Genomic DNA, 48,781 nt, shown 5'->3' with positions numbered 1-48,781 from the left:
TGCGCATTATAGGCAAATCCTGACAGAGCACAAGGGGCTAAATGAGAAAAAATGAAATAAAATGGTTAAGCGGACAATTCTCAAACGATACGCACAAAAAAGGGGCTAAAAACCCCTTTTTATCTGTTTAAGCTGTTCTATTAGTTACCAAAGAAGCGTGACTCTTGTTTTGCTTCAATCTCACCATCATCAGTTTCAACTTCAAAGTTGATGTGCGTCATCGCTCTAGAAAGCTCAACAGGGTCTACCGCAATACTGATTGGCAGCGTTAATACCTCACCGCCGCTAAGTGTTACTTGTTGTGGGCCAATCCATTTGTAATTAGATAAGCCTTCTACACTCAGGTTATATATATGGGTATCTTCGGTTTTATTGAGTACCTTTAGGGTAAAGGTATTCTCAATCAACCCAGCATCTGTTTCTCTGAATAGAAGATTACGGTCACGGATAACATCAATACGAATAGGGGCAATTGTGGCTGTAGCATATACAAAGACCAAAACCATCACCGCTAAGATGACGCCATAGCCAACGAGTTTTGGACGAAGAACCTTCTCTTTTATCCCCTCAAGCTTATTCTCGGTAGTGTAACTAATTAACCCTTTGTCATACCCCATACGACTCATAGTGGTATCACAAGCATCAATACAAGCACCACAGTTAATACACTCATACTGCAAGCCGTTACGAATATCGATACCAGTAGGGCAAACCTGAACGCATAAATCACAGTCGATACAGTCACCCAACCCCATCTTTTTAGGGTCTGCTTTTCGAGATCTTGGGCCACGAGTTTCACCTCGTTTAGTGTCGTAACCTACTATATAAGTGTTCTTATCAAACATCGCAGATTGGAAACGCGCATATGGACACATATGCAAACACATAATCTCACGCATCCAACCCGCATTACCGTATGTAGCAAAGGTAAAGAAAATAACCCAAAAATAAACCGAGCCACTGGCGTTAAGCGTGAATACCTCTAAATAGACTTCTCTTGTAGGAACAAAATAGGAAACAAATGTCATCGCCGTAAGCAAGGATATCAGCAGCCAAGCACTGTGCTTTGCTGTTTTTCGCCTAAGCTTGTCGAAGCTCCATGGCATCTGATCAAGCTTCATGCGTTTATTGCGCGAACCTTCGAGCTTTTCTTCAAACCAAATAAAGATAAAGGTCCACACAGTTTGCGGGCAAGTATAACCACACCAAACTCGACCTAAATAGGTGGTGACGAAAAACAACCCAAATGCGGCAATCATTAGCAATGCCGCTAGGAGGGTGAAGTCTTGCGGCCAAATAGTTAACCCAAATACATGGAACTTTTGTTCAGCTAGATTAAACCAGACAGCTTGACGATCACCCCATGGGATCCACGGCAGCAACAAAAAGAACAACATTGCTATCCAGCCTAATTGGCGACGCAAGGTTGTCCATAGCCCCTCTACCGCTCTTACATAGATGCGATTACGAGGGTTAAACCTGTCCGCTTTGTTAGCGTCAGGTTGATGAATTTTGATTCTTTCTACTTTTGAAAAATCTTTTTTATTCTGCTCTGCATTCATTTTGTAGCCTTACAGCTTTAATATTGCTAGAAAACTAGCTTATTATAACGCTTATACTACAAGTTATTCACCTATATAGGACTAATTGATGAAAGGCTGGATTTTGTTGGCACTAATTGGCGGTATTCTTTACTACCTCTATACCGAAACAGATACATTGGATGAACCTGTTGCCGAAGTTCAAGCTATTTATCAACAAGCTGAAGATAAGCTTGATAGCATGACAGGAACGCAATTACAGCGCATTGACGCTAAGGTTGATCTACTAAAAACAGACATCGCAGATAGGTTATCCGCTACAGAAAAACAAGCGCTTAATGTTATTACTCAGTCACAAGCTAAGTTGGATGATTTCAAGCAGCATTACTGTGGTAATGGTGCAGATAAGCACAGTAACTTTAGTAAAGAAAACCAAACCTATATATGTGACAAGCTGAACTAAATGCATTCTTATTGCATTATGGTCGATCTCAGCTCACGGATTAGTGACTAATCTAATTGACCTGAGATCTGATTCCGCCTAGCCTTTACCCATTATTGTTATTCAACGAAATGAAAAGGCTAGCCGCTCATGACTGATAAAGTATCTGACATTTTTGACCCTACATTATGGGATGTTGTTCCTGGATTTAATTTCGAAGATATTACCTACCACAGAGCTAAAGATCAGGGAACAGTTCGCGTTGCGATAAACCGACCAGACTGCTTAAACTCATTCCGTCCAAAAACTGTCGATGAGCTCTATACAGCACTAGACCATGCTCGCCAATGGTCAGATGTTGGTTGCGTATTGATTACTGGTAATGGCCCATCAGCAAAAGGACAACACTCCTTCTGCGCTGGCGGCGATCAGCGGATCCGTGGCAAAGACGGTTACAAGTACGAAGGTGCTGAAGAGGGTACCGCTGACGTTGCTCGTATGGGCCGTTTGCATATTCTGGAGGTGCAGCGCTTAATCCGCTTTATGCCAAAAGTAGTCATTGCGGTTGTACCTGGCTGGGCAGTTGGTGGGGGCCATAGCTTACACGTAGTTTGTGACCTCACCTTAGCATCAAAAGAGCATGCAGTATTCAAGCAAACCGATCCAGATGTTGGCAGCTTTGACTCTGGCTACGGCAGCGCCTATTTAGCCAAAATGATAGGCCAAAAGCGCGCGCGAGAAATCTTCTTCTTGGGCTTTAATTACACCGCTGAAGAAGCCTTTGATATGGGAATGGTTAACCGCGCAATTCCGCATGCAGATCTTGAAACTGAAGCGTTAAACTGGGCAAAAGAGATCAACTCTAAGTCACCAACAGCGATGCGCATGCTTAAATACGGTTTTAACCTGCCTGACGATGGTTTAGTTGGTCAACAACTGTTTGCGGGTGAAGCTACTCGTTTAGCCTATGGCACCCCTGAAGCACAAGAGGGGCGTGATGCATTCTTAGAAAAGCGTGAGCAGGACTTTTCATCTTTTCCGTGGCACTACTAATTTACAGAATTAGTCGCTAATTAGAATACGCGTAAACCCATCAATACATTAATTTTATTGATGGGTTTATAACCAATTTATCTTTCCAATCGAATATACCAATCAAACTTATCTATACAAGCCCCTTTAAAACGCAAATGATAATCGTTATCATCTTGGTAACTTTTAAAGGAGCACCATTATGACTAAGACCATGACTTTTGCGATTCTTCACTTTAGCGTTGCATTCACGATTACTTATCTATTAACCGGTAGTATTGTTATAGGTGGCGCAGTTGCTTTGATTGAGCCAGCTGTGAACACTGTTGTTTTCTATTTCCATGAAAAAGTATGGAAAGGCATTGAGTCTAAAAATGCCCTGCAAAACGCTGCGGTATAACTAATTTATACACATTTAGTCTTTATCAGCGTTATTCAAGCCGAGTTTATTAGCCAGCGGCGCAATAGCTCCTCCTTGGATAAACACAGAAAACAGCACGATAAAGAACACCATATGCACGATATCAAGCGCTCCAGGAACGCCTGCAGCTGCAGGGATCAGTGCAAATACAATAGGAGTCGCGCCCTTTAAACCAATTGATGAGATAAATAAGCGCTTTTTCCAGCTTGCTTTAACAAAAGGTAAATAACAGAGCTGCACAGCTAAAGGCCTAGCGACCAGTATCAATAAAATAGCTGGTAATAGGGAACTCATAAATACTCCCGCTAACGACTGAGGGAAGATCTGTAAGCCCAGCACAATAAACATCAGCGCCTGCGCTAACCAAGATAAACTGTTAAAGAAGTGCAGATTAACTAATTGCCCCCGTTTAATCCCGTTACCTATCACCACACCGGCAACATATGAAGCCAATAGGATATTACCTCCGAGAATTTCTGCACCATAAGTCGCAATAATAAAACTCGCTAATACAAACACCGGAATGAGGCCAAACTCAGATAGGTGTATACGGTTCAATAACCAAACGGCCACCTTAGCAACACCAAAGCCGACTATCATAGCGACACCGATTTGAGTCACAAGCTCTAACGCTATTTCAGATGCCACTACACTTTTGCCGGTAGAAAGCACCATATCAGTTAAAAAGATCACCAACAGCATCGCTACCGGGTCGTTGGTCGCCGATTCAAACTCTAATACGGTATCAGTTTGCTCTTTAAGCTTGAGTTTCTTGGATTCAAGAATTGAGAACACCGCTGCAGCATCAGTTGATGACACAATGGCAGCAAATAGCAGGCAGGTGATGAAGTCAAAATCCAATAACCAATATAGGATTATCGCGAAAAAGAAAGTGGTAAACAGCACACCAAAAGATGCTAAAACGCCTCCCTCTTTATAGGCCACCTTAATCTTGTCTGTTGAGGTATTGATACCACCAACAAACACAATCATGTTCAGCGCTAAACCGCCTATCCAGGCCGTTTTATCTAAATCATCGTAAACAAAGTTAAACTCTCCATTACCTAACAGTAAGCCCACTCCCATAAAAATAAGCAACGAAGGAATACCTAAGGTTCTTGAGGGATGATGCAGCAATATTCCGACCACGATCAAAATAGACATACCAATCATGATCATTTCAGTGGTCATAAAATTTCCTTAAGTAAAAAGTTTAAAAGTGGTGTTACTGGGCGAAAACCGCTTATGAAGCTTAGTATAGTTATATTGCTATAGCTGATATCTAAGATAGAGAGTAAACCAAGCCAACTAGAGTCAAAAAGTGACTGTCATAAAAGATTAATAATTAATTTATCAAACATTCTTTAGCACTGAATATACTACAAAAAGCCTATTAGATTATTAATTTAAGCTGAAACAAAAATGAACCCCAATAAGGCCCACATCTATTTAGCTGCGAAACTTCGCTGTCAGCTACTACCGCGGTGCAAATGCCGCCCTAAAAAGTGATTTAAGAAATCTAGTCTTAAACTTTGTTAATTTTAGAAAGCCCGTCAACTTTACTCAAGTAATGCCAATATTCACCAACCAGCCATCAGCGTTACCTCTAAAAAGCTGTCACTTAACTGTCATATTTCTCTGTCTTAATGCAATCGCCTTCAGTGAGGCACTAATTTGGTTTCGTATTTAGACAACTTAAAACAGAGTAGGAAAAGTGATGAAAAAAGTTATTGGCTTATTAACTGCTGTAGGTTTGATGGCATCACCGCAGGTTTTAGCGGGTACAGTTACAGTATCAGGCTCAACCTCTGTTGCCCATGTCATGGAAGTACTGGCAGAAAATTATCAAAACGTATCTAACAAAAATGTTGAAGTGCAAAGCACTGGTTCTTCAGCTGGCATTCGTGCAGCAAAAGATGGCACCAGCATGATAGGCATGTCATCTCGTAACGTGAAACAGAGCGAATTGAACAGCGATACCAAAGAGATCGTTATCGCAAGAGATGGTATTGCAGCAGCAGTCAACAATGCAAATCCAGTTAAAAACTTAACCCAAGAGCAAATATCAAAGATCTATCGCGGTGAAATTAAAAACTGGAGTGAAGTTGGCGGAGAATCTCGCCCAATAGTTGTGGTTACCCGTGAAAATGGTTCCGGTACCCGCGGCGCTTTTGAAGAGATAATGAAACTACAGCGTACGATTAACGGCCACAAAGTCACGGCTATTACTCCAACCGCACAAGTCGGCAATGGCAACGGAATGATAAAAACCATCGTGGCTAACAACCCTTTTGCAATCGGCTATATCTCACTCGGTAGTGTAGATAGCAGCTTACGTGCAATCGATGTTGATGGTGTTGCTGCAACTGATGACAACATCGCTGCAGGCGACTACCAAATTGCACGTCCATTTATTGTGTTAATGGATAAAAATGCCCCAAGCACTGCACAAGAATTCATTGAATACATCATGTCAGCTGACGGCCAAGGTATTGTCGCAAGCGAAGGTTATATCCGCGTTCAATAATCATCAATGATAAATGGAGGGGGGGCGTAAGCTTCTCTTTGTTTATTCCATTTAGCGTCAGCCGTAATATGTCGAGACAAAATGATGAACACAGCCAGTAAAGCCCGAGCGCAAGGAATGCAACTCGCCCCAGCAAAAAACTTTGATTGGAAAGAGATGTTCTTCCATCTGCTTTTCTTAGCCAGCGCCATGGTAGGTGTAATCTCTGTAACCACTATCGGGTGGTTTGTATTCCAAGAAGGACTACCCGCTTTTAGAGAAGCTGGCGTGGTTAACTTGGTACTAGGGCGAGAGTGGTTACCACCCGCTCTTTACGGCATATTCCCGATGATAGTATCGACCCTAATATCAACAGCTGGCGCCGTTGTAATAGGTGTGCCTATCGCAATATTAACCGCTGTATTTTTAGCAGAGCTAGCACCCAAATGGCTAGCAGATATAGTTCGCCCAGCAGTCGAACTATTGGCTGGTATACCTTCAGTGGTATATGGTTTTTTCGGTCTAGTGATAATAGTCCCGGCTATCGAAACGTTATTTAATATACCTGCTGGTAACACCATTCTCGCCGGGATTATCGTACTGGCAATAATGATTCTGCCAACAGTGATAACCATTTCAGAAACTTCATTACGAGCATTACCTCCTGTATATAAAGAAGGAGCACTAGCACTCGGTGCATCGCATATCTACAGCATATTTAAAGTGCTTATTCCTGCTGCACGTAGTGGCATATTTACCGGAGTAGCATTAGGTATCGCCCGTGCTATCGGAGAGACCATGGCCATTATTATGGTGATGGGAAACGCACCTGCAATGCCAGGTTCCATACTCGAACCCGCTAGAACATTAACCGCCAACATTGCAATGGAGATGTCTTATGCCACAGGTATTCACTCCAGCGCACTCTACTCAACAGGCATAGTGCTGTTGGTATTCATCGTGTTACTTAACGCCAGCTTGTTATACCTAAACCGTAAGAGGAGCTACTAATGCTTCAAGAAAAGCGCATTTTTAATAGAGAGCGACAAGACAAACTGCTATTTGCAGCAATCTGGAGCGCTGCCGCCATCACCATTATGTTTTTGCTTTGGGTTGTTTGGCATATTTTAAGTAACGGTTTAGCACACGTTAGTTGGGAGTTCATTACAGGTGCATACACCCGCATAGGTGAAGCTTCTGGTATTTGGGCCATGATCGTTTCTACGGTTTATATGGTGGGATTGTCACTCGCCATTGCAGCCCCAATCGGCATTATGACCGCCATATATTTAACTGAATATGCAGCGCCTGGCAGCAAAGTCGTTAAAACCATTCGCTTCTGTACCGAGTCACTCGCTGGGATCCCCTCGATTGTTTACGGTCTATTTGGCATGACGTTCTTCGTTACTACATTAGGCTTAGGCTTCTCAATCCTTTCAGGGTCATTAACTTTGGCAATGTTGATATTGCCGGTAATTATTCGTACCACCGAAGAAGCATTGCTGGCCGTACCAATGAGTTACCGTGAAGGTGGATACGCCCTTGGTAGCTCTAAAATCTATACGATATATCGCCTTATTTTACCTAGCGCCTTGCCCGGCATTGTCACCTCAATAATCTTAAGCACGGGTCGAGTGATTGGCGAGTCCGCGCCAGTCTTTTTAACCGCAGGCATGGTAACTCAGATCCCAGAATCAGTGCTCGATTCAGGCCGAACCTTAACCGTTCATCTGTATAAGCTAACTCAAGAACTATTTACTCAACATGAATGGGACCAGGCCTACGCAACAGCAACCGTGCTGATTGTATTGGTACTACTACTCAACATGACCACCAAATTTATTGCTACACGCATGAACAAACATTAAAAGGTTATCCCAATGAATAAGCTAGAAGTGAACAACTTAAACCTATTTTATGGCGATAACCATGCGCTAAAAGATATCTCACTGCCTATACCATCACGCCAAGTTACTGCATTAATTGGCCCATCAGGCTGCGGAAAATCAACACTGCTTCGTACCCTAAATCGTATGAATGACCTAGTCGCTGGCGTAAAGATAGAAGGTGACGTGATGTTTGAAGGTGACAACATCTATCAAGACGTCGACGTTAAGCAACTCAGAATGCGAGTAGGGATGGTCTTTCAAAAGCCCAATCCTTTTCCAATGAGCATCTATGAAAATGTGGCCTTTGGGCTCAAGGCTCAAGGAGTGAAAGACAAAAAAGTATTAGATGATGTAGTCGAAGAAGCACTAAGTAGCGCTGCATTATGGGATGAAGTTAAAGATAGACTCGACTCCCCAGGCCAAGGCTTATCTGGTGGGCAACAACAAAGACTGTGTATAGCCCGCACTATTGCCATGAAACCAGAAGTGATTTTGATGGATGAACCCACCAGCGCGCTTGACCCAATTGCAACTCATAAAATCGAGGAGCTCATGGACGAGCTACGACAGAAGTTCACCATAGTGATAGTGACTCACTCGATGAACCAAGCTAAGCGGATCTCAGATAAAACCGCTTTCTTCTGGATGGGCGAACTAGTCGAACACGGCGAAACCAGTCAAATATTCAATCAACCAATCGACAAGCGAACTCAAGGTTATGTTAGTGGTGAGTTTGGATAGACAGTAACTATCAACAGTCACGCCATACCCTGTATGAGCGTGACTAGGGGCTGTTGATCTTTTACGGTTGTTTTTGCCGCAGTTTATTGGCTATTTTGACAAGGCGGAGGCTATGCCGTTTAGTTATTCTCCACAAATAGTCTACAACACAGTAAAAATAGCCAAGAAACGCGGCCCTTTGGGTTCGATTCAATGCTTCTATTCTTTTATGACTAGAATGTGTTATGAGCTTTTCACTTAGCCAGCTAAGCTTTATCGCTCAAGCCTTGTACTAGAAGCATTATTCCTTACGGTAAAGAACCGAACAAAAACTAAGCTCTAAAGTTCAACAGCCCCTAATCTCCTAAAACAAAATACTCACTCATAACAGATCAACTTAACGCTATAAAGCGCAAATACTTGCTAAACAGAATCAATAGCGTAAATTCAGCAACCTGCTTGCTGACTCCGTCAACTCGCACCTAAAACCAGAAGTAGCCTATTAATACTGTGTCTATAGGACGTATATGCAGGTCGAATTTTACAATACAAAATCCCATGTTTCGGAAACAAAACATATCTCGCAAGCATTACTTATTTTGCTGTCTAAAGGCCTTGCTTTGGAAGATCTGCCAAAAGCCAAAGCGCTAATACTCGCCGGTAATAAATTCCAATTTAGAAATACTTACAGTATTAGCCTACTTACAAAGAAATAGTATAAAAGTATTACTAACTAGTAATACTCCCCCTCGAATGAGCTAACTTTTACAGGCTAACTTGTTTAAATTATGTTAATCGGTTAGCTTCGAACTATGGGTTAAATCATATACAGGGGTTACAACTTATATGGAAAGAATCAGAGAAGCTCAAGAACACTTAAAAAGTGAATTCGAAATTTATAATAATGCCTCAACTAAAAAGCTCCCCCCTCTCGATATTGATTGCCCCGAAAAACTCGAAACCATGCTTGAATTTGTCACTCGGCGAGAATCTTTAAAACAAGCTAAAAAACTCAGCTCGCCACCAGCAGGCAAACTCAAAGCCGCAATCGCAGACACACTATTGTTGCTAGATAACTTCGATATAAAAATTTCGAAAGAGAAAGGTGCTGCAGAGAAGTAGCTTTTATCAGTATAAAAAAAGCCTCCAAATTAGGAGGCTTTTTTTATTGTCAGCAATAAGCGCTGTTTATTCTACTGTTACTGACTTAGCCAAGTTACGTGGTTGGTCAACGTCAGTACCTTTAATTAATGCCACATGATATGACAATAACTGCAAAGGAATAGTGTAGATAAGTGGAGCCATAAATTCATCACAATGAGGAACAGGGATCACTTTCATGGTGTCGTCAGACTCAAACTCTGCATCTTTATCAGCAAAGACATACATCAAACCGCCACGAGCACGCACCTCTTCAACATTAGATTTAAGCTTTTCAAGCAGCTCGTTGTTTGGCGCAACGACAATAACAGGCATATCAGCATCAATAAGCGCTAACGGACCATGTTTAAGCTCACCTGATGCATAAGCTTCAGCGTGAATGTAGGAGATCTCTTTAAGCTTCAACGCACCTTCCATCGCAATCGGATATTGATCGCCACGACCTAAGAACAAAGCATGATGCTTATCAGCAAAGTCTTCTGCCAGTTCAGCAATCGCATCATCTAAGCTCAATGCTTGTTCAACTTTTGCAGGCATAGATTGCAAGCTTTGAGTAATTTCAGCTTCCATCTCTGCGGACATGCCATTGTGACGACCAATTGCAGTCGTTAGCATGAGTAAGCCAGCAAGCTGTACTGTGAAAGCTTTGGTGGACGCAACCCCAATCTCTGCTCCTGCTTTCATCATATAAGCCATGTCCGACTCGCGAACCAATGACGAACCTGGCGCATTACAGATAGTCAGCGTCGCTTTATAACCCATCTCTTTGGCTAGACGCATAGCCGCTAACGTATCAGCTGTTTCACCTGATTGTGAGATAGTTACCAACAAGCTATTTGGGAATAGATGGGATTTGCGGTAACGGAACTCAGAGGCGATTTCAACGTTACAAGAAACACCCGCCCAATCTTCTAACCAGTAACGTGCAGCCATGCCTGCATGGTAACTAGTACCACAAGCGATAATCTGTACATGTTTAATATCTTTTAAAAACTCTGCGGCGTTTTCACCAAAGGCAGAATCTAAAACTTTACCTGCCGCAATGCGACCTTCAAGTGTATGAGCGATTGCAGTTGGTTGCTCATAGATCTCTTTTAACATGTAGTGACGGTATTCACCTTTGTCGCCAGCATCATGAGTAACTTCAGACTCTTTCACTTCACGCTCAACAGTGTTGCCGTCAACATCAAAGATATTAACTTCGCGGCGGGTCACTTCAGCCACATCACCTTCTTCAAGGAAAGCAAAAGAGCGAGTCACTGGTAACAAAGCTAATTGATCAGAAGCTACGAAGTTTTCACCTAAGCCATAACCAATAACGAGTGGACTACCTGAGCGCGCAACAATCATGCGTTCGCTGTCAGTGCGGTCGATGACCACAGTGCCATAGGCTCCCTCTAACTGCTTAACCGTAGCTTGGACTGCAGCCAGTAAAGAGTCATGAGATTTAAGTTCATGGTGAACTAGGTGACAGATAACTTCTGTGTCAGTGTCAGATGCGAAGCGATAACCTAGGCCTTTTAGCATCTCACGCAGCTTGTTGTGGTTTTCGATAATACCGTTATGAACTACGGCAATGTTACCTTCTGATTCATGTGGGTGCGCATTACGCTCACTTGGTTCACCATGTGTGGCCCAGCGAGTATGTGCGATACCAGTACCACCTACTAGCGGCTGCTCATCAAGTGCCGATGATAACTCCTGCACTTTACCTACGCGTCTAGTGCGGCTTAGCTCACCATTATTAAGTACAGCAACACCTGCTGAGTCATAACCGCGATACTCAAGTCGTCTTAATCCTTCAACTAGAATTTCTGCAACATCCCTTTGCGCTACTGCGCCAACTATTCCACACATACTATTTTCCTAGACTCTGTCAGAGTTAATTTGAAACTAAAATTAAAAGCTAAATTTAAAAATGGGCTGCCTCACTTCGAGGGGTTAGCCAGCATAAGGTGCAAGAATGACTCGCACCCCATGTTTTGAAATACTTTCGACCGCTTCGCTTGGTAACCTGTCGTCAGACACCAGCACACTAATATTGCCCCAAGGCAACTCCAAATTAGGAATGCGTCTGCCGAGTTTTTCTGACTCCAACATAACGATCACTTCTCGCGATACTTCTGCCATCACCTTACTCAGGCCTGTTAACTCATTAAACGTGGTTGTACCGCGCTCAAGGTCGATACCGTCAGCACCGATAAACAACTGATCAAAGTTATAAGAGCGTAGTACTTGCTCGGCTATTTGCCCCTGAAATGATTCTGAATGAGGATCCCAAGTACCACCAGTCATAAGCAGTGTTAGTTCGTTTTCAAGCTCATGGATAGAGTTAGCAAGTGCGAGTGAATTAGTCATCACCAGTAAGCCGCGCTTATTATTCAGTTCACCAATAAGTCCTGAGGTAGTGCTGCCACTATCGATAATAATACGGTTATGGTCATTAATAAGAACCGCCGCCGCTTTAGCTATTGAAAGCTTATTCGGCGCAACCTTGGCACTAAACTGCTGAGTAACTTCATCAGGTACAGCAACGGCGCCGCCGTATCGACGTAAAAGCAGGCCAGTCTTTTCCAAAGTGGCGAGATCTTTGCGAATGGTCACTTCAGAAGTTTCGAAACGTAAGGACAACTGCTCAACACTCACTTCACCTTGCTCATTGAGCAGGCTAATAATGCTATGACGACGCTGTTGAGTGTTTCGTTTATTCATAAAACCTTTCGCTAAGTTTCGTTTCGAAAGGTGCATTATAGGTAAATGAAACTTAATTGCTAGTTTTTGCTTAATTTATGACTCTAAATGTGCAAATTACAGATAAAAAAAAGCCTCAACGACATGTTGAGGCGATTTAAAGGCTTTTAGCAATCAGTTTAGAATTTAGCTTCCAGTGACAAACTAACGTGACGACCTTCGCCAACGGTTACATCTTTATAAGAGCCACCCGCTAGATAATCAACATCAAATAGGTTCTTAACGTTCATGCGAACACTGACATCACTGCCCATGATATCCATGGTGTAAGCGGCGCCCATATCAAAACGTACATAGCTGTCTTTAGTAATGGTGTTATCGGTACTAGCGAAACGTTCACCCACATAAATAGCACCAAAGTTCAGCGCTAAATCTTCAGTCATTTCGTAACGCGTCCAGATGTTAGCAGACCACTCTGGTGCATCAACCGGCGTCATACCATTTAAGCCATCACTCTCAGGGCGAATATATTCAGCGTCAAGATACATCATTGAACTAGTCATGAACCACTGATCACTGATCTGCCCCTGAGCGCCCATCTCAAAACCTTTATGGCGCTGCTCACCACTTTGAGTGGTAATCTGCGTGTCATCACCAACAGGTGTTGCAAGATCTTCAGTAACAGTAACGTTTGATACGGTAATATCAAATACAGCACCAGTTAGTAGTAAACTGCCATCAAATAGCTCCCACTTGGTGCCAATTTCATACTGTTCACCATATTCAGGATCAAGGTTCATTTTGTCATTGACGTCATTCGGGTCATTAACAATACCTTGTGGTGTAAAGCTCTTTGAGTAGTTAACGTAAATACTACCGTTAGCGGCTGGTGAGTAAATGACACCAAATTTAGGTGATACAGCGTAACTGTTATTACCTTCACCATCTTTTTTCTGCTCGTCATAACGCACACCAGCAAGTATTTGCCACTCATCGGTGATCGTTACTAAATCTTGTACATAGAAACCATAGTGCTTGTATTCACTTTCGTACTTAGTGCTATCGTTGTTGTAGTCAAGATCAGGTCTATCGATAGGCGTACCAGGTGTAACCGGAATAAAGTTATCACCACCTTCAGACACATAGCTATCTTTCAATTGGCCATAGTAGTAGTCAAGCATATTGGCACCAACAAGTAGTTGATGTTCAACGTCGCCAGTATAGAAGTTACCAGTGAAATCAACATAACCTGTTTTATGCTGCCAATCATCGTAACGGTCAAAGGGCTTAATAGTATAGCCGTCTGTCATTGCTGTTTCTGAGTATTGCGGAGATGAGTCTAAACGCTGGCGATTAAACTGTTGATCGTTATAGCCCGCTTTAACCTGCCATGAATCAGAGATATGGTAAGTTAAATCAGCACCCATGTTGGTGATGGTGTTGTCAGTAAATGCCCAAGGTTGGTCCCAAATGATGTCACTTCCACCAATCAAGTCACCACTGCTGTCTAACCAACCACCAGTATCAATACCTGTCTTGTCTTGGGTATGGTCATACTTCACCGATAGTAATAGATCATCGGTAATATCAAACTCAAGGTTTAAGTAACCTAACCAACGGTCACGCTCTTGGTTTGAGCCATCTTGGTACTCACGCCAGTATTGAGTGTCTTGCTTAACTAACACTGTGCGGTAACGGATGGTTTCAGACTCGTTTAAGCTGCCACCGGCATCAAGTTGAAAACGGGTAGAGCCGTGCTCATCGGTATCAAAACCAAAATCAAACATAGTTTCAGAAGTTGGCTTTTTGCTCACCATGTTAATCAAACCACCAGGGCCTGATTGACCATAAAGCATGCTTGAAGGACCTTTTAGCACCTCAACTTGCTGTAAAGTTTCAATTGGCTGTACATAGTGAGACCACTGCTGTTGACCGTTTATCAAGAAGCCTGAACCTGAAGAAAGCTCAAAACCGCGAATGTTGAATACTTGACGGTTCCACTTTTCACTACCACCAGTCACACTTGAATCATTAACCAGTACTTCTCCTAGATTTGTTGCTAACTGTTCGTCAGTAACAAAGTCAGGAATTACGGTGACCGATTGTGGGGTATCAAGAATGTCGATATCACCTCGCATAGCGCCAGATGATGAACCAACGTTATAGTCATTAAAGCTGCGTCCGGTAACAGTAATACGTTCGATATTACTATCTACTGCAGCATTAGAATCGGCTGCAACATCCTCAGCAAAAGAGGTTGATGAAGCTAAAGCTGCAACAACGGCTAAACCAATACGAGAAAACTTAAAAGACGCCTGAAAAGACATAACCAACCCCAAAAAATGAAACCAATATGTAATATTTGGCTGCAATATAAATGAGAATCGTTTTTATTTATACTTCTTTACGCGTATTTACATTGTCAATGTGAACTCGCGCACAACACTAACAAACTGGCAACCACCAAAAGCAAGAAAACAACAAACAAATCAAAGTGTATCCTTTATTTGAAGTTTGACAGCCCCCCCCTCTTTCATTGTTTAACTCAGCAAAATCACTGCCATTTTATGGCGCGTAATAAACCAAAAAAGCGACCTCGTTAGGTCGCTTTTCAATCTAATCTAGTAATTACTTGGCTTTTTTAACAGGCCTTGCCCAGCCAGATATATGACGCTGCTTAACCCGTGTGATAACTAATTCATCAGCAGCAACATCTTTAGTGATGGTAGAACCAGCTCCCAAGGTCGCACCTTTACCTACGGTAATTGGCGCAACAAGCTGGGTATCACTGCCGACAAATACATTGTCTTCAATAATGGTCTGGAACTTGTTAGCACCATCGTAGTTGCAGGTAATGGTGCCAGCACCAATATTTACACCACTGCCGATAGTTGCATCACCAATGTAAGCTAAATGGCCTGCTTTAGAGCCTTTACCTAGAATCGCTTTTTTCATCTCAACGAAATTACCGATATGCGCATCTTCTTTAAGCTCTGCACCTGGACGCAGACGAGCGAAAGGACCTGCACTGGCTTTAACACCGACTTTGGCGTTTTCAACAATCGAATATGGTTTGATTTCAGCATTGTCGGCAATGTCACAATTAATAAGAATTGCGCCGGCACCAATAGTCACGTTGTTACCAATATTTACCGTACCTTCAATCACCACATTGACATCAATCATCACATCCATACCAACAGTCACATCACCGCGGATATCGATACGAGCAGGATCACGTAAGTTAGCCCCCTCAAGCATCAATTTTTCAGCAGCACGAGCTTGGTAAGCACGCTCAAGTTGAGCGAGCTGTACTCGGTTATTAGCACCTTCAACTTCAACGGCGGATTCAGGCTGTGCAGTGGTAATTGCAACACCATCTTTATGAGCCATAGCCACGATATCAGTCAGGTAATATTCGCCCTGAGCATTATCTGATGAAAGCTGACCCAACCAAGCTTTAAGTTGCTTGCCTGGAGCCGCCATAATACCAGTATTGATTTCACTGATAGCAAGTTGCTCTGCATTGGCATCTTTTTGCTCTACGATACCAACCACTTTATTGTCTTCACGTACAATACGTCCATAACCCATAGGGTTAGGTAGGTTAACGGTAAGAATAGCTAAACCATTCTCATCACGAGCAGCAAGTAAAGACTCAAGGGTCGACGCTTGAATAAGTGGTACATCACCGTAAAGAATTAAAACGGTATCATCGTCGCCAATATTGTTGTTAGCTTGTGCAACTGCATGTCCAGTACCTAGCTGCTCAGCTTGTAATACCCAGTTAAGTTGTTGCTCACCGAGTTTAGCTTGCAACTTATCCGCGCCGTAACCATACACCAATTGAATAGCATCACTACCCACTTCATGTGCAGTATCAATAACATGTTGGACCATGCTTTTGTGAGCGATAGGATGAAGAACTTTGGGAAGATCTGAGCGCATGCGGGTTCCCTTGCCTGCTGCTAAAATCACGACATTCAGTGCCATTTTTTAATCCTTGAGCTGATACTTGCTTATAAAATTTTTGAGGGCTGATTTTAAGCTAAATCAACCATAAAAGCGACTCTAGCTAGATTGAGTCATGATTAAAAAGTAACAGTTTTATCAGCGATAATTACCCACTGGGCAAGATCATCCATTGTAGCAACATCACAACCTTCAATGACCTTTAACTCGGCCAAGCCACGCGAGTGCATACAAGAAGCGCAGAACTTAACTTGGCTACCTTGAGCGATAATAATTTCTAGCATCTGCTGAATGTTATAGCCCTCGCCGGGGTTTTGCTTTGGTATAACAGCGGTAATCGCATCTGACAGTAAAAACAAACTGACCTTTGCTGGTGGGTTTTCTTGCTCGTTAAGCTGAATAGCTAAGCGCAGAGCATTAAAGAGTCTTTCAGAACCATAAGGGGCATCATTAACAATAATAAGGATATGTTGCATAGAAAAGAGTTCAGGCAATAGGTTAATCGCCAGAGGGTAACACTCAAATTGGATAGAGGACTTTACTTAGATCACGTTCTAATATTATCAAATATGAGACGGCATAAATGCCGACCTACAACCAAGGTTCTAGCCTTGAGTGAGACGGCATAAATGCCGACCTACAACCAAGGTTCTAGCCTTGAGTGAGACGGCATAAATGCCGAGCTACAACCAAGGTTATAGCCTTGTGTGAAATGGCATAAAGCCGACCTAAAACCAAGGTTCTAGCCTTGAGTGAGACGGCATAAATGCCGACCTACAACCAAGGTTCTAGCCTTGAGTGAGACGGCATAAATGCCGACCCTAACTTTAACCTAGCATCCTTCTGTGTTTAGCTCCCTTAGTAGCATTGTGAGCTTTGCTAGATATACAGCGTGCTATTGTATTTGTTCTTCTTTAAAACAAAAAAGGCGCTTACCTTTCGGTAAGCGCCTTTTTTCATCAACAATAACCTATCTGGTAATGTTCTTTTTGATGGTCTCGACAACGCGAAGCTGAGCAACTGCTTGAGCTAGCTCAATCGCTGCTGCTGCATAGTTGAAGTCTGCACCTGCATCTGCCATATGGGCTTCTGCACGACGCTTCGCTTCTGCAGCGGCTTGCTCGTCAATATCATCGGCACGCAATACTACGTCAGCCAATACTGAAACTGAAGAAGGTTGCACTTCCAGGATTCCACCCGAAAGGTAAAACACTTCTTCTTTTCCATCTTGCTTGACGATGCGCGCCATGCCAGGCTTGATATGTGTAAGCAGAGGCGCGTGACCAGGCATAACACCTAGATCACCTTCTGAACCAGTTACTTGTAGGTGTGCTACAAGACCAGAAAAGATGCTACTTTCTGCACTTACAATATCAAGCTGTACTGTCATGGCTGCCATCCGTTCTCCTTAAACTAGTCTCTGTATTGCTACAGAGTACTCAGTTATTTTTTGTTAGCTTTCTCAACGGCTTCGTCGATTGAACCAACCATGTAGAACGCTTGCTCTGGAAGGTGATCGAACTCACCATCTAGAATGCCCTTGAAGCCACGGATTGTGTCTTTAAGAGAAACGTACTTACCTGGAGAACCGGTGAATACTTCAGCAACGAAGAAAGGCTGAGAAAGATATTTTTCAATCTTACGAGCACGGAATACAGTTGTCTTATCTTCATCAGATAATTCATCCATACCTAGGATCGCAATAATATCTTTCAGCTCTTTGTAGCGCTGAAGTACGGTTTGAACACCGTTAGCAACATCGTAATGCTCTTGGCCAACAACCTGTGGATCTAGCTGACGTGAAGTCGAATCCAATGGGTCAACCGCTGGGTAAATACCCAGAGAAGCAATGTTACGTGACAATACAACAGTCGCGTCTAAGTGAGCGAAGGTTGTTGCTGGTGATGGATCCGTTAAGTCATCCGCAGGTACGTATACGGCTTGAACAGAGGTAATAGACCCTGTCTTAGTCGATGTAATACGCTCCTGAAGTACACCCATCTCTTCAGCCAATGTTGGCTGGTAACCTACTGCTGATGGCATACGGCCTAGCAGTGCAGATACTTCAGTACCTGCCAAGGTGTAACGATAGATGTTATCAACGAAGAAAAGTACATCTTTACCTTCGTCACGGAACTTCTCGGCCATAGTTAGACCAGTTAGTGCCACACGTAGACGGTTTCCTGGAGGCTCGTTCATCTGACCATATACCATGGCCACTTTGTCGAGAACACCTGAATCTTCCATCTCGTAGTAGAAGTCGTTACCCTCACGAGTACGCTCACCTACACCAGCGAAAACTGATAAACCAGAGTGTGCTTTAGCGATGTTGTTAATAAGTTCCATCATGTTGACGGTCTTACCAACACCAGCACCACCAAACAAACCAACTTTACCACCCTTAGCGAATGGACATACAAGGTCAATAACCTTGATACCAGTCTCTAAAAGTTCAGTGGTGTTTGACTGATCTTCGTATGAAGGAGCTTCACGGTGGATCACATAGCGATCTTCTTCACCGATAGGGCCAGCTTCATCTACTGGTTGACCCAATACGTTCATAATACGGCCAAGGGTTTTTTCCCCAACCGGAACAGTAATTGGTGAACCAGAGTTTACAACCTCAAGGCCACGACGCAGACCATCTGAAGAACCCATAGCGATGGTACGAACTACACCACCACCTAGTTGCTGCTGAACTTCCAGCACCAAGCCTTCACTTTTGATCTCTAGAGCGTCATATACCTGAGGTACGGCATCATGTGGAAACTCAACGTCCACAACCGCGCCAATTACTTGGACAACAGTACCTGTGCTCATGATTAATCCTCTAAAACTTGTATTCGTTACCTAGCCTAAACGGCGGCGGCACCTGAAACAATTTCCGACAGTTCCTGCGTAATCGCAGCCTGACGGGCCTTGTTATAGACCAACTCCAAGTCACTGATAAGTTCACCAGCGTTGTCTGTCGCAGCTTTCATAGCAACCATACGGGCTGCTTGCTCAGATGCGATGTTTTCAACAACACCTTGGTAAACTTGAGACTCCACATAACGAACCAACAATGTATCCAAAAGTTCTTTTGGATCTGGCTCGTATAGGTAGTCCCAGTGATGAGAAATCTCATCGTCTTCTGACTTAGGCAAAGGTAGCAGCTGCTCGATCACTGGGGTTTGAGTCATAGTATTAACGAATTTGTTAAATACTACGTACAAACGATCCAGCTTGCCTTCGTTGTATGCTTCTAGCATGACACGTACTGTTCCGATCAAGTCAGTTAACGACGGAGCGTCACCTAAACCTGAAGCGTGAGCAGAAACCTGTCCACCAAAGCTATTGAAGAATTGTACGCTGCGTGCGCCAATTGGGCAGAATTCAACTTCTGCACCAGCTTCACGCTGCTTCTTCACGTCTGCGACAACCTTTTTGAAAAGGTTGACGTTCAGACCACCACAAAGACCACGGTCGGTTGACACAACAATGTAACCAACACGCTTGGCTTCTCGCACTTCCAAATAAGGATGCTTATATTCGAGAGAACCTTGCGCCACGTGACCGATCACCTTACGCATATTTTCTGCATATGGACGACTTGATGCCATGCGATCTTGTGCTTTACGCATTTTACTCGCGGCAACCATCTCCATTGCAGACGTGATCTTCTGAGTGTTTTGAACACTCGCGATCTTGGTTTTAATCTCTTTAGCGTTGGCCATCTTTACTCTCCAATTCTGGACCTGAGGTGCCTAAGGCACCTCTAATTTTTACCAGGTTTGGGTTTCTACGAACTTGTCCAAGCTAGCCTTCAACTCACCTTCGATGTCGGCATTATAGTTGCCAGTCTCGTTGATGGTCTTCATTAGGTCAGCATGTTCACTGTTCATGAAAGAGAGCAGAGACGCTTCGAAATCACCGATCTTGTTCAGCTCAACACTCTTCAAGTAACCTTTTTCAGCTGCGAAAATAGACACAGACTGATCAGCGATACTCATTGGAGCATATTGCTTTTGCTTCATTAGTTCGGTAACACGCTCACCATGCTCAAGTTGAGCACGAGTTGCATCATCTAAGTCAGATGCAAACTGTGAGAACGCTGCAAGCTCTCGATACTGTGCAAGCGCGGTACGAATACCACCAGACAGTTTCTTGATGATCTTAGTCTGAGCCGCACCACCAACACGAGAAACCGAAATACCTGGGTTAACAGCAGGACGTAGTCCAGAGTTAAATAGGTCAGTTTCAAGGAAGATTTGACCATCAGTAATCGAAATTACGTTAGTCGGTACGAATGCAGATACGTCACCAGCTTGAGTTTCAATAATTGGTAGAGCAGTCAAAGAACCAGTTTGGCCTTTAACTTCACCTTTAGTGAACTTCTCAACATACTCGGCGTTAACACGTGAAGAACGTTCTAACAGACGAGAGTGAAGATAGAATACATCACCTGGGTATGCTTCACGTCCTGGTGGACGTTTTAGCAACAATGAAATCTGACGGTAAGCAACTGCTTGCTTAGACAGATCATCATATACGATCAGTGAGTCTTCACCGCGGTCACGGAAATATTCACCCATTGTACAACCAGAGTATGGAGCCAAGTATTGTAGTGCAGCAGCTTCAGAAGCTGTAGCAACAACAACAATGGTGTTCGCCAAAGCGCCGTGCTCTTCAAGCTTGCGTACTACGTTAGCAATTGTAGAAGCCTTTTGGCCTACAGCTACGTATACACACTTAATGCCTGAGTCTTTTTGGTTGATAATTGCATCGATCGCAAGAGCGGTTTTACCGATCTGACGGTCACCAATGATCAATTCACGCTGGCCACGACCGATTGGGATCATGGAGTCAACAGCTTTATAACCAGTTTGTACTGGTTGGTCTACTGACTTACGCTCAATTACACCTGGTGCAATTACTTCAACAGGAGAGAAACCATCGCTATCGATAGGTCCTTTACCGTCAATTGGTTCACCTAGAGTGTTGACTACACGGCCTAAAAGACCACGGCCAACAGGTACTTCCAAAATACGGCCTGTTGTTTTAACTTTGTCGCCTTCAGCCAAAGTGGCATAAGGGCCCATTACTACGGCACCGACAGAATCGCGTTCTAAGTTCAACGCGATTGCAAAACGGTTACCAGGCAGCTCGATCATTTCACCTTGCATCACGTCGGCTAGGCCGTGGATGCGGATGATGCCGTCACTTACTGCAACGATAGTACCTTCGTTGCGAGCTTCACTAACGACTTCGAACTGCTCGATCCGCTGTTTAATCAGATCGCTGATTTCAGTGGAATTCAGTTGCATGCTCAAACTCCCAATTACGACTGCAGCGTATCAGACAGACGCGAAATTTTTCCGCGGACCGAGCCATCTATGACTAAGTCTCCTGCCGTGATAATTACACCAGCAATAAGGCTGGCATCTATGCTGCAATTCAGCTTAACTTTGCGTGCTAGACGTTTCTCTAAAGAAGCGCTCATTTCCTGTTGTTGCTCAGAGGTAAGCTCGGTAGCTGAAACGACAAACGCTTCAACTTCTTTCGCATACTCGTGTTGCATCTCAACAAATAGTTGAGCAACAGCTGGTAGCACTACTAAACGACCGTTTTCAGCCATTACCTTTAACAGGTTCTGAGCTTGCTCGTTGATCTGCTCACCACAAACTCCAATAAAGAGTTCTGCAAGCTGATTACTGGCTAAAGAGCCAGACAATAGAGGCTGCATAGTTTCGTTTTCACTAACTAATGCGGCGAAATTAAGCATTTCTACCCAATTTTCTATTGCATTTTGTTCAAGAGCAAAGTCAAAAGCTGCCTTTGCGTAAGGACGAGCGATGGTGGTTATTTCAGCCATAACTCAAACTCCTTATCAAAGTTCAGCAACAAGTTTATTAACTATGTCACTGTGGGCGGCTTCATCAATCGAACGTTCAAGAATTTTTTCTGCGCCAGCAATAGCTAGTACAGCAACTTGCTTACGCAAGTCTTCTTTTACGCGATTACGTTCAGCTTCAATTTCTGCTTGACCTTGAGCGATAATTTTAGCTCGCTCAGCGTCAGCTTCGGCTTTAGCTTCATCAACGATTTGAGCTTTGCGTTTGTTCGCAGACTCAATAATTTCGTTAGCAGTCGCTTTTGCATCTTTTAGTTGGTCAGTGGCTTTCGCCTGTGCCAACTCAAGGTCTTTCACGGCACGGTCAGCATCGGCTAGACCGTCGGCAATCCTTTTTTGGCGTTCTTCGATGGCATTCATCAAAGGAGGCCAAACAAACTTCATGCAGAACCACACGAAGAGAATAAAGGCAACCGTCTGACCGAGTAGGGTAGCGTTGATATTCACAACAGCCTCCTATTAAGTTTAAAGACAGAAGCGTTTATTAAAGCATTGCACCAAGAGGGTTAGTAAATAGCATGAATAATGCAATACCAACACCGATCATAGTTACGGCGTCCAAAAGACCCGCTACGATGAACATTTTAACTTGTAGCATAGGAGCCATTTCTGGTTGACGCGCAGCGCCTTCCAAGAACTTGCCACCTAGTAGGCCGAAACCGATAGCAGTACCTAACGCACCCATACCAATCAACAGAGCAACAGCAATAGCTGTCATGCCTAATACAGTTTCCATCTCTATCTCCAATATTCTAAATCTTTGTTATTAATGATTTAGTTTAAAAATTTCTACAGCAGTCCTTAATGATCTTCATGCGCCATGCTTAAGTAAACAATGGTCAACATCATGAAGATAAACGCTTGTAAAGTGATAACCAAAATATGGAAGATTAACCAACCTAGTTGTAGTGTTACACCTAGAGTAGATAACGCCCAGTTAGCACCGTACATCAACGCAATAAGGATGAAAATCAACTCACCCGCATACAAGTTACCAAATAAACGCAGTGCCAATGAGATTGGCTTAGCGATCAAAGTAACCGTTTCTAGCAGGAAGTTGACGGGTATCATTGCCCAATGGTTAAAAGGCTGCATGGTCAGTTCTTTAACAAAACCTGAAACGCCTTTGACTTTAATGCTGTAATAAATAATCAGCAAGAACACACCGATAGCCATGCTAAAGGTAATGTTTAAGTCTGTCGTTGGTACAACTTTCATGTAAGGGATACCAGCAGCCATCGCTAGTTCAGGGATCCAGTCAACTGGAACCATATCCATGAAGTTCATCATGAATACCCATACAAAAATTGTTAATGCCAACGGAGCAATAACAGGATTGCGGCCATGGAAGGTCTCCTTAACGCTATTGTCAACGAACTCAACTATCATCTCGACAAAACACTGAAGTTTGCCAGGAACACCGGTAGTTGCTTTCTTGCCAACGCTATGGAATAGCCACAAGAACAAAACACCAAGCCCAACCGAAAAGAACAACGAATCAATGTGCCATGTCCAGAAGCCTTCGCCAACGCTTAGGTTGGTAAGGTGGTGCTGGATATAGCCCTGCGGTGTTAACGCTTCACCAGTTGCAGCCATGATTCATCCCACTTAACTTTGCTTGAAATATAAAGGAGCTGTCCAATGCACTACTAACGTCAGGGTGTAACAAACAAAAAGAGGCATAAAGCCGACTTCAATATTGATAAACACTAACGAAAACATTGCTATGGTTAACAGCATCTTTACCGCTTCCCCCCAGTAAAAAGTCTTAACAACTTTAGCTGCGGAGCTTGCTCCCGTATGGGAAAAAGCGAGGGTTGCGAATACAAAATTAGGGAGTACAGCGATAGCGCCACCTGCTAAAGCAGATACACCATACTGAGCTCCCCACATGGCGAAAAAGAAAACTGAAACACTCCCAGCCAGCGCCGCCTGTATCAAAACCAATTTATAGGCTGACCAACGGCCACGTCGTGCTAAAACCTTGCTCAATTTATCTTCTCCGCATTATCACTTCCTGTTTCGATGACCGGACTACATATATCCGTATAAACCCGAGGTACAAAAAGCTTGCGAAAGTATACCGTTTCAGTGTTTCAAAGCAAGTTTAACAGCTAGAAAAAGGAGACTTTTAGCGTGATCTACGCCAAAAGTCTAAAAGTGTAAGATTAACAGATGTCACAAAGTTACATAATATAGTGTTAACTTTGTTTTATTTAGCGGATTTTGCTGATAATACCCTCTAATTCAGCCAAATTTTGATAGTTAATTACCATTTTCCCCTTACCTTTCTTATTGTGGGTAAGAGAAACTTTGGCGCCTAGCCTTTCAATTAATTGGCTCTCAAGACGGACTACATCGTGATCTTTAGCTGGTTTTTCGACGATTTCAGTTTGGTTTAAGGTTTTATTAACTAACCGTTCAGTTTCACGAACAGTTAATTCTTTTGAAACCACCAATCTGGCCAAATTTGTTTGCTCATCACCTTCAATTGCAAGCAAAGCACGACCATGGCCCATATCAATATCGCCATATTCCAGCATGCGTTTTACCGGCTCATTAAGGCCATTTAAACGCAGCAGATTGGATACTGTTGCACGAGATTTACCCACCGCGTCAGCAATTTGTTGATGGGTAAGCTCAAATTCTTCAATTAAGCGATTCAAAGCAATTGCTTCTTCCATCGCATTAAGGTCTTCACGTTGGATATTCTCAATCAACGCAATCGCCACAGCGGCTTCGTCAGGGACTTGCTTTACAATACATGGGATCTTGGTCAGCCCAGCTAACTGAGATGCGCGCCAGCGACGTTCACCAGCAATAATTTCATACCCTTCAGCAGAAACCTTACGCACAACGATTGGCTGAATAACACCTTGTGCTCGAATAGACTCAGCGAGTTCTTCAAGCGCTTCGGTAGACATATCCTTTCGTGGCTGATACTTACCCGGCTGCAATCTGTCGATATCTAAGGTGATTAGATCATCATTTTTTATATCTTGCTCACCTTCAGTAGCTTTAGGCTCTAATCTTTTACTGGCTGCATGGCTTGTACTTAAAAGTGCGTCAAGCCCTTTACCTAAGCCTCTTTTCTTCAATGTCATCTCTATTCCTTAGTCTTGCTCAGCCAGATCTAATTGCTCTGCACGGCGAATAATTTCACCCGCCAATGCGAGGTAGGCTTTTGCTCCCGCGCTCGATTTGTCGTAATACATGGCTGGCGCTCCAAAACTTGGCGCTTCAGCAAGTCGAACATTCCTTGGGATCACAGTACGGTAAACTTTCTCACCAAAATGCTGTTTCAATTGATCAGACACATCATTAGATAAACGGTTACGCGGATCGTACATCGTACGTAAGATCCCTTCGATATGCAGACCAGGGTTTACCATAGAGCCTAACTTACTGATGGTATCCATCAACGCCGTTAAGCCTTCTAGGGCATAATATTCACACTGCATAGGCACTAATACTGAATCAGCTGCAGACATAGCATTAACGGTCAACATATTGAGTGAAGGCGGGCAATCGATAAAGATAAAGTCATAATCATCTTTAATTGGCGCTAGGGCGTTGCGCAAACGGATCTCTCGAGCAAAAAACTCCATCAACTTAATTTCAGCAGCGGTAACATCGCCGTTACCCGCAATAAGATCGTATTTTCCGTTAGTATCTCGGCAAACAACTTCTTCGAAAGACTTCTCTTCAACCAACAACTCATAAGCAGTGTTTTCGACTTCATACTTGTCGATACCGCTACCCATAGTCGCATTACCTTGTGGATCAAGATCGATCAACAGTACACGACGCTTAGTTGCCGCCAATGAAGCCGCTAGATTTACACAAGTCGTTGTTTTTCCGACACCACCTTTTTGGTTGGCTACGGCAATTACTTTACCCACAATATCACCCTGTAAGTCACTTTTATTATGTTCAGGCCCTCTCTCATTGACGGTGCTAAAAATGAGGGGGAAATTAGCGCATATACTGTTACCAAATTGCTTGAAGCGCTGAAAGAATGCAACTGTTCAGTACGCTTTATCTGCATTGCGCCAAGTTTTATGGCACTAATAAACAACTTAATTCAATACAGCAAGCAGGTATATGACCAGTTTGGCCATATACATTTTAATTAATCTTGTTTCACCACGCGCAATAAATGGCGTTGCTCATCGAGCTTTGGAACTACTAGCTCTATGGTGTCAGTCACAACAAAACCTGCGGGCATATTTGCCATCTCTTCATCGCTTAACTGGCCTTTTAAGGCATAAAAACAGCCATCAGCCTTTGGCAAATGATGACACCATTGCAGCATATCTTGAATAGAGGCAAACGCTCGACTCAATACACCATCGAATAACTCTTCAGGTTGATAAGCTTCAACGCGGCTTTCAATCGATGAAATATTATTAATCCCAAGTTCAAACTGAACCTGTTTTTGGAAGCGGATCCTTTTCCCCAAACTATCGAGTAATACAAACTCTTTGTCAGGGTTTAAGATCGCCAATGGGATCCCTGGTAAACCAGGACCGGTACCTACATCAATAAAACGAGAGCCTTTAAGATGCGGCGATACCACTAAGCTATCCATGATGTGGCGAATTAGCATCTGCTCAGGATCACGTACAGAAGTCAGGTTAAATGCCTTATTCCATTTATTGAGCATGCCAACAAAGTCAACAAGTTGCTTTTTTTGCTGCTCACTAGCATCTAGGCCAACTTCAGCCATGTATTCATTTAACTGGGCAAATAACACTATTCGTGTCCTCGAAACAAAGTAAATCAGATATTCTTCGGTATTATGAAGCGCCGAAAAGATGAAAGGAAGCCTCAAAGCTTCCCTTTATCGTGCATAACGGCGTTATATTGCGTTATTTAAGCGCTTTTTCTTAATAAACCGCGTTTTTTCAAATGAACCAGCAAAATTGAGATTGCAGCTGGTGTCATACCAGAGATACGAGAAGCTTGGCCAACCGTTTCAGGCTTGTGCTCATTCATCTTAGCTATCACCTCATTCGACAGTCCAGGAACCTCTTGATAATCAAGATCCAATGGTAAGCCAGTAGTCTCGTGGCGGATCGCTTTATCAATCTCATCTTGCTGACGCTGGATATAACCTGAATATTTAACCTGGATCTGTACTTGCTCGGCAGCACGTTGATCATCAATGCCTGGGCCAAAACCATCGATAGACATCAATGTTGGATAATCAAGTTCCGGACGACGCAGCAGATCTTCAAAGGTGGCTTCCCGTGCAATCGGTGTTTTCAGATGTGGATTAAGCACATCTACAAGTGGTGATTTAGGGTGGATCCACTGACTGCGCAAGCGCTGTAATTCAGTTTCAATCGACTCCATTTTGTCGCTAAATTTAGCCCAACGTTCATCGTCAACCAGACCCAATTCGCGGCCTTTCTCAGTAAGACGTAGATCAGCATTGTCTTCACGAAGCAGTAAGCGGTATTCCGCCCGACTGGTGAACATTCGGTAAGGTTCTTTAGTCCCTAACGTTGATAAGTCGTCAACTAACACACCTAGATAAGCTTGATCACGGCGTGGACACCAAGTCTCTTTTCCTTGCACTTGCAATGACGCGTTCATGCCAGCCAATAAACCTTGTGCACCAGCTTCTTCATAGCCAGTGGTACCGTTGATCTGCCCAGCAAAGAACAAGCCATTAATGGTCTTGGTTTCAAGTGAGTTCTTAAGATCGCGTGGATCGAAATAATCGTACTCAATCGCGTAACCAGGTCGCATAATCTCAGCATTTTCCATGCCCTTGATTGAACGAACTAAATTCAATTGCACATCGAAAGGTAAGCTGGTCGAAATACCATTTGGATAGATCTCAGTAGTATTTAAGCCTTCAGGCTCAATAAAGATCTGATGTGAATCTTTGTCTGCAAAACGGTTAATCTTATCTTCGATAGAAGGGCAGTAGCGTGGGCCAATACCTTCGATAACACCTGAATACATAGGGCTACGATCGAGTCCAGCACGAATAATATCGTGAGTACGTTCGTTAGTATGGGTGATATGACAGGAAACCTGATCAGGATGCTGGCTAACATCACCAATGAACGACATCACAGGAAGGGGATCGTCACCTTTTTGCTCTGTCATTTTAGAAAAATCAATGGTATTGGCATCGATACGTGGCGGTGTACCAGTTTTAAGGCGACCAACACGGATCGGTAATTCTCGTAAACGATGGGCGAGGGCAATAGCTGGCGGATCGCCTGCTCTACCACCGCTGTAATTCTCTAAGCCAATGTGGATCTTACCGCTTAAAAATGTGCCTGTTGTTAACACAACTGCAGGTGCTTCGAACGCTAGACCCATTTGAGTTACTACGCCCACTACCGTTTCATTTTCAACAACAAGATCGTCTACCGCTTGCTGGAAAATACGTAAGTTGGGTTGGTGCTGTAAAATCTCTTGGATTTTATGTCGGTAAAGTGCTCTATCAGCCTGAGCTCGAGTAGCACGTACCGCTGGGCCTTTGCTTGAATTCAATGTTCTAAATTGGATCCCTGCGTAGTCGGTAGCGATTGCCATTGCTCCGCCTAAGGCATCAATTTCTTTAACCAGGTGTCCTTTACCTATGCCGCCGATAGCAGGATTACAGGACATCTGTCCTAAAGTATCTATGTTATGGGTTAGCAAAAGTGTTTTGGAGCCCATTCTGGCAGAAGCTAACGCCGCTTCTGTTCCAGCATGACCACCACCAACAACGATTACATCAAACCGTTCATGAAAATGCATTCGACAGCCTTCGATTGGTAAAAGGATAAAAACCTGTTTCTGAGCAGGTCATTTTAGCATTTGCTTTGCCGAAGGTGAACGATCTATTTTGCCTGTTTTGATCAACACCGATCTGCTTAATAGATCTTAAGATCTTTAAATAGATCTCTTATTATGTTTACTATTAGGATCGCCTTTTTCGGTGGATAACCTTATTTCCTTAATAAAATCATCAGTTAATGCGTGATCAAACCTGTGATCTGATCGCGATCTAACTGGCATAAGCTTGGGGATAGATCGGCTAGTTATCCACAAGGCGGATCATTGAGCAGATCGGGTGTGAATTAATACAGGCTTTGATCAGATCAAAATAATAGCTTATCCACATATTTATACTTTTAAACTCTAATATGTGGATAAGTTTGATCTAAACTGTGAGTGTTTCAAAAGTTAATAGATAAAAGCGATCAATAAAAGGATCTTAAAGTTGATCTTGCCAAGCGCTTAGCCAAGCCAATGCTGGTTCTTCTGGAATTGGATCGTATTGCACATCGATCTGGATCTTATCCACAAAAACTTGTGCACCGCATAAACTCAGTGCATCCACCAGCTTTTCTGGTCCCTGACAAAAAGTGTCGTAACTGGAATCACCAATTGCGCACAATGTAAATTTGGTTGAGCTTAGATCCGGTTTTTTCACTAAGATCTCGTCCAAAAAAGGCACTATATTGTCTGGAAGATCACCTGCTCCATGAGTAGAAGAGGTGATCAACCACAGCGAATTGGGGTCTAGATCATCAAGGTTTGGGCTCAAATGTATGCGAGTTTCATGGCCTAGATCGTTCAATTGATCCGATATTTCATCGGCAACATACTCTGCACTACCTAAAGTTGTGCCTACTAATAACTCTACTTTTGCCATGTTACTTCCTAATTTGAGCTGATTTTAACGACGTTTATGCATTGCATGATAGGTGAAAAGTGCTGTGCAAGCTAAGTGATATTAACCATTTAATGTGTAAATTTGAGCTGGATTACAACTGCTGTCTGGTCAAAATATCTGGGTTTCAGCTATCGAACTTCAACTCAATGACTACTTGCGTTCTAGTACATTACTGATAGCTTATGCTGTTATAACAAAAATATAACAATTGAAGGCTTTATCCTTAAGTCTATCAATAATAAAGAGTATTAATATGACGTTAGCTTCTGTAACAGGTCAGTTTGCCGACATGGCTTGGGGACCACACATGCTAGTGCTACTGGTCGGTGGCGGGCTTTTCTTTCTTATTTATTCGCGTTTTATTCCCTTCAGATATATTGGTCACGCCATTGCAATTTTGCGTGGAAAGCACCCTGATAAAGGTGCTCAGGGGCAAATTAGCCATGCCGGTGCACTTTCCAGTGCTATGGCTGGAACAGTCGGAATGGGCAATATTGGTAGTGTGGCTGTTGCTATTATGGTTGGTGGTCCTGGAGCTATTTTTTGGATGTGGATCAGTGCGATAGTTGGGATGGCAACTAAGTTTTTCACCTGCACCTTAGCCATTATGTACCGTGGTAAAGATGAAAATGGCCAACTGCAAGGTGGACCCATGTACATCATTACCGAGGGATTAGGCCCTAAGTGGCGCTTTCTTGCGGTGTTCTTTTGTCTGGTGGGGTTAGTGGGTAACTTCCCACTATTTAATACTAATCAATTAGTACAGATCTTAAGAGAATGGCTAGTGATCAAACCCGGATTTTATAGTGCAGATCAAAATACATTTTGGCTCGATTTTAGTATGGGGATCGTTGTTATGCTGCTGGTAGGCAGCGTAATTTTAGGCGGAATAAAGCGCATTGCCAGTGTTGCGCAAAGTGTGGTCCCGGCGATGATCTTTATTTACATGGGCTGTGCGCTATATGTGATTGGTAGTCATATTAGTGAGATCCCAGGGTATTTTAGTTTGATTGTTACTGAAGCTTTCTCGCTTGATTCTGTTGGCGGTGGGATCTTAGGTACCATGTTAATTGGTATTCGCCGCGCTGCATTTTCTAATGAAGCGGGGATCGGAACTGAGGTGATGGCACACGGTAGTGCTAAAACCAATGAGCCAGTAAAAGAGGGGCTGGTTGCCATGTTAGGCCCTGCAATCGATACCTTGTTAGTTTGTACTGCAACCGCAATGATTATTCTAATCTCAGGAGTGTGGCAAGGCAGTGAAGCTGCTGGAGTTAATCTGTCGGCTCAAGCTTTTGAGTTAACCATGCCTGGCGTAGGTCCATATTTACTTATCTTGTGTGTTTTCTTCTTTAGTATCAGTACTATATTTACTCAAGCGTTTTATGGCGGCCAATGCTTTAGCTTTCTTTTCGGCGCTAAAAGGCTACGCAAATATCAATATGTGTACCTGCTGACAATACTATTTGCTGCTACGGCAACATTGGACGAGATCATTAACCTTATTGATGGCGCTTATGCATTGATGGCCATTCCGACTATGGTATCTGCCTTGTTATTAGCGCCAAAAGTTAAGGCTGCAGCCGATGACTATTTTGGCCGATTAAAGCAAAAGCAGTATTCGGATATGACTGTGCTTGGGAGTGTATCTAAAAAAGAGGGCGGTTAACTCGCTTGCCGATATAAGCAAAAGGCTCTGCGGTAAATAGAGCCTTTTTTGCCGTTAACTTCTTATTCTGAAATGAGGTGGAATACCGGCAGTAAACTACGCCACAGCTTGTACTTGAGAGGCCAATAACCAGATGGCTAAAGCAATGAATATCAGGCCCATAAACTTATTCTGATAAGTACGGAATTTTTCATTCTTAAGTAGAGGTTTACCTAAGCTACCAACTAAAGCGACCAATAATAGGTTAAAGCTCAAACCCATCACATTAAGCAGTAAACCCAGTGCTAACATCTGCTCGCCTGAACTTGCAGCTAATTGAGTCGACACGAACTGCGGTAAAAATAGCACGAAAAAGATCAGTGCCTTAGGATTGAGAAGATTACTCATTACTGCGCGACGATACAGTTGTTTTGCTAGGTTATTTTGTTGCTCTATTTCTGGTGCATCGGCAGCAGAGCTACGCATGCAATCCCAACCCATCTTAAGTAGGTACGCGCCGCCTAAAATTCGCAATAACTCTAATGCCAACGGATTCATCGCCACTAAAGCTGATACGCCCATTGCTGCCAGTACAGTCAGGATAAGTCCAGAAGTGGCATTGCCAAAGCTGGCATAAACTCCCACTTTTTTGCCATAACTTAAGCTCGAACTGGCAATAAGCAACATATCAGGCCCTGGGATTAACAGTAGGGCAACTACGGTTGTGAGGTATAAAGGAAGTAACGCCAGATCGATCATCATTAATGCACTATATAAAAGGAAAGAATCAAACAAGGCGCGGATTCTACAGTTATCCAACATGAATGAAAGTCATGTTGCGTTTAAATGAGAGGTCAAGTTGGCAGGGTTTGTTTACGGTGCTGACTTTAGTTGTTGAAGACAATAGCGCTATGTTTCTAATCAGCTTTGAAATCATGTTCAGCCTAGGTCATATTGGTATTGGCTTATTAATAGAAGTGGCATTGCTGTTATGAAGATAAAAAACAAACAAGCACTGATATAGTTAATTGTATGACGAGTCCTTACTCGCCCAGAGAATGGTTGCAGCTTAATCTACAACAGCAAGGCTTACTTAAGCCTGCTAAGTCTGTGGTTGATGCCATTTCGCAGTTGAGTTATGTGCAAATAGACTCAATTAATGTGGTTGAGCGAGCACACCACCATGTACTTTTTAATCGTTTAGCTGAATATCAGCCGTCACAATTACAACTGGCTCTAGCTAATAAAGATATCTTTGAATATTGGTCTCATGCCGCTGCTTATTTGCCTATTAACGACTATCGTTTTAGCCTGTTTAATAAAACCCGCATTAAACAAGGCGGCAAGCATTGGTTTGAACCTGAACATAAGGTTATCCGCGAAGTAAAAGCAAAAATCACCGCCGAAGGCCCGTTAAAAGCCAGTGATTTTAGTCATGACTCTAAGGCTAATAACAGTGGATGGTGGGATTGGAAACCGGCTAAACGCGCTTTAGAGCAATTGTTTATGCAAGGTGAGTTAATGGTGTTACAGCGTGACAAGTTTCAAAAGGTGTACGATTTAACTGAACGTGTCTTGCCTGCCCATATCAATAGCCAAGCCCCAACGGATGATGAATTCGCCCGCTATCTTATTGAGCGCTACATCAATGCCCATGGCTTTGGCAGTCAACAGCAGATGCTTTATCTGCGTAAGAATATTAAGCCAGTGTTAGTTAGAACACTCAGTGAAATGTACCTTGCTGGTGAGTTGGCGCAATTTACCCAAGCGGGAGTCAACTATTTTTATAAGCCTGATCAGCAGCTGTTTAGCCCCATTTTAAAACGAGTCTGGTTACTGAACCCTTTTGATAATCTAGTCATTCAAAGGCAGCGATTAAAACAGCTATTTGGTTTTGACTATCAGATTGAGGTCTACGTGCCAGCTGCTAAACGCCAATACGGTTATTATTCATTACCTATCTTGTGGGGTGATAAGTTTGTTGGCCGAGTGGATGTCAAAGCTGAACGTAAGACGGGAATACTATTACTGCAAAACTTGGTGATAGAAGATGGGACGATAACTAGCAAGGGGAACTCAGAATTTGACGAATTTATCCATCAATTGAAGTTAGCGGTTAATCAATATGCCGCTTTTAATGGCTGTCAAAGATGGCAGCTGGTTAAGTCAAACCATAGCGCGGTAGAGGCTGAGTTGTCGTTTCAAGCTAATGGCATGAAGTAGGGCGTTCTGTATTGAGTTTGCATCATTGTTTTACTGTTTATTTTAGGCCTATCTGTTACTAGCAGCATTTTACTTGGGGCTTTGTTGTCCTCTTTTGCTACTCTATGAGGCAATATCACCTTTTACCTTGAATGTAATATGAAATTAGACGAGATAATTACCACTCTGAGTGGTGGCGACTTAACAGAACTCCCTATTGGTGCTTTGCAGGCGGCTAGACAGCAGTGGTCTGAGTTGCTGCCGGTTATCGATGAATTGATGCAACGATTTATTGCTGAAGAAGCCTTGTCTGATACCGAGTCTAACCTGCTTTTCTTCGGTATCTGCCTTATTATCGATCGGAAACAATACAGCAGTTTTGATTCTTTGATTAATCTCACCAATAAAGATGACTGTAATAGTCCGTTAGAGCTACTGCTTGGCGATTTTATCGCTGCAGATCTTTCCACTGCTTACTATATTTTGGCACAAGGGCAACCTGAGCAGCTGTGCTTGTTGATTAACTCTGAACAAGCGGGCGAAATAGTTAAAATGGCAGCCTTAAGTGCACTGTTTACTCAACTGCATACAGACCAAATTGATAGAGAAACACTTAACCAAAGTGTGCCAAGCTTTATTGAAAATCTACTCAAAAACAATCATTCAATAGCACTTTTTGAACTGATTAATTTGTTAATTTCTAATGAGTTTAATCAATATCATAACCAGTTTGTTGGTTATGTAGAGAGCAAACAAATCGATGAAGGTCCTGCCGAGAATCAATGCATCATCGATTGGGATAATCAGTCTATCGGTTATTCTGAATGGGAAAGTGGCCTAATAAGCGGTGATTATGATGTTATTGACTCACTTAGTCAGTGGGCTGGCTTCAACTCAGAATCTGACATGAATGATGAAGAGCTCATGGCGGTTTTCGATGACTTGATGAGTTCGCCTAGGGAAATTGACGATAGCTACTTTGAAAGCCTTGATGCTAAGCAGCCTTTTATCGCCGATATTCAAGCAGGTCGTAATGATCCTTGCCCTTGTGGCAGCGGCAAAAAATACAAGAAATGCTGTTTGAATTAGATAGCTGCTGAACAAAGAGTAGACCTTTGGCACTGGAAAGGCTCTTTGTTAACTTCTATTTATAATCTGCGGTTCGAAGAATGTATAGATACTGCTGCTAAACGCCGTGAACACGTCCTTGTGGGCCCTGCCAAAACATCCTTGTTTTGGAAGCTAGCAGCTGTATCTACGCTACTATCTTAAAATTGAATAACTTTGAATATTTGAGTTTCTAAGTTTAACTATTTGCCAATTTTGCAGCATCTTTCCAGAGGTAACTAGGCATGGGCTCTTGCAGTTCCCAGGTAATATTCATCGGCTGTGAACCGCTAGTTTCTGTCAAGTTAACCCACCCCAAGTTCACAAATCCCATCGTATTTCCATTTTCGTCTTTATTAGATTCTCGCACCCATAACATGATTTTTTTACCAATCTTTTTATGCTGAATATAAGTAAGTCCCTTACCGCTATCAGGTCTTGCTGAGTTTTGAGTTTGCCAATGGAAGTGAGTAGGGCTCATCGCATAATCATGGTAAAGCGTAGTTGGTGAGAAATGCTGATCTGATTTTTGTAGGGTGACGAATAGCAGCTCAACGTTGATGTCTTTCAAGTTGAATACCCCTTCGCGGCTCATAGCTTGTTTTTTGAAACTTGAGCCACCCAGACCAGCTATAATTTGCTCTCGTGTATAGCGAGCATTAAGTTGTAAGGGGCAAGGGAAATCTGCACTGAGCTTTTGAACTTGGGTATCGTTATTGTCTAACAAATAATTGATAACCTGTATTAACTCAGTTTGATATTCAGTGTGAGTGAGTGCTGATAAACTTTCAGATAAAGATTCGTAACCTAACTTATCTCCAGCACAATTCCAAAAATCATAGTGGCACATCAGCGCCATTTTCTGCTCTATTGGGTTTCCATTGTCTATCCACTTAAAGTCATTTATTGCCAGTGAACGAATAAATGTTAAATAAGTTCTAGCATCACATCTCATTAAGCTGTTGCTAATGGCTTTGTGATAAATTTCAGCTATAGGGGTTTCATCTACTTTTTCTATTAGTTTTAGATCACTTAAAAGGCGTGTCCATCCTCCACCCTGTTTAGGTTTTTTCTTGTAAATATCATTAAGCTGAATGTTAGGATTGAATCTTAAAAAATTGGCTAATGTTAACTGCTGGTCGGTATGAGTTTGAAAGTTCTGAATATGTAATTTTAGTTTTTGTTGATTTAATACGGCTCTCTTAATGTTAGTTAAGATTATTTCTTTGGTCTTTTTCTGCAGTTCGATGTGACAGCCAAGCGGAAGATGCGGAAAGTCATGCTCTATTTCTTTGCTTATGGCTGTATGGGTCTTTCCTATTAAAGCTCTAAATTTTTGTGAGAAATCATATTCAGCTTTAGCGTTACCAACAAAATCCAATACTGTGACGCACTCTTTTCCATTGCTGTGGCGTAACCCTCGCCCTAGCTGTTGTAAAAAAATAGTCAAACTTTCTGTTGGTCGTAAGAAGAGTAGGGTATCTATTTCTGGGATATCAACGCCTTCATTGAATATATCGACAACGCAGAGGATATTAATATTGCCTAGTTGCAGTTCTTGCCTTACTGCGTGCCTTTCAGAAGTGTTTTTACTGGTAAGTACCGCACTCGGTATACCTTTGAGGCAAAACTTTTCTGCCATATATTGTGCATGATCTTGGTTAACACAAAAAGCTAATGCACGCATTTCTAAGGGCTTAGTGACAAGCTCTTCAATATTTTGCAGTATTTTTTGTAGCCTTTGATCATTTTGGGTATAGAGTTGTGTTAACTCACTTGGGTTGTAGTGGCCATTTTCCCACTTAATCTGGCGTAGGTCAGTGTTATCATCTATTCCAAAATATTGAAAAGGGCATAAATGCCTTAGATTTATGGCTTCAGGTAATCTTAGTTCTGCAGCTATCACTCCCTCAAAATCAGCTAGTATACTTTTGCCATCATGACGTTCGGGTGTAGCGGTAAGTCCGAGTAAAATAGTGGGGGAAAAATGGTTAATGAATTTTCGATAACTATCAGCTGATACATGATGAACTTCATCAATAACGATGAAATCATAATAGTCTGAGTTTAGTTTTATATTGTCTATTTGATTGTTAAAGCTCTGGATTGATGCAAAAAGTTGATTGTATGAAACTGGCTTATGTTGTCCTACCCATAACTCACCAAAATTGGGCTGTTTTAGTACGGCTCTAAAACTTTCGATGGCCTGTTTTAATATCTCTTCTCTGTGAGCAATAAATAGAATTTTTGCAGTCGGTTTTTTTTGATAGAAACGTTTGAAATCGAAAGCCGATATAAGGGTTTTACCCGTACCTGTAGCAGCTACAATCAGGTTCCTATTTCTACCATGAATATTCCGCTCTGCATCTAAACGTTCTAAAATTTCTATTTGATGTTGGTGAGGGCTTAAATCGAAGAATACCGTACTTGAAAAATCTATATCTCCACGACCAGTACTAAGAGAGCGCTTTAGCTTGCTGCTCGCTTTCTCTGAACCATCGAAAAACTCAAATTCAGGTTGCTGCCAATATGTTTCAAATGTACTAAATGTTTTTTCTATAATGTGTGGGATTTCTTGACTGGTAATCTTCAAGTTCCATTCTAGTCCATTTGTTAGCGCTGACCGTGAAAGGTTTGAAGAGCCAATATAGCCTGTATGAAATCCCGAATCTCGCATAAATAAATAGGACTTAGCATGGAGACGTTCTTGGCTATGGTTATAGCTTAACTTGACTTCAGTATTGGGAAGGTTTGCTAACCATTGCACAGCTTTAAGATCTGTAGCTCCCATATATGATGTGGTAATAATTTGAAGCTTATGCTTGCTGTTACTGGTAAAAGTTCGCAGTTCATCCATGAAGATCCTGAGGCCGGTCCATTTAATAAATGAAACTATCCAGCAGATCCTATTAGAAGATAATATTTCGCGCTTTATTTCACTTTCCAGTGAAATTCCTTGGTTACTTCCGCAGAACAACTCACTCTGTGTGAGGCCTGTAAGAGGAGTTACTTTATCTATATGCACGGATAATTTGGCTGAAACAGGATCTTGTTTATCAAATATGGCGGTAAGAAGTTTTGCTGGCTGGTTAATGGTGAAATTCGATAAATCGAGATTATCTATTCTTTCTTGGAGCCAGTAGATAAGCTCATTAGCAAGCTCTATTTGGGCTAATGGAGAGTCTTTGGTATTTCTGGATTCAGATATTGCAAGGTGAAATACCTTTACTAATGCACGAGTCAGCCAGATAGTTTGCTCTGTTGCATCCAAATTTCTCTCTGTGATAAAGAACTTATCTTTATCTAGCTTATGGTTAATAACTTTAGTTATAAGCTGTTCGTAAATACCTGTTTGCATTGAAAAACTCTGACTATTTTTATTGATATCAACTATGCCAGGAAACCTATCCAATGCAAGTTAATCTGGATAGTAGTAACGCTATATTTATTAATCTTTAATTTGCCAGGAAGTACCTAATTTCCTGAACTACGCGTTATTATGGTTCTAACTTTATTGTTCAGACTATTAGTATGCCCATCCCAAAAAACACACTCCCCATAGACGCTCTCTATCAAGAGTTTAAATCTTCTATTAAAGACAATTACTTAGTGTTGAGTCGTCACTTGCCTAGGTAAATATACTCGTTTACTGATTTGGTGTGCAGAATCAGATGAAAGAGGTATAAAGAACAGCAAAGGGGTTTAGACCTGTAAGTGCAAATGTTGTCAGCTACTCTTTGTTAGCCAACAAATACCTAGTACTTCGCCCGCCAGCGCCGGATTTAACCAAGCAGTTCTGTTCAACAAGTTGTGCTAAATGACGAGTTGCTGTGGCACGGCTTACCTTTGCTACTTTCTGATACTGGCTGCTGCTTATGCCGAGTTCAAATTCGCCGTTTAGTAGGCGGTTAAGCACTTTAACCTGTTCACCGCTGAGCAATGTTTGATCTACACGTTGCCAATAGTTAGTTTTAGCGACTGTTAGCGCTACATCATTCAATGATTTTTGCAGGCTGTCATTGAGTGTTTCCAGAAACCAAATCAGCCAAGGGGTGATATCTAGCCCGCCTTTTTGGCTGCTTTCTAGAATATCGTAATAAGCTTGTCTGCGTTCTAGGATGCTCACTGACATGGCATAAAAATGAATTGAGCGGCTTTCTGCTTGAGCCAGTGCTAAATCAGTCAGTAAGCGGGTTATTCTGCCGTTGCCATCATCGAGTGGGTGCAGCGTCACAAACCATAAATGAGTGATGGCGGCACGGATGAGTGGATCCATTGCCACGTCTTGCTGTGATGCATTGAACCAGGCTATAAATTTTGCCAGTTCAGTTTCGAATACAGGTCTCGGTGGGGCTTCAAAATGAACTTTTGGTTTGTCTATACGACCTGATACGACTTGCATAGGTTCAGCTCCCCGTAACACTCCTCCTTGAACAGGATTAAACAGGGTGTAGTCTTCAGGGAAAAGTAATTTATGCCACTCCATTATTCGCTGCTGGCTTAACGCTGTTTGCCAGTTTTGCAGGGCATCTAACGTCATTTCAGCTAGACCATCAGTCTTGGCTGTAGTGGGGTATGGTTTCTCATCGCTTATACCTAGCTTATTTGCTAGTGAAGAGCGTACAGAAAAAGCATTTAGCTTTTCTCCCTCAATGGCACTGGAGTGGATAATATTGGCTAAAAGTGTGTCGAGCGTTATCTGAGTCGCAGGCTCATTATCTAACTTACCCAGTAGTAAACCCTGGTTAAATCTAATTTGGCCGAGTAATCGCGCAATACTATCGCTTTTCCAATAAAAGTTAGGCCAATCCTCTTGTTGCCAAATCCACATAAATATCCCCGCAATACCGCAAAATGAGTCAAATACTGAGTTTATACTACTCACCTTGTGAGGCGAATAGCAAACTTAATTGCCTCGTCAAGTGAGGCAATTAAAAAGTTAATCGCCTCATATAGGCGATTTTTAGGTTAGTGCCAAGTTTGACACTAAACGTAGTTCATTAAAAATTGAGTTAGACGGAAAAACTGGCCGGTGATTGCGCAATAGCTGAGGTAAAGCTTGTAACAAACGATTACTCATGCTCTGCAGCGATCATGCATAATATTAGAGAACTAATATTATGGATGCGGCTTAGCTATTGCTGGCGGGTTATCATATTGGTTATTCGTTTTAGTGCCCCAATTTATTATTCACTCATTAATAAGCCTAAATTATGCCTTCAGTTATCAAATCTAAAGTGACCGACAAGCTAACACTCCCCATCGACGTCCTCTATCAAGAGTTTAAATCTTCTATTAAAGACAATCACTTAGTGGTTGAGTCTGATACAGGGTCGGGTAAGTCAACGCGTTTGCCGCTTTGGTGTGCAGAGGCTGATGATAACGGTAAAAATAAGCGGGTGTTAGTGGTTGAGCCGCGGCGGGTGGCGTGTTTGGCGTTGGCAGCTTTTGTGGGCGAATCTGCTAAGCAAGATGCTGATTATCATCATTTAAATGTTGGTCATGCTATTCGCTTTGATTCTACTGTTGATGAAAACACTGATATTGCCTTTGTTACCCCAGGTATAGCATTGCGCTGGCTGTCTATGGTGCTAGATGGTCAGGATGAAAAAGCGGGCTTGGCTTGTTTTGATACGGTGATTATTGATGAGTTCCATGAGCGCCGTTGGGATACCGATCTGCTATTGGCACTGCTTAAACAGCGCGCACAACATCGTTTAGTGTTGACCTCTGCCACCATTGACGGTGCAAGGATAAATGACTATTTATCTGATTCTATTGGTATTAATTCAAAAAGGTTGTTAGCTAAAGGTAACATGTTTCACGTGGAACTAACGTACCAGTCAAGCGATAGTCAGCAACTACCTGATATCAATAATGCAGAGCAAAAAGTAAAGAGCGCGGTTAGTTCATTACTGGGTAAAACTAGCGGTGATATTTTGGTGTTTCTGCCGGGTAAGAAAGAAATTAAGCAGTGTTTACAAGCTTGCCAGTCGTTATCTTCTTTAGCTAGCGATAACAGGGCTGACATTGATTTAGTGGCCTTGCATGGCGGTATTTCAGCGACAGAACAACAAGCACTACTGGCAAGCTCCAATAAGCAACGAGTTATTTTCGCCACCAATATTGCTGAAACCTCGTTGACTATTCCTGGGGTTACGGCGGTGATTGATTCTGGGCTTGAGCGCCGTACTCATCAGCGTAATGGTCGTACTGTGTTGTCGTTGGCACGAATATCAAGGGCCAGTAGTGAGCAGCGTAAAGGGCGTGCGGGTCGAACTCAAGCTGGCTTATGTGTACGTTTATGGGGTGAGCATGCACCATTGGAGGCGATGACTCCGCCGGAGTTGCAGCGTGAAGAGTTAGTCGAGCCAATGCTGGCTGCTGCTTGCAGTGGGGAGAAGCTGGCGGATCAAACTTTTGTTGATGCTATAAGTAACAAATCGTTAGTGATTGCTCATGAACGTTTGCTAGCTATGGGGGCGATTGATAAGCAAGGGAATGTCACTGCTCATGGTAGAAAGCTGTTTCCATTACCGATAGATACTCAGTTTGCCCATTTGATTAGTGCAATGCCCGATATTGAGTGTACTGAGTTAATGGTCGATCTGGCGGCCGCTATTAGTGTGCCGCAGCGGCTATACCAACAACCAAGTGCTGAATATGACATTAAGTCGCTACATGATTGGGAGCCATTGGGCTGCGATGCTTTTACATTGGTAAAGTTGCTGCGTGAACCAGCGGTCGATTTTATTGATATTGAACAGCATGCGGTAAAAGAGGCGCGTCGCTTAGCCAACCAGATACGGCAAGGGTTGGGGTTAGAGAGTATAAACAAAGCGACTGCGTTGGATAGTCAATCTAATGCACTAAGAAACCGCTGGTTACTGGCTGTGGTGAAAGCATTACCAGAACTTGCCTTTATTCGACGTATTAAGCGAGTGCAGGCGCTTGGCAATGGTTTTAGCGAAGTGCAGATTGGTCGAGATAGCCGCTTTAGCCCTGAACTTAAAGACTTTGCAGGTAAAGAGGCTGCGATTGCTGCGGTGGTATTTGACCAACACTCTCTGGCTGGTAAAGGGGTAAAGCAGACATTAAACCTGGCTTCTGTAATGGCGCCTATTTCAACTAAATTACTTTATCAAGCGGGTTTAGGTGAAGATAGACTGGCTGAAAATAAAGAGCAGGCAGCAACCCACAAAGTGCTGATTGAGCGAGTCTATGCCGGCAGAGTGATTGATTCACGGTTTGAACGTGCTTCTGGCGAGCAGGCGATAGATGCGATTAGCCGCAGTATTATCCAAGGTCGAGAGTTTGCAGGTGTTGCTAAGCGTCTAACTGCAGATATTGCAGCTTGGAATATATGGTTTGCGCTGGGTAAAACCACTGAGTTTGCCAGTGACATTAACCAGCCTTTGATACTTGAATCATATCTTAAACAAAAGCTCATTCAGCTTGGAGTAGAGAGCTTTGAAGATTTAGCTTTAGTTGAAGCAGAAGATCTTCTGTTTGATGGTATTCCTGATTGGCAACGTGAAGAGTTTGATAGTCTTTATCCAGCAGGATTACAGCTGCCCGAGCTGAAACTCACCGTTAGCTATGAACCTAAACGCAAGCTGGTGATTTTAGATTACGTTAACGGTGGGCGCAAACAGGGCCCTAAACGCTGGGAATTGCCTCGTTGGCTTGGTTGGAAAATCCAATATCGTAAAGCTAGCCGTGTGGTTGATGTTAAATAGGTTGTCGGTATTTATTTGCGATCTCAGCCAAAAGATCGTTAGCACTAAATGTTGATTTTAACCACAGGAAATCCACTTTTGCACAGGTTTATTTTTTTACTATTTTTTTTCTGAGTATAACTTATCGATAAAGATCCATTTTAAGCTTGGTTTTTTTGGATCTTGATCTAAAGGAAATAACAATAAAGCAATAAAAAACAATGGTTTGTGTGGTTGTTGGTGAAAGGTTTTAGATCTATCCACAGATCGTGCTTGCTTGTTGATATCTCTGTTGATACTTGTGATTAACGATCTTACTTTAGAAGTGGATATGCTGAGGTTTACAGTTGACGATCTATTTGCGATCGCTCTGTAAATATTGGCTTACAGATTGATAATGTAGAGTCTAGATCTTACTATTTGATCTAGACTCATCTTGTTTTGAAGCGACTGTTGTGGGGTTGAGAAGCTTCTGTAGCGAGATAGACTATTTACCGATACAGAAAGAGCTGAATATTTTTCCGAGTAGATCATCTGAGGTGAACTTTCCGGTAATTTCCGATAAGGCCAATTGTGCCATTCTTAACTCTTCTGCGAGTAGTTCACCCGCTTGATATACTTCTAGCTGCTCTCTACCTAAATCTAAATGGCTGCTTGCCAGATCGAGCGCTTCTAAATGACGTCGACGGGCAATAAAGCCACCTTCTAGATTACTTTGGTAGCCCATCAATGATTTTAGGTGCTGTTGTAGTGCTGGTACACCTAAACCTGTTTTGGCTGAGATGCGGTGAACAGGATGACCTGCCTCTTCGGTGATCTCCAATGTTTCACCGGTAAGATCGGCTTTGTTACGTACAACGGTAACGCCTAAGTTTTTAGGTAAGCGATCAATAAAGTCAGGCCAAATTTCGTGTGGATCAACCGCATTTGTGGTGGTGCCATCAACCATAAACAGTACCTGATCAGCCGTTTTGATCTCGTCCCACGCTCGCTCTATACCTATCTTCTCAACAGTATCAGCGGTATCTCGTAGCCCAGCAGTATCGATAATATGCAGTGGCATACCATCTAAGTGGATATGCTCGCGCAGAACATCGCGAGTAGTACCGGCTATTTCAGTCACAATGGCAGATTCTTTACCGGCGAGGGCATTTAGTAAGCTTGATTTCCCCGCATTTGGACGGCCAGCAATCACCACTTTCATCCCTTCACGAATGATAGAGCCTTGTTTAGCGCTGGCTTGCACAGTATCGAGTTTAGTGATTATACGGTTGAGTGAGCCTGATATTTTACCGTCAGAAAGGAAGTCGACCTCTTCATCGGGGAAATCAATGGCTGCCTCGACGTATAAGCGCAGATTAGTGACCTGTTCGACAAGTTCATGTACTTGGGTCGAGAATTCGCCCTGTAACGAGTTTAAGGCGCTTTTAGCTGCTTGCTCACTGGTAGCGTCAATAAGGTCTGCAATCGCTTCTGCTTGCGTTAGGTCGAGCTTGTCGTTCATAAACGCCTGCTCGCTGAACTCACCGGGTTTAGCTATGCGTAAACCTTCGGTTTCCATTACGCGCTTAATGAGCATATCAAGTACGATTTGTCCGCCATGACCTTGCAGTTCAAGTACGTCTTCACCGGTAAATGAATTGGGGCCTTTAAAGTACAACGCGATACCCTGATCGATAACACCGCCTTGCTCATCTTTAAAGTCACAGTAATCGGCATAACGGGTTTTAGGGATATGGCCAAGTACCGCCATAGCAACATTGCTCGCTAAGTCGCCAGATACGCGAATAATACCTACACCGCCACGGCCAGGAGCGGTCGCTTGTGCCACGATAGTATCTGTTGTCATTACTGTGTTTCCTAATCTGTTTTCAGAGTGAAGTTAAAAATGTTGTCTCTACATAGATAGCAAAAAAGCGGTCAATACTGAGTATTAGACCGCTTTTTGTGAGTCGGAGCTAAGGGGTTATTTTAACCCTTTTTTCTCCAGTCCAGCATAGATAATCTTCTGCTGGGTAATCGCGACTAAGTTACCTACCAACCAGTATAGAACCAGACCTGCTGGGAACCATAGGAAGAATACGGTAAAGATAACTGGCATCCACTGCATCATCTTAACTTGCATTGGGTCCATAGTCGGTGCCATTGGCTGCATCTTCTGCATAATAAACATCGATACACCCATCAAGATAGGCATGACATAGTATGGATCTTGAACCGACAAATCGGTGATCCATAACATGAATGGTGCGTGACGTAGCTCGTAGCTTTCAAGCAACACCCAGTATAGTGCGATGAAGATTGGCATCTGTAGCAAGATTGGAAGACAGCCACCCATAGGGTTAACTTTCTCTTTCTTGTACAGTTCCATCATAGCTTGCCCCATCTTTTGACGGTCATCACCAAAACGCTCTTTCATATCAGCGAGTTTTGGCTGCAAGTTACGCATCTTAGCCATTGAAGTGTATTGCGCTTTAGTTAGTGGGTATAACATGCCACGAACGGTAAGCGTAATAAGGATAATAGCCACACCCCAGTTACCCACAAATGATTGATAGAACATCAATAACCAGTGAATTGGGATTGCTAACCACCATAGGAAGCCGTAATCAACTACTAGGTTTAATGACTCAGAAAGTGCTGATAGCGCTTCTTGGTCTTTAGGGCCTACATAGAACTGAGCTTTAATCGATTGCTCAGTACCTGGTGCAATATCATAAAGTGCGCCGCGGAAACCAATATTAGCTAAACCACCAGCACTCAAGCTAGAAAAGATAACGTTCTTATCATTTGCTGGCGGTACCCAAGCTGATACAAAGTAGTGCTGTAGCATTGCTACCCAACCACCAAGTGTCGACTTGTTTAGGTTCTTGTCAGCTATGTCATCGAAGCTGTATTTCTCATAGCGAGTATCTGCTGTAGAGAAAGCAGCACCACGATAAGTTGGCATCATCATGCTACTTTCGCTTTTCTTAATGCTGTGCTTGATCTGGCCATACATTTGAACTTGTAGCTGCGCATCAGAGGTGTTGTTGATTTGGTAATCAACATCTACATTGTGCTTGCCGCGGTAGAAGGTAAATAGCTTGGTGTAAGTCACACCATTAGCAGCCAAATAAGTTAATGGTACTTCTAACTTATCTTGACCTGCTAGGTCATACTCGCGAGAAGCGCTATCGAAATGTGCGCGACCTGTAGTACTGCTATCGATACCATCACGACCGATTAGACCACTTTGAGCGATATAATAAATATCGTTTGTTTGCTCAAGTAGCACAAATGGGTCATCACCATCTTGCTCAAGTTTATGAGAAAGTAGTGCGGAATGAACGATGTCACCGCCTACTGGATCAATTTTAAGAACAAATTGGTCTGTAGTAACAGTGATTAATTCTTTAGATGCGGTAACAGTTTCAGGTAATGCAGAATCTGCATCAGGTACATCTGAACTGTGAGCATCTGCAACAGTAGACGGGGCTACTGAAGATTGCGTTTGAGCAACCGGTTGAGGAGCTTTATCTGCTTGCCATTGTTGCCACAGTAAAAAGCTGACAAAAAGCAGACCGATAAGCAATATATTGCGTTGAGATTCCATAGCCTATTTATCGCACCTATGTTTTTTGTGAGGGACGGGATCTTCTCCGCCCGGATGTAAAGGGTGACATTTTAATATGCGTTTCGCTGCAAACCAACACCCTTTCACAACTCCATGCAAACGAATTGCTTCTATTGCGTAATGTGAACACGTCGGATTGAACCTACAACGAGGTCCCAGCATGGGACTTATTAGTACTTGGTAGCCACGAATAATCGCAGTTGCTAGCCATTGTAACGGCGAGAGAGTTTTCGCCATAGCTTTTCTACCAATTTTTTGAGTTCTGCGTTTTCCATATCAAGCACGCCATTTCTGACAAGCACAACAATATCTACAGCGGGTAGTTCATGCTGATGCAAACGAAAATTATCTCTAATAATACGTTTGATTTTATTTCGTTGGTGAGCTTTTTTTACGTAACGCTTAGCAACAGTTAACCCTAAACGAGGATGTTGCTCAGAATTAGGAATTGCAAGTAGAGTTATTTCAGCGGAAGACGCTTTGATAGGTTTGGTAAAAACAGATTTAAATTGCGCGGGAGTTAACAGACGTAACTCCCGCGTAAAGGTATAGCTAGTCACTTGCATCTCTACTATTAAGCAGAAAGACGAGCGCGACCTTTAGCACGGCGACGTGCGATGACCTTACGGCCACCTACAGTAGCCATACGAGCGCGGAAGCCGTGAGAACGCTTGCGCTTCAGGTTGCTAGGTTGAAAAGTACGTTTACTCATTATGGCAATCCGTCTTTGTTAGGTTAATAAACCTTATTCTCTACAAAATAGAGGTAAGGGCAAAAAAGAGGCCGAATTGTAATCACTTTAACTATGCACGTCAATAAGGAATCGACTCAAGTGATTAAATAATGCCTTCTTGGTTATTTCTTCGAAAGTAAAAAGCTACTAGGATTTGTGGATAACTCTGTGAGTTACCACTACATCTTGTGGTTTAGCAGATCAGAAATTAGATCGAAGCGTGTCTATTATAGATCGATCTGGATCGCTTTATAAAGCTGGTTTTGAGGGTTTCTGCTATTTTTTTGATCGTCAGCGATCGCTTAAGATCGTGATCTTATCGTTTCATTGATCTATCTGGGGATAAATATACGTAAAGGATAGCGATCAGCGTGATCTCACTATAGAATACACCTCTTTTGTATGATCTTTTGGGGATAAGTACGTGGCGGTTTCACTTTGGCAACAATGTATCGCAAGGCTGCAAGATGAGCTTTCCGCTCAGCAATTCAGTATGTGGATAAGACCGTTACAGGCAGAAATGGAAGGCGATACGCTTGTCATTTATGCACCTAACCGTTTCGTTTTAGATTGGGTTAGAGATAAATACCTTAATATCATCAACCAGTTTTTTACTGAGCAGATGGGCGCAGATGCACCTAATTTGCGTTTTGACATCGGTAGTCGTCCTTCTGCTAAGCCAGTTGTTCAGGCTACAGCGTCTATTAGACCAAAACCTGCAGCAAGCAAAGCGGTAGAAAGGCCTACCTTTAATGCGCCGCAAGCAGAGCCTGCTATTACCGCTAACCATCGCAGTAATATTAACCCAACCTATCAGTTCGATAACTTCGTAGAAGGTAAGTCGAACCAGTTAGGTAAGGCTGCAGCACTGCAAGTATCGGAAAACCCTGGCGGTGCTTACAATCCATTGTTCCTTTATGGTGGTACAGGTTTGGGTAAAACCCATCTATTGCACGCCGTAGGTAATGGCATTATCAAGAACAAGCCTGATGCTAAAGTGGTTTATATGCATTCGGAACGCTTTGTACAGGACATGGTTAAGGCCCTGCAAAACAATGCGATTGAAGAGTTCAAGCGTTACTACCGCAGCGTAGATGCACTGTTTATTGATGACATTCAATTCTTTGCTAACAAAGACCGATCTCAAGAAGAGTTTTTCCATACCTTTAATGCATTGTTAGAGGGTAACCATCAGATCATCTTGACCTCTGACAAATATCCGAAAGAGATCGACGGTGTTGAAGATCGTCTTAAGTCTCGATTTGGCTGGGGTCTAACGGTTGCTATTGAGCCACCAGAGTTAGAAACCCGGGTAGCTATCTTGATGCGTAAAGCACAAGAGAGTGGCATTAACCTGCCTGATGAAGTGGCTTTCTTTATTGCTAAGCGTTTACGTTCGAATGTTCGTGAGCTTGAAGGTGCGTTAAACCGTGTTATTGCCAACGCCAACTTTACAGGTCGTCCGATTACTATCGATTTTGTGCGTGAAGCACTGCGTGACTTACTGGCACTGCAAGAGAAGCTGGTGACGATTGATAATATTCAAAAGACTGTTGCTGAATACTACAAGATTAAGATGGCTGATATGTTGTCTAAGCGCCGTTCACGTAGCGTGGCGCGCCCAAGACAGATGGCTATGGCATTATCAAAAGAGCTTACTAACCAGAGCTTGCCAGAAATTGGCGATGCATTTGGTGGTCGTGACCATACAACTGTTTTACATGCATGTCGTAAAATTGCACAGTTGCGTGAAGAAAGTCATGACATTAAAGAAGATTATGCTAACTTGATAAGAACCTTAT

At 42.8% G+C, this 48,781-nt stretch carries 44 protein-coding genes (1 of these 44 running past the window's edge); 15 read left to right on the top strand and 29 right to left on the bottom strand.

Features of this window, described 5'->3' with window-relative positions; all coding sequences use genetic code 11:
* Nucleotides 1-140: 140 nt before the first annotated feature.
* A complete protein-coding gene (gene ccoG, locus L2730_RS17960; RefSeq protein ID WP_248975854.1) occupies nt 141-1,562 on the bottom strand; it encodes a cytochrome c oxidase accessory protein CcoG in 1,422 nt (473 codons plus the stop codon).
* An 88-nt stretch (nt 1,563-1,650) separates the two neighbouring features.
* On the opposite strand from ccoG, the gene L2730_RS17955 reads away from it, so the two are divergent.
* The 3 genes from L2730_RS17955 to L2730_RS17945 all read left to right on the top strand — a co-directional run bounded on the left by L2730_RS17955 (nt 1,651) and on the right by L2730_RS17945 (nt 3,415).
* Nucleotides 1,651-2,004 (top strand): hypothetical protein, encoded by a 354-nt coding sequence (locus tag L2730_RS17955; protein ID WP_248975853.1) that lies wholly within the window; start codon nt 1,651-1,653, stop codon nt 2,002-2,004.
* A 129-nt stretch (nt 2,005-2,133) separates the two neighbouring features.
* Nucleotides 2,134-3,036: a 1,4-dihydroxy-2-naphthoyl-CoA synthase gene (locus L2730_RS17950; RefSeq protein WP_248975852.1), complete on the top strand. Its 903-nt coding sequence runs from the start codon at nt 2,134-2,136 to the stop codon at nt 3,034-3,036.
* A 181-nt stretch (nt 3,037-3,217) separates the two neighbouring features.
* Nucleotides 3,218-3,415: a DUF2061 domain-containing protein gene (locus tag L2730_RS17945; RefSeq protein ID WP_248975851.1), complete on the top strand. Its 198-nt coding sequence runs from the start codon at nt 3,218-3,220 to the stop codon at nt 3,413-3,415.
* 15 nt (nt 3,416-3,430) lie between these two features.
* Here L2730_RS17945 and L2730_RS17940 read toward each other — a convergent pair whose 3' ends face one another.
* Nucleotides 3,431-4,627, bottom strand: coding sequence for a potassium/proton antiporter (locus L2730_RS17940; protein WP_248975850.1), 1,197 nt, complete (start codon nt 4,625-4,627; stop codon nt 3,431-3,433).
* Nucleotides 4,628-5,153: 526 nt separating this feature from the next.
* Here L2730_RS17940 and L2730_RS17935 point away from each other — a divergent pair.
* From L2730_RS17935 to L2730_RS17910, 6 genes are all read left to right on the top strand, one after another.
* Nucleotides 5,154-5,963, top strand: a complete 810-nt coding sequence (locus L2730_RS17935) for a phosphate ABC transporter substrate-binding protein (RefSeq protein WP_248975849.1) — start codon at nt 5,154-5,156, stop codon at nt 5,961-5,963.
* Between the two features lie 84 nt (nt 5,964-6,047).
* Nucleotides 6,048-6,953 (top strand): phosphate ABC transporter permease subunit PstC, encoded by a 906-nt coding sequence (pstC, locus tag L2730_RS17930; protein WP_248975856.1) that lies wholly within the window; start codon nt 6,048-6,050, stop codon nt 6,951-6,953.
* Entirely contained in the window at nt 6,953-7,810 is an 858-nt protein-coding gene (gene pstA / locus L2730_RS17925) for a phosphate ABC transporter permease PstA (protein ID WP_248975848.1), read from the top strand. Before pstC ends, pstA begins: the two co-directional genes overlap by 1 nt.
* 12 nt (nt 7,811-7,822) lie before the next feature.
* Nucleotides 7,823-8,572 (top strand): phosphate ABC transporter ATP-binding protein PstB, encoded by a 750-nt coding sequence (pstB, locus tag L2730_RS17920; RefSeq protein ID WP_248975847.1) that lies wholly within the window; start codon nt 7,823-7,825, stop codon nt 8,570-8,572.
* Between the two features lie 506 nt (nt 8,573-9,078).
* Nucleotides 9,079-9,267: a hypothetical protein gene (locus L2730_RS17915; RefSeq protein WP_248975846.1), complete on the top strand. Its 189-nt coding sequence runs from the start codon at nt 9,079-9,081 to the stop codon at nt 9,265-9,267.
* Nucleotides 9,268-9,397: 130 nt separating this feature from the next.
* Nucleotides 9,398-9,673 carry a hypothetical protein gene (locus tag L2730_RS17910; protein WP_248975845.1) on the top strand — a complete coding sequence of 92 codons (276 nt, stop codon included), beginning with the start codon at nt 9,398-9,400 and terminating at the stop codon, nt 9,671-9,673.
* 66 nt (nt 9,674-9,739) lie between these two features.
* Here L2730_RS17910 and glmS read toward each other — a convergent pair whose 3' ends face one another.
* The 19 genes from glmS to mioC form a co-directional block, all read right to left on the bottom strand.
* Entirely contained in the window at nt 9,740-11,569 is a 1,830-nt protein-coding gene (gene glmS, locus L2730_RS17905) for a glutamine--fructose-6-phosphate transaminase (isomerizing) (RefSeq protein ID WP_248975844.1), read from the bottom strand.
* 84 nt (nt 11,570-11,653) lie between these two features.
* The gene (locus L2730_RS17900) at nt 11,654-12,424 is read right to left on the bottom strand and encodes a DeoR/GlpR family DNA-binding transcription regulator (RefSeq protein WP_248975843.1); all 771 of its coding nucleotides are present in this window, start codon (nt 12,422-12,424) and stop codon (nt 11,654-11,656) included.
* 158 nt (nt 12,425-12,582) lie between these two features.
* Nucleotides 12,583-14,730, bottom strand: coding sequence for a TonB-dependent siderophore receptor (locus L2730_RS17895; protein ID WP_248975842.1), 2,148 nt, complete (start codon nt 14,728-14,730; stop codon nt 12,583-12,585).
* 301 nt (nt 14,731-15,031) lie between these two features.
* Nucleotides 15,032-16,396, bottom strand: coding sequence for a bifunctional UDP-N-acetylglucosamine diphosphorylase/glucosamine-1-phosphate N-acetyltransferase GlmU (gene glmU / locus L2730_RS17890; protein WP_248975841.1), 1,365 nt, complete (start codon nt 16,394-16,396; stop codon nt 15,032-15,034).
* 98 nt (nt 16,397-16,494) lie between these two features.
* Nucleotides 16,495-16,851 (bottom strand): DsrE/DsrF/TusD sulfur relay family protein, encoded by a 357-nt coding sequence (locus tag L2730_RS17885; protein ID WP_248975840.1) that lies wholly within the window; start codon nt 16,849-16,851, stop codon nt 16,495-16,497.
* Between the two features lie 494 nt (nt 16,852-17,345).
* Entirely contained in the window at nt 17,346-17,774 is a 429-nt protein-coding gene (locus L2730_RS17880) for a F0F1 ATP synthase subunit epsilon (RefSeq protein ID WP_248975839.1), read from the bottom strand.
* Between the two features lie 44 nt (nt 17,775-17,818).
* On the bottom strand, nt 17,819-19,195 hold the full coding sequence (gene atpD / locus L2730_RS17875; protein ID WP_020915095.1) for a F0F1 ATP synthase subunit beta: 1,377 nt from the start codon (nt 19,193-19,195) through the stop codon (nt 17,819-17,821).
* Nucleotides 19,196-19,230: 35 nt separating this feature from the next.
* On the bottom strand, nt 19,231-20,091 hold the full coding sequence (gene atpG / locus L2730_RS17870; RefSeq protein ID WP_248975838.1) for a F0F1 ATP synthase subunit gamma: 861 nt from the start codon (nt 20,089-20,091) through the stop codon (nt 19,231-19,233).
* A 48-nt stretch (nt 20,092-20,139) separates the two neighbouring features.
* Complete coding sequence (atpA, locus tag L2730_RS17865) at nt 20,140-21,681, bottom strand: F0F1 ATP synthase subunit alpha (RefSeq protein WP_020915097.1); 1,542 nt, start codon at nt 21,679-21,681, stop codon at nt 20,140-20,142.
* Between the two features lie 14 nt (nt 21,682-21,695).
* Nucleotides 21,696-22,229: a F0F1 ATP synthase subunit delta gene (atpH, locus tag L2730_RS17860; protein WP_248975837.1), complete on the bottom strand. Its 534-nt coding sequence runs from the start codon at nt 22,227-22,229 to the stop codon at nt 21,696-21,698.
* 15 nt (nt 22,230-22,244) lie between these two features.
* Nucleotides 22,245-22,715: a F0F1 ATP synthase subunit B gene (atpF, locus tag L2730_RS17855; RefSeq protein ID WP_248975836.1), complete on the bottom strand. Its 471-nt coding sequence runs from the start codon at nt 22,713-22,715 to the stop codon at nt 22,245-22,247.
* 37 nt (nt 22,716-22,752) lie between these two features.
* Nucleotides 22,753-23,004: a F0F1 ATP synthase subunit C gene (atpE, locus tag L2730_RS17850; RefSeq protein ID WP_011639455.1), complete on the bottom strand. Its 252-nt coding sequence runs from the start codon at nt 23,002-23,004 to the stop codon at nt 22,753-22,755.
* A 65-nt stretch (nt 23,005-23,069) separates the two neighbouring features.
* A complete protein-coding gene (gene atpB, locus L2730_RS17845; protein WP_020915100.1) occupies nt 23,070-23,864 on the bottom strand; it encodes a F0F1 ATP synthase subunit A in 795 nt (264 codons plus the stop codon).
* A 12-nt stretch (nt 23,865-23,876) separates the two neighbouring features.
* Nucleotides 23,877-24,260 (bottom strand): ATP synthase subunit I, encoded by a 384-nt coding sequence (locus L2730_RS17840; protein ID WP_248975835.1) that lies wholly within the window; start codon nt 24,258-24,260, stop codon nt 23,877-23,879.
* A gap of 224 nt (nt 24,261-24,484) precedes the next feature.
* Nucleotides 24,485-25,372: a ParB/RepB/Spo0J family partition protein gene (locus tag L2730_RS17835; protein ID WP_248975834.1), complete on the bottom strand. Its 888-nt coding sequence runs from the start codon at nt 25,370-25,372 to the stop codon at nt 24,485-24,487.
* Between the two features lie 9 nt (nt 25,373-25,381).
* Nucleotides 25,382-26,170, bottom strand: coding sequence for a ParA family protein (locus L2730_RS17830; RefSeq protein WP_020915103.1), 789 nt, complete (start codon nt 26,168-26,170; stop codon nt 25,382-25,384).
* Nucleotides 26,171-26,400: 230 nt separating this feature from the next.
* On the bottom strand, nt 26,401-27,024 hold the full coding sequence (gene rsmG / locus L2730_RS17825; RefSeq protein ID WP_248975833.1) for a 16S rRNA (guanine(527)-N(7))-methyltransferase RsmG: 624 nt from the start codon (nt 27,022-27,024) through the stop codon (nt 26,401-26,403).
* A 119-nt stretch (nt 27,025-27,143) separates the two neighbouring features.
* The gene (mnmG, locus tag L2730_RS17820; RefSeq protein WP_248975832.1) at nt 27,144-29,033 is read right to left on the bottom strand and encodes a tRNA uridine-5-carboxymethylaminomethyl(34) synthesis enzyme MnmG; all 1,890 of its coding nucleotides are present in this window, start codon (nt 29,031-29,033) and stop codon (nt 27,144-27,146) included.
* A 460-nt stretch (nt 29,034-29,493) separates the two neighbouring features.
* The gene (gene mioC / locus L2730_RS17815) at nt 29,494-29,934 is read right to left on the bottom strand and encodes an FMN-binding protein MioC (protein WP_248975831.1); all 441 of its coding nucleotides are present in this window, start codon (nt 29,932-29,934) and stop codon (nt 29,494-29,496) included.
* A gap of 274 nt (nt 29,935-30,208) precedes the next feature.
* On the opposite strand from mioC, the gene L2730_RS17810 reads away from it, so the two are divergent.
* Nucleotides 30,209-31,624 carry an alanine/glycine:cation symporter family protein gene (locus tag L2730_RS17810; protein ID WP_248975830.1) on the top strand — a complete coding sequence of 472 codons (1,416 nt, stop codon included), beginning with the start codon at nt 30,209-30,211 and terminating at the stop codon, nt 31,622-31,624.
* A 96-nt stretch (nt 31,625-31,720) separates the two neighbouring features.
* Here L2730_RS17810 and L2730_RS17805 read toward each other — a convergent pair whose 3' ends face one another.
* Complete coding sequence (locus L2730_RS17805) at nt 31,721-32,365, bottom strand: LysE family translocator (RefSeq protein ID WP_248975829.1); 645 nt, start codon at nt 32,363-32,365, stop codon at nt 31,721-31,723.
* A 71-nt stretch (nt 32,366-32,436) separates the two neighbouring features.
* On the opposite strand from L2730_RS17805, the gene L2730_RS17800 reads away from it, so the two are divergent.
* From L2730_RS17800 to L2730_RS17790, 3 genes are all read left to right on the top strand, one after another.
* Nucleotides 32,437-32,598: a hypothetical protein gene (locus tag L2730_RS17800; protein WP_248975828.1), complete on the top strand. Its 162-nt coding sequence runs from the start codon at nt 32,437-32,439 to the stop codon at nt 32,596-32,598.
* Nucleotides 32,599-32,635: 37 nt separating this feature from the next.
* Entirely contained in the window at nt 32,636-33,826 is a 1,191-nt protein-coding gene (locus L2730_RS17795; RefSeq protein WP_248975827.1) for a winged helix-turn-helix domain-containing protein, read from the top strand.
* 138 nt (nt 33,827-33,964) lie between these two features.
* Nucleotides 33,965-34,894, top strand: coding sequence for a DUF1186 domain-containing protein (locus tag L2730_RS17790; protein ID WP_248975826.1), 930 nt, complete (start codon nt 33,965-33,967; stop codon nt 34,892-34,894).
* Between the two features lie 217 nt (nt 34,895-35,111).
* Here the strand turns inward: L2730_RS17790 and L2730_RS17785 are convergent, their stop codons facing one another.
* Nucleotides 35,112-38,270, bottom strand: coding sequence for a DUF3427 domain-containing protein (locus tag L2730_RS17785; protein WP_248975825.1), 3,159 nt, complete (start codon nt 38,268-38,270; stop codon nt 35,112-35,114).
* Nucleotides 38,271-38,642: 372 nt separating this feature from the next.
* Nucleotides 38,643-39,743, bottom strand: coding sequence for a Fic family protein (locus L2730_RS17780; protein WP_248975824.1), 1,101 nt, complete (start codon nt 39,741-39,743; stop codon nt 38,643-38,645).
* Between the two features lie 382 nt (nt 39,744-40,125).
* Here L2730_RS17780 and L2730_RS17775 point away from each other — a divergent pair, with 382 nt between their 5' ends.
* Nucleotides 40,126-42,651, top strand: a complete 2,526-nt coding sequence (locus tag L2730_RS17775; protein ID WP_248975823.1) for a helicase-related protein — start codon at nt 40,126-40,128, stop codon at nt 42,649-42,651.
* Between the two features lie 466 nt (nt 42,652-43,117).
* Here the strand turns inward: L2730_RS17775 and mnmE are convergent, their stop codons facing one another.
* The 5 genes from mnmE to rpmH form a co-directional block, all read right to left on the bottom strand.
* A complete protein-coding gene (gene mnmE, locus L2730_RS17770) occupies nt 43,118-44,479 on the bottom strand; it encodes a tRNA uridine-5-carboxymethylaminomethyl(34) synthesis GTPase MnmE (RefSeq protein WP_020910244.1) in 1,362 nt (453 codons plus the stop codon).
* A gap of 117 nt (nt 44,480-44,596) precedes the next feature.
* On the bottom strand, nt 44,597-46,225 hold the full coding sequence (yidC, locus tag L2730_RS17765) for a membrane protein insertase YidC (protein ID WP_248975822.1): 1,629 nt from the start codon (nt 46,223-46,225) through the stop codon (nt 44,597-44,599).
* Nucleotides 46,226-46,228: 3 nt separating this feature from the next.
* Nucleotides 46,229-46,483: a membrane protein insertion efficiency factor YidD gene (gene yidD / locus L2730_RS17760; protein WP_079891898.1), complete on the bottom strand. Its 255-nt coding sequence runs from the start codon at nt 46,481-46,483 to the stop codon at nt 46,229-46,231.
* Nucleotides 46,450-46,806: a ribonuclease P protein component gene (gene rnpA / locus L2730_RS17755; protein ID WP_220737756.1), complete on the bottom strand. Its 357-nt coding sequence runs from the start codon at nt 46,804-46,806 to the stop codon at nt 46,450-46,452. Before rnpA ends, yidD begins: the two co-directional genes overlap by 34 nt.
* Nucleotides 46,807-46,820: 14 nt before the next feature.
* A complete protein-coding gene (gene rpmH / locus L2730_RS17750) occupies nt 46,821-46,958 on the bottom strand; it encodes a 50S ribosomal protein L34 (RefSeq protein ID WP_011867659.1) in 138 nt (45 codons plus the stop codon).
* A gap of 445 nt (nt 46,959-47,403) precedes the next feature.
* Between rpmH and dnaA the strand changes: the two genes are divergently transcribed.
* Nucleotides 47,404-48,781 carry the 5' portion of a chromosomal replication initiator protein DnaA gene (gene dnaA, locus L2730_RS17745; protein WP_248975821.1) on the top strand. The gene runs 8 nt beyond the window's last position, so the window shows 1,378 of its 1,386 coding nt (coding positions 1-1,378); it begins with the start codon at nt 47,404-47,406; its stop codon lies beyond the right edge, outside the window.

The organism is Shewanella kaireitica (genome assembly GCF_023284045.1).
GTDB classification, from domain to species: domain Bacteria; phylum Pseudomonadota; class Gammaproteobacteria; order Enterobacterales; family Shewanellaceae; genus Shewanella; species Shewanella kaireitica.
This window is presented reverse-complemented; position numbering and strand designations above follow the sequence as displayed.

Bases quoted from the DNA above. Each gene is read 5' to 3' on its own strand.
- ccoG (WP_248975854.1), bottom strand. From the start codon at position 1,562: ATGAATGCAGAGCAGAATAAAAAAGATTTTTCAAAAGTAGAAAGAATC.
- L2730_RS17955 (WP_248975853.1), top strand. From the start codon at position 1,651: ATGAAAGGCTGGATTTTGTTGGCACTAATTGGCGGTATTCTTTACTAC.
- L2730_RS17950 (WP_248975852.1), top strand. From the start codon at position 2,134: ATGACTGATAAAGTATCTGACATTTTTGACCCTACATTATGGGATGTT.
- L2730_RS17945 (WP_248975851.1), top strand. From the start codon at position 3,218: ATGACTAAGACCATGACTTTTGCGATTCTTCACTTTAGCGTTGCATTC.
- L2730_RS17940 (WP_248975850.1), bottom strand. From the start codon at position 4,627: ATGACCACTGAAATGATCATGATTGGTATGTCTATTTTGATCGTGGTC.
- L2730_RS17935 (WP_248975849.1), top strand. From the start codon at position 5,154: ATGAAAAAAGTTATTGGCTTATTAACTGCTGTAGGTTTGATGGCATCA.
- pstC (WP_248975856.1), top strand. From the start codon at position 6,048: ATGAACACAGCCAGTAAAGCCCGAGCGCAAGGAATGCAACTCGCCCCA.
- pstA (WP_248975848.1), top strand. From the start codon at position 6,953: ATGCTTCAAGAAAAGCGCATTTTTAATAGAGAGCGACAAGACAAACTG.
- pstB (WP_248975847.1), top strand. From the start codon at position 7,823: ATGAATAAGCTAGAAGTGAACAACTTAAACCTATTTTATGGCGATAAC.
- L2730_RS17915 (WP_248975846.1), top strand. From the start codon at position 9,079: ATGCAGGTCGAATTTTACAATACAAAATCCCATGTTTCGGAAACAAAA.
- L2730_RS17910 (WP_248975845.1), top strand. From the start codon at position 9,398: ATGGAAAGAATCAGAGAAGCTCAAGAACACTTAAAAAGTGAATTCGAA.
- glmS (WP_248975844.1), bottom strand. From the start codon at position 11,569: ATGTGTGGAATAGTTGGCGCAGTAGCGCAAAGGGATGTTGCAGAAATT.
- L2730_RS17900 (WP_248975843.1), bottom strand. From the start codon at position 12,424: ATGAATAAACGAAACACTCAACAGCGTCGTCATAGCATTATTAGCCTG.
- L2730_RS17895 (WP_248975842.1), bottom strand. From the start codon at position 14,730: ATGTCTTTTCAGGCGTCTTTTAAGTTTTCTCGTATTGGTTTAGCCGTT.
- glmU (WP_248975841.1), bottom strand. From the start codon at position 16,396: ATGGCACTGAATGTCGTGATTTTAGCAGCAGGCAAGGGAACCCGCATG.
- L2730_RS17885 (WP_248975840.1), bottom strand. From the start codon at position 16,851: ATGCAACATATCCTTATTATTGTTAATGATGCCCCTTATGGTTCTGAA.
- L2730_RS17880 (WP_248975839.1), bottom strand. From the start codon at position 17,774: ATGGCAGCCATGACAGTACAGCTTGATATTGTAAGTGCAGAAAGTAGC.
- atpD (WP_020915095.1), bottom strand. From the start codon at position 19,195: ATGAGCACAGGTACTGTTGTCCAAGTAATTGGCGCGGTTGTGGACGTT.
- atpG (WP_248975838.1), bottom strand. From the start codon at position 20,091: ATGGCCAACGCTAAAGAGATTAAAACCAAGATCGCGAGTGTTCAAAAC.
- atpA (WP_020915097.1), bottom strand. From the start codon at position 21,681: ATGCAACTGAATTCCACTGAAATCAGCGATCTGATTAAACAGCGGATC.
- atpH (WP_248975837.1), bottom strand. From the start codon at position 22,229: ATGGCTGAAATAACCACCATCGCTCGTCCTTACGCAAAGGCAGCTTTT.
- atpE (WP_011639455.1), bottom strand. From the start codon at position 23,004: ATGGAAACTGTATTAGGCATGACAGCTATTGCTGTTGCTCTGTTGATT.
- atpB (WP_020915100.1), bottom strand. From the start codon at position 23,864: ATGGCTGCAACTGGTGAAGCGTTAACACCGCAGGGCTATATCCAGCAC.
- L2730_RS17835 (WP_248975834.1), bottom strand. From the start codon at position 25,372: ATGACATTGAAGAAAAGAGGCTTAGGTAAAGGGCTTGACGCACTTTTA.
- mnmG (WP_248975832.1), bottom strand. From the start codon at position 29,033: ATGCATTTTCATGAACGGTTTGATGTAATCGTTGTTGGTGGTGGTCAT.
- mioC (WP_248975831.1), bottom strand. From the start codon at position 29,934: ATGGCAAAAGTAGAGTTATTAGTAGGCACAACTTTAGGTAGTGCAGAG.
- L2730_RS17810 (WP_248975830.1), top strand. From the start codon at position 30,209: ATGACGTTAGCTTCTGTAACAGGTCAGTTTGCCGACATGGCTTGGGGA.
- L2730_RS17805 (WP_248975829.1), bottom strand. From the start codon at position 32,365: ATGATGATCGATCTGGCGTTACTTCCTTTATACCTCACAACCGTAGTT.
- L2730_RS17800 (WP_248975828.1), top strand. From the start codon at position 32,437: ATGTTGCGTTTAAATGAGAGGTCAAGTTGGCAGGGTTTGTTTACGGTG.
- L2730_RS17795 (WP_248975827.1), top strand. From the start codon at position 32,636: ATGACGAGTCCTTACTCGCCCAGAGAATGGTTGCAGCTTAATCTACAA.
- L2730_RS17790 (WP_248975826.1), top strand. From the start codon at position 33,965: ATGAAATTAGACGAGATAATTACCACTCTGAGTGGTGGCGACTTAACA.
- L2730_RS17785 (WP_248975825.1), bottom strand. From the start codon at position 38,270: ATGCAAACAGGTATTTACGAACAGCTTATAACTAAAGTTATTAACCAT.
- L2730_RS17780 (WP_248975824.1), bottom strand. From the start codon at position 39,743: ATGTGGATTTGGCAACAAGAGGATTGGCCTAACTTTTATTGGAAAAGC.
- L2730_RS17775 (WP_248975823.1), top strand. From the start codon at position 40,126: ATGCCTTCAGTTATCAAATCTAAAGTGACCGACAAGCTAACACTCCCC.
- mnmE (WP_020910244.1), bottom strand. From the start codon at position 44,479: ATGACAACAGATACTATCGTGGCACAAGCGACCGCTCCTGGCCGTGGC.
- yidC (WP_248975822.1), bottom strand. From the start codon at position 46,225: ATGGAATCTCAACGCAATATATTGCTTATCGGTCTGCTTTTTGTCAGC.
- yidD (WP_079891898.1), bottom strand. From the start codon at position 46,483: ATGGCGAAAACTCTCTCGCCGTTACAATGGCTAGCAACTGCGATTATT.
- rpmH (WP_011867659.1), bottom strand. From the start codon at position 46,958: ATGAGTAAACGTACTTTTCAACCTAGCAACCTGAAGCGCAAGCGTTCT.